47 protein-coding genes and 1 riboswitch (2 of these 48 cut by a window edge) are annotated in these 57,671 nt (G+C 35.4%); of the genes, 25 read left to right on the top strand and 22 right to left on the bottom strand.

From position 1 onward, the window contains the following. Positions 1-456, top strand: partial view of a NupC/NupG family nucleoside CNT transporter gene (locus tag GMB86_RS03780; protein WP_155216953.1) — the final stretch only. 729 nt of this gene lie to the left of the window's left edge; the window shows 456 of its 1,185 coding nt (coding positions 730-1,185); the start codon falls outside the window, past its left edge; it ends in the stop codon at positions 454-456. 175 nt (positions 457-631) lie between these two features. Further along, positions 632-805 (top strand): hypothetical protein, encoded by a 174-nt coding sequence (locus GMB86_RS15455; protein ID WP_196220118.1) that lies wholly within the window; start codon positions 632-634, stop codon positions 803-805. On the opposite strand, the gene GMB86_RS03775 is transcribed toward GMB86_RS15455, so the two are convergent. Further along, on the bottom strand, positions 784-933 hold the full coding sequence (locus tag GMB86_RS03775) for a hypothetical protein (RefSeq protein ID WP_155216951.1): 150 nt from the start codon (positions 931-933) through the stop codon (positions 784-786). The two genes, GMB86_RS15455 and GMB86_RS03775, sit on opposite strands and share 22 nt — an antisense overlap. Before the next feature lie 183 nt (positions 934-1,116). Here GMB86_RS03775 and GMB86_RS03770 point away from each other — a divergent pair, with 183 nt between their 5' ends. The 4 genes from GMB86_RS03770 (at position 1,117) to guaC (ending at position 5,913) form a co-directional block, all read left to right on the top strand. Next, on the top strand, positions 1,117-1,746 hold the full coding sequence (locus GMB86_RS03770) for a DUF421 domain-containing protein (protein ID WP_155216949.1): 630 nt from the start codon (positions 1,117-1,119) through the stop codon (positions 1,744-1,746). A gap of 134 nt (positions 1,747-1,880) precedes the next feature. Next, positions 1,881-3,458, top strand: a complete 1,578-nt coding sequence (locus GMB86_RS03765; RefSeq protein WP_329602743.1) for a cation:proton antiporter — start codon at positions 1,881-1,883, stop codon at positions 3,456-3,458. Between the two features lie 223 nt (positions 3,459-3,681). Continuing rightward, positions 3,682-4,692, top strand: coding sequence for an SDR family oxidoreductase (locus GMB86_RS03760; protein WP_155217079.1), 1,011 nt, complete (start codon positions 3,682-3,684; stop codon positions 4,690-4,692). A gap of 237 nt (positions 4,693-4,929) precedes the next feature. Continuing rightward, positions 4,930-5,913, top strand: coding sequence for a GMP reductase (guaC, locus tag GMB86_RS03755; RefSeq protein ID WP_155216947.1), 984 nt, complete (start codon positions 4,930-4,932; stop codon positions 5,911-5,913). A 53-nt stretch (positions 5,914-5,966) separates the two neighbouring features. On the opposite strand, the gene GMB86_RS03750 is transcribed toward guaC, so the two are convergent. The 5 genes from GMB86_RS03750 to GMB86_RS03730 form a co-directional block, all read right to left on the bottom strand. Next, positions 5,967-7,928, bottom strand: a complete 1,962-nt coding sequence (locus GMB86_RS03750) for a sucrose-specific PTS transporter subunit IIBC (protein WP_155216945.1) — start codon at positions 7,926-7,928, stop codon at positions 5,967-5,969. Between the two features lie 216 nt (positions 7,929-8,144). After that, on the bottom strand, positions 8,145-9,926 hold the full coding sequence (gene thiC, locus GMB86_RS03745; RefSeq protein ID WP_155216943.1) for a phosphomethylpyrimidine synthase ThiC: 1,782 nt from the start codon (positions 9,924-9,926) through the stop codon (positions 8,145-8,147). 148 nt (positions 9,927-10,074) lie between these two features. After that, positions 10,075-10,186, bottom strand: a riboswitch (TPP riboswitch). Between the two features lie 73 nt (positions 10,187-10,259). Then, the gene (locus GMB86_RS03740; RefSeq protein WP_329602742.1) at positions 10,260-10,934 is read right to left on the bottom strand and encodes a ribonuclease H family protein; all 675 of its coding nucleotides are present in this window, start codon (positions 10,932-10,934) and stop codon (positions 10,260-10,262) included. Between the two features lie 276 nt (positions 10,935-11,210). Continuing rightward, positions 11,211-12,056 carry a KPN_02809 family neutral zinc metallopeptidase gene (gene ypfJ / locus GMB86_RS03735; RefSeq protein ID WP_155216941.1) on the bottom strand — a complete coding sequence of 282 codons (846 nt, stop codon included), beginning with the start codon at positions 12,054-12,056 and terminating at the stop codon, positions 11,211-11,213. A gap of 254 nt (positions 12,057-12,310) precedes the next feature. Further along, positions 12,311-13,234, bottom strand: a complete 924-nt coding sequence (locus GMB86_RS03730; RefSeq protein WP_155216939.1) for a ketopantoate reductase family protein — start codon at positions 13,232-13,234, stop codon at positions 12,311-12,313. Between the two features lie 1,049 nt (positions 13,235-14,283). Here GMB86_RS03730 and GMB86_RS03725 point away from each other — a divergent pair. Both GMB86_RS03725 and GMB86_RS03720 read left to right on the top strand, forming a co-directional pair. Beyond that, positions 14,284-14,865, top strand: coding sequence for a helix-turn-helix domain-containing protein (locus GMB86_RS03725; protein WP_155216937.1), 582 nt, complete (start codon positions 14,284-14,286; stop codon positions 14,863-14,865). Beyond that, on the top strand, positions 14,858-16,120 hold the full coding sequence (locus GMB86_RS03720; RefSeq protein WP_155216935.1) for an MFS transporter: 1,263 nt from the start codon (positions 14,858-14,860) through the stop codon (positions 16,118-16,120). The genes GMB86_RS03725 and GMB86_RS03720 overlap by 8 nt, the downstream gene beginning before the upstream one ends. Positions 16,121-16,193: 73 nt before the next feature. On the opposite strand, the gene GMB86_RS03715 is transcribed toward GMB86_RS03720, so the two are convergent. Then, positions 16,194-16,781 (bottom strand): NAD(P)H-dependent oxidoreductase, encoded by a 588-nt coding sequence (locus GMB86_RS03715; RefSeq protein WP_155216933.1) that lies wholly within the window; start codon positions 16,779-16,781, stop codon positions 16,194-16,196. A 117-nt stretch (positions 16,782-16,898) separates the two neighbouring features. Between GMB86_RS03715 and GMB86_RS03710 the strand changes: the two genes are divergently transcribed. Continuing rightward, positions 16,899-17,327, top strand: a complete 429-nt coding sequence (locus tag GMB86_RS03710) for a MarR family winged helix-turn-helix transcriptional regulator (RefSeq protein WP_155216931.1) — start codon at positions 16,899-16,901, stop codon at positions 17,325-17,327. Between the two features lie 194 nt (positions 17,328-17,521). Here GMB86_RS03710 and GMB86_RS03705 read toward each other — a convergent pair whose 3' ends face one another. The 3 genes from GMB86_RS03705 to GMB86_RS03695 form a co-directional block, all read right to left on the bottom strand. Further along, a complete protein-coding gene (locus GMB86_RS03705; RefSeq protein WP_155216929.1) occupies positions 17,522-17,782 on the bottom strand; it encodes a hypothetical protein in 261 nt (86 codons plus the stop codon). Between the two features lie 181 nt (positions 17,783-17,963). Beyond that, positions 17,964-19,349, bottom strand: a complete 1,386-nt coding sequence (locus GMB86_RS03700; protein WP_408033827.1) for a glycoside-pentoside-hexuronide (GPH):cation symporter — start codon at positions 19,347-19,349, stop codon at positions 17,964-17,966. A gap of 308 nt (positions 19,350-19,657) precedes the next feature. Further along, entirely contained in the window at positions 19,658-20,716 is a 1,059-nt protein-coding gene (locus GMB86_RS03695; RefSeq protein WP_155216927.1) for an NAD(P)-dependent alcohol dehydrogenase, read from the bottom strand. Between the two features lie 426 nt (positions 20,717-21,142). Between GMB86_RS03695 and GMB86_RS03690 the strand changes: the two genes are divergently transcribed. The 5 genes from GMB86_RS03690 to GMB86_RS03670 all read left to right on the top strand — a co-directional run bounded on the left by GMB86_RS03690 (position 21,143) and on the right by GMB86_RS03670 (position 28,300). Beyond that, positions 21,143-23,686, top strand: a complete 2,544-nt coding sequence (locus GMB86_RS03690; RefSeq protein WP_155216925.1) for a tetratricopeptide repeat protein — start codon at positions 21,143-21,145, stop codon at positions 23,684-23,686. A gap of 124 nt (positions 23,687-23,810) precedes the next feature. Then, the gene (locus GMB86_RS03685) at positions 23,811-24,497 is read left to right on the top strand and encodes a response regulator transcription factor (protein ID WP_155216923.1); all 687 of its coding nucleotides are present in this window, start codon (positions 23,811-23,813) and stop codon (positions 24,495-24,497) included. A gap of 1 nt (position 24,498) precedes the next feature. Beyond that, on the top strand, positions 24,499-25,503 hold the full coding sequence (locus tag GMB86_RS03680; protein WP_329602741.1) for a sensor histidine kinase: 1,005 nt from the start codon (positions 24,499-24,501) through the stop codon (positions 25,501-25,503). Between the two features lie 99 nt (positions 25,504-25,602). Then, positions 25,603-26,364 (top strand): ABC transporter ATP-binding protein, encoded by a 762-nt coding sequence (locus GMB86_RS03675; RefSeq protein ID WP_155216921.1) that lies wholly within the window; start codon positions 25,603-25,605, stop codon positions 26,362-26,364. After that, complete coding sequence (locus GMB86_RS03670) at positions 26,354-28,300, top strand: ABC transporter permease (RefSeq protein WP_155216919.1); 1,947 nt, start codon at positions 26,354-26,356, stop codon at positions 28,298-28,300. Before GMB86_RS03675 ends, GMB86_RS03670 begins: the two co-directional genes overlap by 11 nt. 132 nt (positions 28,301-28,432) lie before the next feature. On the opposite strand, the gene GMB86_RS03665 is transcribed toward GMB86_RS03670, so the two are convergent. Beyond that, positions 28,433-29,896 carry a protein adenylyltransferase SelO gene (locus GMB86_RS03665; RefSeq protein WP_155216917.1) on the bottom strand — a complete coding sequence of 488 codons (1,464 nt, stop codon included), beginning with the start codon at positions 29,894-29,896 and terminating at the stop codon, positions 28,433-28,435. Between the two features lie 566 nt (positions 29,897-30,462). Between GMB86_RS03665 and ahpC the strand changes: the two genes are divergently transcribed. Continuing rightward, complete coding sequence (ahpC, locus tag GMB86_RS03660) at positions 30,463-31,026, top strand: alkyl hydroperoxide reductase subunit C (RefSeq protein ID WP_155216916.1); 564 nt, start codon at positions 30,463-30,465, stop codon at positions 31,024-31,026. 12 nt (positions 31,027-31,038) lie between these two features. After that, complete coding sequence (gene ahpF, locus GMB86_RS03655; RefSeq protein ID WP_155216914.1) at positions 31,039-32,565, top strand: alkyl hydroperoxide reductase subunit F; 1,527 nt, start codon at positions 31,039-31,041, stop codon at positions 32,563-32,565. A 296-nt stretch (positions 32,566-32,861) separates the two neighbouring features. Here the strand turns inward: ahpF and GMB86_RS03650 are convergent, their stop codons facing one another. After that, on the bottom strand, positions 32,862-34,391 hold the full coding sequence (locus GMB86_RS03650) for a malate:quinone oxidoreductase (RefSeq protein ID WP_155216912.1): 1,530 nt from the start codon (positions 34,389-34,391) through the stop codon (positions 32,862-32,864). A gap of 266 nt (positions 34,392-34,657) precedes the next feature. After that, positions 34,658-34,813 (bottom strand): hypothetical protein, encoded by a 156-nt coding sequence (locus GMB86_RS03645; protein ID WP_155216910.1) that lies wholly within the window; start codon positions 34,811-34,813, stop codon positions 34,658-34,660. Positions 34,814-35,122: 309 nt separating this feature from the next. Between GMB86_RS03645 and GMB86_RS03640 the strand changes: the two genes are divergently transcribed. The 4 genes from GMB86_RS03640 (at position 35,123) to GMB86_RS03625 (ending at position 38,632) form a co-directional block, all read left to right on the top strand. Continuing rightward, complete coding sequence (locus tag GMB86_RS03640) at positions 35,123-35,674, top strand: hypothetical protein (RefSeq protein ID WP_155216908.1); 552 nt, start codon at positions 35,123-35,125, stop codon at positions 35,672-35,674. Between the two features lie 335 nt (positions 35,675-36,009). Then, positions 36,010-36,222, top strand: a complete 213-nt coding sequence (locus tag GMB86_RS03635) for a hypothetical protein (RefSeq protein ID WP_016201516.1) — start codon at positions 36,010-36,012, stop codon at positions 36,220-36,222. Between the two features lie 195 nt (positions 36,223-36,417). Then, positions 36,418-36,987, top strand: coding sequence for a hypothetical protein (locus GMB86_RS03630; RefSeq protein ID WP_078989009.1), 570 nt, complete (start codon positions 36,418-36,420; stop codon positions 36,985-36,987). 79 nt (positions 36,988-37,066) lie between these two features. Then, positions 37,067-38,632 (top strand): replication-relaxation family protein, encoded by a 1,566-nt coding sequence (locus GMB86_RS03625; protein WP_155216906.1) that lies wholly within the window; start codon positions 37,067-37,069, stop codon positions 38,630-38,632. 518 nt (positions 38,633-39,150) lie between these two features. Here GMB86_RS03625 and GMB86_RS03620 read toward each other — a convergent pair. The 3 genes from GMB86_RS03620 to GMB86_RS03610 all read right to left on the bottom strand — a co-directional run bounded on the left by GMB86_RS03620 (position 39,151) and on the right by GMB86_RS03610 (position 43,247). Beyond that, a complete protein-coding gene (locus GMB86_RS03620) occupies positions 39,151-41,040 on the bottom strand; it encodes a hypothetical protein (protein ID WP_155216904.1) in 1,890 nt (629 codons plus the stop codon). Positions 41,041-41,064: 24 nt separating this feature from the next. Continuing rightward, complete coding sequence (locus tag GMB86_RS03615) at positions 41,065-42,246, bottom strand: hypothetical protein (RefSeq protein WP_078989005.1); 1,182 nt, start codon at positions 42,244-42,246, stop codon at positions 41,065-41,067. Positions 42,247-42,584: 338 nt separating this feature from the next. Then, positions 42,585-43,247, bottom strand: a complete 663-nt coding sequence (locus GMB86_RS03610) for a hypothetical protein (RefSeq protein WP_408033826.1) — start codon at positions 43,245-43,247, stop codon at positions 42,585-42,587. A gap of 221 nt (positions 43,248-43,468) precedes the next feature. On the opposite strand from GMB86_RS03610, the gene GMB86_RS03605 reads away from it, so the two are divergent. After that, positions 43,469-44,557 (top strand): helix-turn-helix domain-containing protein, encoded by a 1,089-nt coding sequence (locus GMB86_RS03605; protein WP_078989004.1) that lies wholly within the window; start codon positions 43,469-43,471, stop codon positions 44,555-44,557. Between the two features lie 258 nt (positions 44,558-44,815). Here GMB86_RS03605 and GMB86_RS03600 read toward each other — a convergent pair whose 3' ends face one another. Genes GMB86_RS03600 through GMB86_RS03585 form a run of 4 tightly spaced genes read right to left on the bottom strand, consistent with a single transcriptional unit; the run spans position 44,816 to position 51,516 of the window. Next, on the bottom strand, positions 44,816-47,851 hold the full coding sequence (locus GMB86_RS03600; RefSeq protein WP_078989003.1) for a type I restriction endonuclease subunit R: 3,036 nt from the start codon (positions 47,849-47,851) through the stop codon (positions 44,816-44,818). Continuing rightward, on the bottom strand, positions 47,852-49,132 hold the full coding sequence (locus GMB86_RS03595; RefSeq protein ID WP_016201507.1) for a restriction endonuclease subunit S: 1,281 nt from the start codon (positions 49,130-49,132) through the stop codon (positions 47,852-47,854). Next, positions 49,125-50,903, bottom strand: coding sequence for a type I restriction-modification system subunit M (locus GMB86_RS03590; RefSeq protein WP_155216902.1), 1,779 nt, complete (start codon positions 50,901-50,903; stop codon positions 49,125-49,127). The genes GMB86_RS03595 and GMB86_RS03590 overlap by 8 nt, the downstream gene beginning before the upstream one ends. Positions 50,904-50,940: 37 nt before the next feature. Continuing rightward, positions 50,941-51,516, bottom strand: a complete 576-nt coding sequence (locus GMB86_RS03585; protein ID WP_016201505.1) for a recombinase family protein — start codon at positions 51,514-51,516, stop codon at positions 50,941-50,943. 226 nt (positions 51,517-51,742) lie between these two features. Between GMB86_RS03585 and GMB86_RS03580 the strand changes: the two genes are divergently transcribed. Continuing rightward, positions 51,743-52,159, top strand: coding sequence for a DUF6530 family protein (locus GMB86_RS03580; RefSeq protein ID WP_078989002.1), 417 nt, complete (start codon positions 51,743-51,745; stop codon positions 52,157-52,159). 487 nt (positions 52,160-52,646) lie between these two features. On the opposite strand, the gene GMB86_RS03575 is transcribed toward GMB86_RS03580, so the two are convergent. After that, entirely contained in the window at positions 52,647-53,312 is a 666-nt protein-coding gene (locus GMB86_RS03575) for a hypothetical protein (protein ID WP_078989001.1), read from the bottom strand. 489 nt (positions 53,313-53,801) lie between these two features. Between GMB86_RS03575 and GMB86_RS03570 the strand changes: the two genes are divergently transcribed. From GMB86_RS03570 to GMB86_RS03560, 3 genes are all read left to right on the top strand, one after another. Continuing rightward, the gene (locus tag GMB86_RS03570) at positions 53,802-53,978 is read left to right on the top strand and encodes a hypothetical protein (RefSeq protein ID WP_153301110.1); all 177 of its coding nucleotides are present in this window, start codon (positions 53,802-53,804) and stop codon (positions 53,976-53,978) included. Further along, positions 53,971-55,494 carry a recombinase family protein gene (locus tag GMB86_RS03565; protein WP_078989000.1) on the top strand — a complete coding sequence of 508 codons (1,524 nt, stop codon included), beginning with the start codon at positions 53,971-53,973 and terminating at the stop codon, positions 55,492-55,494. The genes GMB86_RS03570 and GMB86_RS03565 overlap by 8 nt, the downstream gene beginning before the upstream one ends. Positions 55,495-55,563: 69 nt before the next feature. Next, positions 55,564-57,276 carry a recombinase family protein gene (locus GMB86_RS03560; protein ID WP_155216900.1) on the top strand — a complete coding sequence of 571 codons (1,713 nt, stop codon included), beginning with the start codon at positions 55,564-55,566 and terminating at the stop codon, positions 57,274-57,276. On the opposite strand, the gene rlmH is transcribed toward GMB86_RS03560, so the two are convergent. Then, positions 57,217-57,671: the 3' portion of a 23S rRNA (pseudouridine(1915)-N(3))-methyltransferase RlmH gene (rlmH, locus tag GMB86_RS03555; RefSeq protein ID WP_329602740.1), read on the bottom strand. It continues 25 nt past the right edge of the window; the window shows 455 of its 480 coding nt (coding positions 26-480); the start codon falls outside the window, past its right edge; its stop codon occupies positions 57,217-57,219. The two genes, GMB86_RS03560 and rlmH, sit on opposite strands and share 60 nt — an antisense overlap.

The following is a 57,671-nucleotide window of genomic DNA, read 5'->3' as shown; positions in this document are numbered from 1 at the left end:
GATGGTTTCAAAGTAGCATTTACTGTTGCCGCGATGCTGATTGGGTTTGTTGCCATAATTGCCATGATTAATGCTATATTTAACAGCCTATTTGGTATCACATTTCAAGAAATCTTGGGCTACATTTTTGCTCCTTTTGCCTTTTTAATGGGCATTCCTTGGCGTAGTGCTGTCGATGCAGGAAGCATTATGGCGACCAAGTTAGTCACTAATGAGTTTGTCGCCATGACGAATTTATCTCAAGGTCATTTTCATTTTTCTGAGAGAACCAATGCCATTGTTTCTGTCTTTCTTGTTTCATTTGCCAATTTTTCATCTATCGGCATTATTGCAGGTGCTGTAAAAAGTTTAAATGCAGAAAAAGGAAACGTCGTGGCGAGATTTGGCCTCAAACTGGTATACGGCGCGACATTAGTAAGCTTCTTAACAGCCATTATTGTTGGATTGATCTTTTAATGGACTAGCCCTCTCACAATGCGAGAGGGCTTTAATTTTAGAACTTCAATTGTGGAAATAGATCGTCTAATTTGGACGTTTAAATGATTTTCCTTTCTATGCCTAGATAGTCTTTTATTTGATCTTGGTATTTACGAATTCCACCAAACGTGAAGCGGCTCAATTGTGAAGTGAAGTGCCTCAATTACGTTGTGGTGTGACTCAATTACGTCGTGAAGTACCTCAATTATGCCGTGCAGTACCTCAATTATGCCGTGCAGTGCCTCAATTATGCCGTGCAGTGCCTCAAATACGTCGTGCAATGCCTCAATTATACCTAAGTATTACTCACAAACAATCTACATCATAAGAGCGATCCTTTAATTCTGTATCAAAATCCGTTAACTCTGCTAAATAATCAGCACCTTTTAGCATATTTAATACGACGATTTTTTGATACTTTTTTAAGTTAAAATTTTCTACTATGGTTTTGGCCATTTATATCACCCGTTATTCATAGAATCTCGACCCTCTTTAGTCTGAAATGAAGTCTTTCAGTAAGCAACTCTTTTGAGATGTCATCCTCATTTTATAAAACAATCATAATTTCGTCGTGAAAAGCAAAGAATGATAAAAGAATCATCATTTAGTTGAAGAAATTTAGAGAAAAGGTGTAAAACCATGGAATCATATATATTAATAACCATTAAATTATCGATAGGTTTCTTATGTTTAATCCTTTTTATGAATTTATCGGGTAAAGGAAACTTGGCACCAATGTCTGCTGCCGATCAAATTCAAAACTATGTGTTGGGTGGTATTGTAGGTGGTATTATCTACAGCCCGCAAATCACCATTGTACAATTTGTCGTCGTCCTATTTATTTGGGCATTCCTCAATTGGTTTATTCGCTTCTTGAAACTCAAAAATAGATTCATTAAACGGTTCATCGATGGTGAACGGATCATTGTCGTAAGAAATGGGAAAGTGATCCCTGAAAATTTTATGAAAGCAAAATTATCCACCCAGACTTTTACCACTATGCTACGAATGAAAGAGATCAGCTCGATCGGTTCTTTAAAAAAAGCACAAATTGAACAAAATGGACAATTAACCGTTATTCAAATGGATGATGAAGAGCAATCTTATATGGTCATCTCTGATGGGGAGATTTACGAAGAAGGATTAGAGGATATCGGGAAAGATGAAGACTGGCTTCTTGCACAAATTCAGGAACAGGGTATCGAGAAAGTGGAAGATATCTTTTTTGCTGAGTACTTCAAAAATAAATTACGACTCTTTACATATTAACGTAATCGGCTTCCTCAAAATGACTAAGTATCCAAACCTTGTTCTGTTTAAAGTTCTTGAAAATGTTTTTGTTCGTAGAAGAGGGGTAATGTCAAATTATTCAATAATGATTTTGATGTCGGGAGGCGTTTACTGTGCAAGACCTAGATTTACATTACATTTTTCAACTTAGCCTAATTCTAGTTATGATTGCTGCAGGTATAACGGCCATTGCGAAAAAACTTAAACAACCTTACCCCATAGCTTTAGTCTTAGTTGGTACGGTTATTGGCTTAATCAACATTCCTATTTTAAAACCTCTTAAAACCTTCATTACAGAAGGAGAAGTTTTCAACTTCGTTATTATCACGTTGTTTTTGCCTGCATTGCTAGGCGAGGCATCTTTAAAGCTTTCTTTTTCACACCTCATTGAAAATAAAAAACCCATCCTTTCTTTAGCCTTTGGAGGAACCTTGTTGTCCTATATCGTTATTGGCCTTTCCTCTGTTTGGTTACTACATTTTTCGATTCCAACGGCCTTTGTATTTGCTGCCTTAATGAGCGCAACGGATCCCGTTAGTGTATTATCGATCTTTAAAAGTGTTGGGGTAAAAAAACGTTTGGCTACGGTCATTGAAGGGGAGAGTTTATTTAATGATGGATTAGCTGTTGTCCTGTTTAATATCTCTGCCTTTTATTTATTAACGTATATCCATTTAGGGATAGCTGGCATTGGAAATGGCCTATGGGAATTCGTAAGGGTGATTTCATTAGGGCTTATCGTCGGGGGCGCGCTTGGCTATATATTTTCAAAGTTAACTCAATTGTTTGATGACTATCCGCTAGAAATTATATTCAGTATCATTCTATTTTACAGTTCATTCCTTCTTGCTGAAAGTATTCATGCTTCAGGTGTTATCGCAGTAGTAGTAGCCGCCCTTATCTTCGGAAACTATGGTGCTGAAATAGGAATGAGTCCAACAACAAGACTCAATATAAATAATTTTTGGGATGTAGCTGCTTTATTAGCCAATTCTCTCGTATTCCTAATGGTTGGATTGGAGATTACCATCATTGATCTATCGGACAAATGGGGATTAATATTCCTTGCGATCCTCATTGTTCTCATTGCTAGAAGTATCGCTGTTTATGCTAGCCTATTTTTTATCAAAAACTTTCCCCGCTCGTGGAAACATATCATTAATTGGGGTGGATTAAAAGGATCATTATCCATTGCTCTTGCTCTAAGCTTACCCAGAGATTTTCCTGGTCGTGAAAATATATTAGTCGTTGCCTTTAGTGTTGTTTTGTTTTCATTAATCATTCAAGGCCTCACGATTAAACCACTGTTATCTTTCTTGGGTGCCAACAAAAAAGAAAAAAACATTCAAGATTACGAACAATTGTTGGCTCGTAGTTATCAAATTGAGGCTACTCTTAAAGAAATTGAAAAAGTAAAACAAACGATCTTGGTTACCGAATCCGTTTCTAAAGACATCATTTCACAATATACACATGAGCAAAATACTCTAGAAAGCGCTATGGAGCAACTCTATACAAAGTATCCTGAGTTAAAAGAAAAGCAGCAGATAATTTTAGAAAAACACGCACTATATGCCCAATACCATGCCGTTGAAAAACTTTTAAATGAAGAGATCATTTCAAATGAAGTAGCGATTAAAGAACATGAGCGGATTAACGACCAGCTAATTAAGTTAGAAGATCATCATTGATTTTATAATAGTTAATCAAGACTACTGCATCTTTTTGACCTATTAGGGTTATTAATAATAAGAAAAGCATAATGTTACGCTGTTGTAGAAGAAAAATCATAGATAGTGAAAAAATAAGGAGGAACTCACTATGGATGATAAATCAATCAAACTGGACGAAAAAGTCGTCGCTCTAAAGAGTACCACATCGGAGAATTTGAAAAAGGTAAAAGATCAAACAAAGATGATAACCTTAAAAAAATTAGAAGATCAAGTCATCGTTATTACAGGCGCATCAAGTGGAATAGGGCTTGTTACCGCAAGAATGGCTGCTTCAAAGGGAGCGAAAGTTGTCACTGCAGCACGAAATGAAGAGGCTCTCAAACAGTTAGTAAAGGAGTTAAATGGAAAAGGCTGTTCAGCTATCTGGGTCAAGGCAGATGTTGGCAAAGAAGAAGATGTCAACAAGATTGCCAAAGCAGCGATAAATGAATATGGACGTTTTGATACATGGGTAAATAACGCTGGTGTATCTATTTTTGGTGAAGCGATGGATGTAACGATTGACGATATGAAGCGGTTGTATGATACCAATTTTTGGGGTGTTGTATACGGAACTCGAGTTGCCGTAAAACATTATAAGGAAAGAGGGGTTCCCGGTGCCCTCATCAATGTTGGAAGCTTTTTTGGGGATAGAGGAACGGTCATTCAATCAGCGTATGCTTCGGCCAAATTTGCTGTACATGGATGGACAGAAAGTATCAGGATGGAATTAGAAAAGAAAAAGGCACCCGTGTCTGTTTCACTTATTCATCCAGGCAGAATCGACACACCTTATAATGAACATGCTATGAGCTATTTAGACAAGCAGCCCGCCCATTATATGTCAATGATTTATCTGCCTAAAGCCGTAGCTGAAGCGATTCTATTCTGTGCAGAGAATCCGAAGCGAGATATGTATGTAGGTACACAGGCCAAATTTTTTGCGATGCTCGGACGTTTTGCTCCGCGTTTTACAGATAAATTAATGGAACTTACGATGTACCGTACCCAACATAGTGACGAACCTTCAAATCCTCCTGAAAAAAGTGCGTTACACCATGCTGGGTATGGTCTTCATGAAAGAGGAACGAACAAAGGCTGGATGAGAAAACGTAGTCTCTATGTTAAAGCAACTGAAAATCCAATGCTAACGACCCTTGCACTTACGGGTATTGGAGCTTCACTGTGGGCTATGGCTAAAAAGAAAAGTTAAAAATTTTTACATCGTTTACTGAGTGAAATGCAAGCAGGAAAGATAGCTAACCTGAAAACAGCCTAAAAAAATGAGATCCTAACAAAAACGTCATCTTAATCTATGAATGACGTTTTTTTCTTTTACATACATAATTATGAAAAACTTTGACATCCTGATAAAGATCATGTAAAGTACCACTGTACGAACAATTATTTATATTATCATTAATAATATTCGTGTTTAGGAGAATAAACTATGGAAAATGTATTTGATTACGAAGATATTCAATTAATCCCCGCAAAATGTATTGTCAATAGCCGTTCTGAATGTGATACATCTGTTACCCTTGGCAAACATACCTTCAAGTTGCCTGTAGTACCTGCGAATATGCAAACGATAATAGATGAAGAAATCGCTCTTTACTTAGCTGAAAATGGATATTTCTATATTATGCATCGGTTTCAACCTGAAAAACGAATCGATTTTGTTCGAGATATGCAAGAACGTGGCTTATTCGCTTCAATTAGTGTTGGCGTTAAAGCAGAGGAATACGAATTTATTGAACAATTAGCAGATAGAAACCTTACGCCAGAATATATAACCATCGACATTGCCCATGGGCACTCCAATGCGGTCATAAATATGATCCAGCATATCAAACGTCTTTTACCTGATAGTTTTGTTATCGCTGGAAATGTTGGAACCCCTGAAGCTGTGAGAGAATTAGAACATGCTGGTGCTGATGCGACAAAAGTTGGCATAGGACCTGGGAAAGTCTGCATCACGAAGATAAAAACTGGATTTGGTACAGGTGGATGGCAGCTTGCGGCTCTTCGTTGGTGTGCCAAAGCAGCAAGTAAACCGATTATTGCTGACGGAGGTATCCGTACACATGGCGATATCGCAAAGTCCGTCCGATTTGGCGCTTCAATGGTTATGATTGGCTCACTATTTGCTGGACATGAAGAATCCCCAGGAGAAACCATTGATAAAGATGGAAAACTCTATAAAGAATATTTCGGATCAGCATCAGAATTTCAAAAAGGCGAAAGAAAAAATGTAGAAGGCAAGAAAATGTACGTTGAACACAAAGGTGCCTTGCAAGATACGTTAACAGAAATGGAACAAGACTTACAATCCTCTATTTCTTATGCTGGCGGAACTAAGTTGGAAGCTATTCGCAATGTTGACTACGTAATTGTGAAAAATTCGATTTTTAATGGGGATAAGGTTTTTTAATCATCACTTGTAATGAGCAAGCTACTCATGAGTAGCTTGCTCAACTTTTGATACTAGGCCATGACTTCTATCAATTTATCTCCTATGGACACACGATTATGCCCTATTCTCTCGACAGTCGCATATTCTTCGGTGTTCGTAATGACCACAACAACAGTTGGGTCATATCCCATTTTCTGAATTTTATCCAAATCAAAATGACATAATTTATCGCCCTTATTAACCCATTGATTCTTCTCTACATACCTTTCAAAATAAGCTCCATTTAAATTGACTGTATCAATACCAATGTGGATGAGTATTTCAGCCCCGCGTTCTGTTTTTAGGCTTAGTGCATGATTTGTATTAAACGTCACGGTAATAAGTCCATCACATGGTGCAACCACATCTCCCGTTTCTGGAATTATAGCTGCTCCTGTACCTAAAAATTCATGTGAAAACACTTTGTCATTCACTTCTTTAATGCCAGTTGACTCACCTAGTACGGGTGCATAGATATATTCATCTTGGACTGTCTCAATTTGAGCAATACGTTCCACTGGATCTCGTACTTCCACTGTAGAAGCCACGTATTCATTCACATTTTCAAACATTGATTCTTTTGCCCCTGAACGTTTGCCGTAGAAAAGTGTTAATGAAAAGGCTATAACAACACTGACCATTAAGCAGAAGATAAACGGAACAATCGAGGGTGTATTGATACAAATAAAACCAAGGATACCCGAAGGTCCCATCGTGTTTGCTAAAATATGAAATACACCGATAAAGATAGAGGCAACACCTGATCCTATCATGGCACAAAAGAACGGGTATTTGAGCTTCAGATTTACACCAAAAATAGCAGGTTCTGTGATTCCAAAAAGTGCGGTAATTCCTGAAGATGAGGCTAAACCTTTTTGTTTCTTATTTTTCATAACAAAAAATGTTGCAAAACAGGCTGCGGCTTGCGCAACGTTAGCTACCGAAGCGATTGGCAATATAAAGGATCCCCCCGTTTTTCCTATATTGGCTAATAACTCTGTTTCAATAGCAGGAAAACTTTGATGGAGTCCAGTAATAACAATAGCTGAATAGAAAAATCCAAAAACAAAGGTGCCTACAAACCCAGTTACATCATATAACCACATCAATCCATTGGTTAAACTATCACTCACCTGTTGCATGACCGGCCCTACAAATAAAAAAGTAATAAAACCAGTCAAAATAATGGCCAGCATAGGGGTAAAATTGAAATCAAGAGCTTTTGAAATACGTTTATGTAAATATTTCTCGATTTTAGCCAAAATATAGGAAACAGCCAGTACAGGTAAAACAGAATCTTGATAACCTTGTTTCGCTACATCTAATCCAAATAGATGCCAATAGTTAACTTGATTTGTTGCGGTTGCATGGCTTATATTATAGGCACCTGACAAGTCAGGAGAGAGCATGATCATCCCCATCATAGCCCCTAGATAGGGATTCCCGCCAAAACGTCTCGTTGCTGAAAAACCGATAAGTATAGGCAAGAAAAGATAGGGAGCGGCAGACATCATATGGATGAAACTAGATACTCCTTTTAAGTTAGGGTACATTCCAACAATAGATTGAGAGCTAAAAAGATTCGCTGTAGTTAGAACATTATTCAGTGCCATCAATATTCCCCCTGCTATTAATGCAGGGATAATAGGAACAAAGATATCAGCTATTAAACTCATGAATTGTAAAAATAAATTTCCTTTTTTTCTATTTTGAGAAAAGAATTGATCTCCCTCTGTCATACCAGGAAGACCTGATCGTTTAATTAATTCATTATAGATTTCATCAACGTCCCCCGGTCCGATGATAACCTGAAATTGTCCATTAATCCTGTATATCCCTTTTATATCGGGATGATGGTCTAATGCCATATAATCTATTTTCGATTCATCTTTAACAATAAATCTCAGTCTAGTGGCACAGTGAGTGATGGCTTGAATATTTTTTCTACCGTTTAATGCATTTAAGATATCTATCGCGACTTTTGCATGATCCATCCCGAACTTCCCTTCAAAAGGCATCATTTATTGAAAACGTTTTTTATTTTAAATATACCCTCTCCATTTAAATTGTGTCAATTAGGTATCAAAAAAATTTATCAATATTCTGTATCATTAGCTAATAATTAAATATATAAAAAAAATGGTGTCTCTCAAAAACTAGTATGAGAGACACCAAATAGATTTTTCTACTATTCTTTTTTTTCGCTCGACTTATTGGTAAATGTGGGAGCCATTTTTTATAAATTCTTGTGCTTTTTGATTCATGCCTTCTTTTATTGAAGTTTCTTCTTGACCTTTTGCCTTTTCCTTAGCTAATCCACCTCGAATATCGTGTGAAATTCTCATGGAACAGAATTTAGGACCACACATTGAGCAAAAATGAGCTGTTTTTGCTCCTTCAGCAGGAAGGGTTTCATCATGATATTCTCGCGCGCGTTCTGGATCCAATGATAAATTGAATTGATCATTCCAGCGAAACTCAAAACGGGCTTTCGATATCGCATCATCTCTCATTTGAGCTCCTGGGTGCCCTTTTGCTAAATCGGCTGCATGAGCAGCAATTTTATACGTGATAACCCCTTCACGAACATCGTCTTTATTTGGCAAACCTAGATGCTCTTTAGGTGTAACATAACAAAGCATAGCCGTTCCTAACCAACCTATTGTAGCCGCTCCAATGGCAGATGTAATATGATCATATCCTGGAGCAATATCTGTCGTTAATGGGCCTAAGGTATAAAATGGTGCTTCTTTGCAAATGTCCATTTGCTTATCTACATTTTCTTTAATCATGTGCATAGGAACATGCCCTGGTCCTTCAATCATCACTTGCACATCATGCTTCCAAGCGACTTCTGTTAATTCACCTAATGTTTCAAGCTCTGCAAATTGAGCTTCATCATTTGCATCTGCAATCGATCCAGGACGCAATCCATCTCCAAGGGAAACTGAAATATCGTATTGACTTAAAATTTTACATATATCTTCAAAATGGGTGTATAAGAAATTCTCCTTATGGTGAGCTAAACACCATTGTGCCATAATCGATCCACCGCGAGAGACAATGCCGGTTGTCCGTTTAACGGTCAATGGGATATAGCGTAACAAGACCCCTGCATGTATCGTAAAGTAATCGACCCCTTGCTCAGCCTGCTCAATTAGCGTATCACGGTACACTTCCCACGTTAGATTCTCAGCTATCCCGTTCACTTTTTCAAGAGCTTGATAAATCGGCACGGTTCCAACAGGTACAGGCGAATTTCGAACAATCCATTCTCTTGTGTTGTGAATATTTTTGCCTGTTGATAGATCCATTATCGTATCTGCTCCCCAACGGGTCGCCCAAGTCATCTTTTCGACCTCTTGCTCAATAGAGGAAGTGACAACGGAATTACCTATATTTGCATTTATTTTGACATGAAATTGGCGACCAATAATCATCGGTTCACTTTCTGGATGATTAATATTTGCTGGGATAATGGCTCTTCCCCTCGCTACTTCTTCACGAACAACTTCCGGATCCATATTTTCACGTATCGCGATGAACGCCATTTCAGGTGTTACGATACCTTTTCTTGCATAATGAAGTTGTGTCACGTTACAGCCTTCTTTGGCACGTAATGGTGTTTTATTTATATTAGGGAACCTTTCAAGGTTGGACTGTTCATCTTCTATAAGAAACCCATTATCCTCTGGTTTTATATCTCTTCCTCTATACTCCTCAACATCCTGACGTTCTAAAACCCAATTTTTGCGTAGATTGGGTAATCCCTTTCTTATATCGACTATGTAGTTCGGGTCTGTATAAGGACCACTCGTGTCATACACACGAACGGGTTCATTTGTTTCCTCTCCAAATGAGGTGACGGTTTTATTAAGCTCGATTTCTCGCATTGGGACCCTTATATCAGGTCTAGGACCTTCAACATAAACTTTTTTGCTTCCTTGGAATTGGGACTTTAATTCAATAGTTACTGCCGTTTTCTTTGTCATGTAATCTCCTCCTAATTTTGGTAGATTATGATCTTAGGAGTTATACAGCCTCGTTCATCAGTAAACAGATGAAAGACAATATAAAAAGGTTCTGAATAAACAGAACCTGATTTATCATCACAAAAGTAGTGGCGTACAGATGACTTAAAGACGCCTCTTCCTACTTCCCTACGCTGGTATAACCCAGATCAGGTTCAAAGGGTCAAAGAATTCAACATTCTTTTCTCAGTCCTATTCATTGGACTCCCCTAGTAGAGCACTAAAAAATATATATTATTTTCTATGTCATGATAACATAGTTTTTTATCTTACTAAAGATTTTTAGTTGAAAAATTAATCGACATTATTTTCTCCATCTAATTCAATCGTCCCAGTTATCTCAATTTCTCGTAATGCTTGCGATGCTAATTGATCCGCTTCTTGGTTATTTTTCCTTGGAACGAGTTCATATTCTGGTGTGATGCCTAGTTGCTCTAACTTATCGTCAATCCGGTCCGCCCATTTATTTAATTCCTCTTCATAAACGGGCCATTCTCCGCTTAATTGATTAATGACAACGAGAGAATCACCCACAAATTTAACTGGCAAATGATGAACACCTAACTTCTCTAATTCTTTTAATACAAGATGAAGGGCCGCGTATTCTGCTTCATTATTCGTGTCTAGATAAGATACCAAGGCATTTCGTCTAAGTCGATATCGTTTGCCGTTCTGTTCATAATAAATCACACAACCTAAGCCGGATTTTTTTGTTTCTAGATCAAATCCCCCATCAAAATAGGCCGTGACATGATGTGGCTCAGTTTGAATGCCCTGCAAATATTTTTTTAATTCCTTCGCGGTCCATGTACTTTCATTACTATCAATAAACGTTAAGTTTTTTATCCGGCCGGTTTTTTCCAAATCCTCAGCAATTAAAAGAGCTTTCTCTGCAGGCATCTCAACAGAACTAAAGGTCGTCTCCGTTCCTTTTTTTGTTTTGTACGTTGTTTCGATTCTGACATTCACAATAAAACTCCTTAATAGATGATTTTATAAAGTGAAACTTCCATCAGTGGGGGTTTTCTTCATCCCCCACTGATGGTTAGCTGAACCAATCGGACCTTTACGGGCAGTTGATCCCCCACCTATCTTCTTTGAATACTCAGAATCCCCGAGTGGGGGCCTTTACTTGCCGTTAAGGCGGGATAAATGACATTTATATCAATTATTCCCATTGATTCATTCATTTAATAATTTAAATCATCATTGCCATTAAAAAGGATCACCTACTAATCCCTTTTATTACAGATTATTTACGCTAAAGGTATCTCCATCTTCTATTTTTCCTGATTTAAAACCTTTATAAAACCAATGCTTTCTCTGTTCGGATGTACCATGAGTAAAACTTTCTGGAACGGCATATCCCTGTGCTTTCTTTTGAAGAGTATCATCACCTACTGCAGTAGCAGCATTCAAAGCTTCCTCCAAATCCCCTTTTTCTAACAAATCCTTCCCTTGTGCATGGTTAGCCCAAACCCCAGCATAATAATCCGCTTGTAATTCAAGCCGAACAGAAAGCTTATTAAATTCTTTTTTACTTAGTTTTGTACGCTGAGACATCACTTTATCCGATGTACCTAAGAGTTTTTGAACGTGGTGACCAACTTCGTGAGCTATCACATAGGCCATCGCAAAATCTCCAGGGGCTTGAAATTTATCTTTGAGCTCTTGGTAGAAACTTAGATCAATATACAGCTTTTGATCACCTGGGCAATAAAAAGGACCTACCGATGAGCCAGCCGTCCCGCAAGCCGTATTAACGTTTCCAGAGTACAAAACAAGGGTTGGATTCTTATATGTTAATCCCTCTTTCCGGAATTCCTCACTCCATACATCTTCTGTATCTTTAAGTACGACTGACACAAATTGTGACAGCTCCTTTTCCTGATCCGTCTCTACATAGGAGGTATTGTTACCAGAATCTGTGATTTGAAAATTATTCAACAATTCACCAGGATTTCCTCCAAGTAACGTTACAACAAGGACTATAATTAAGCCGATTCCGCCGCCTGCAACGCCGATTCCGCCTATTCCTTTACCTCGTTGATCCTCTACATTCGAACTCCCTTTTCTGCCTCTCCATTTCATTATCTTTCCTCCTCGGGTCGTATGTACACTTAGTTAATTTTGCTATACCCGAAAGTCATTGAAAATAGTCGAGGTGAAAAAGAGAGTATGATTTTAAAAGGGATTTAAAACACAACGGCATTTGGAATGAAGCTGATGATAAAATTCTCGATACTTAAAAAACTCGTAAACGATGACTGCTTAAACAGCTTGATTTATTTAAAGTGAAACTTCCATCAGTGGGGTGAAAAACCATACATTAGTATTTGAAGACATTAATCCAACAAACCATTTGTTTCATCATCAATGGCTTTTATTAAGTAGTACAGTAGCTCAGTAGCGGGTGTGCTAACACCATATTTTTTCCCTAACTTGACCACTGTCCCACATAACATTTCATTTTCTGTCGGACGTTTTGAGAGAATATCTTGAACCATTGACCCTCGACCTTCTGGTTCATAGTTAAAGTAAATCGATTTCATAGCTTCAAGGTCCTCATCAACAAGCCCTGTCCCCATGGCTTTAGAAAGTGCAATGACTTCTCTCATGATGCATTCTCGGGCCTTATTAGCCGAATCAAGCTTCTGAAAATGTTTATGTTGTGCTCTAAGTACTCCGGCGACTGAATTACCACTTACATTCAGTAAGAATTTCAGCCAAAGTTCACGAATGATATCGTTTGGAATTTCGTAGGGAATGTGGCAGGCATCAAACAATTCTTTGACTCGCTGGACTTTAGTTTGTTGATCTTCTTGTTGATCTGATCCAAATATTATTTTATTATCGCCAACTGAGAATGTAGCCACACCCTTTTTGTAAATACCATTAATCGTCGTAAAACCATAAATGACTTTCTCTTTGCCATATACTTCAGCAATTTCTTCCTCACTTGTGATGCCATTCATTAAGGATAAAATAATAGTATTCTTTCCTACTTGATTTTTTATATCTTTTATTGCCTGATTCAATTGATTATATTTAACCGCAACAATCACTAAATCCGCAGGATCCATGTCCGTTTCCGGAGAAACAACATTCAGGTTATAGTGTTCGTTATTAATAAGAATGCCTTGTGTTTCTAACCTTTTTTTTCGTTCACCTCCTGCGACAATTCGCAAGTAACTTGGTTGAATCTCTTTTTTTAGATAAGGAAGTAAGGTACATCCAATGGCCCCTAATCCAATAATAGCTACTTTCATGTTTTAGACCCCTTTAAATGGTGCCTGTCACCACCCGAAATTTGTCGAAAATTGACACTAAATCAAAAAGTACCAGGCACTCGTTCATCTTATATAATTTCTAAATTTAAACTTCCGCGATCTATCTAATTAGTTTTATCTTACTTCATTTTCTTATGTAATGAATATGTTTTCTCAATTTGAGTAGATTCCTTCCCTGTCATACCGTTTTGCGATGTTGGACACTCCCTTTATTGTAGTCTAGTATAAAAGTCTCCATTCAGTATGTCCATAATCTAGACTAACCTCATAATCACTTCAGCCGTAGTTTACTGCCCACTATCCAACTGTTTACGCTTTTAGACAAGGAGAGTTACCTGCTATCCTCCAAAACTCGCTACGAGTGTGTGGCTACCCTTACTCGGCGGGAATCCCACCCGCTATATTTAGCTCGGTCGCTCTGCCAGGAACTTCGACAATATTCAACAAACTTCGGGTGGTGACAGGCACGCGGAGATGTTGACAATAAATATAAACGTGTTAATATTTTAACATGTTAAATATTTTATTAACATATTAATTAAGGTTGGCCTGACAAAAAAGGACTACAACGTTTTTGGACTTGATATAAATCAACAATATTTAAATTTAATACAGCTCACAAACTATAAATGCTATCTATTTTAAGGAGGTGATCGATAATGAAAAAGTTGCTTAAACAATCATTATTACACGGATTAGTAACCTGTTCAAAGGGACCTGTTATCATACTTACAAAAAAAAGACACCAAGTTAACTTGGTGTATTTCACCGAATTTATACATCAAAGAACTATAGTGCAATACTTTGCCTGTAGACTACTATATATGGTGGATAGTTGAATTTGAGGGACTCAATTAATGAAATGATATTCAATAATTCAGGACATTAATTGATCCACCAGTGATATTATATGGGAAATGTCATAAAAATCTTTATAATTGACATTTTGCTATATAGATGAAATTAAATATTAGGAAACAAAATACCACTTAATTAACCATATAGAAAGTTGAGGATTTAACAAAGTCATGAATGATGTTTATTATTTAAATGATTTAGAACAATTGAAAGTATTGTGTGATCCATTTAGGATAAGTATCCTTTGGCAATTAGATGATATGCCCAAAACGGGGAAAATGCTTGCTGATAAATTAAAGTTATCGCCATCGAAAGTAAGATACCACCTAAAAGAGTTAGAAAGAGCAGAACTTGTTAAAGTTGTAAATACTTCAGAAAAGAATGGTATAGTTCAAAAGTTTTATCAGCCGATAGCAAAGATAATTTCGACAGAAAAAATTATGCCTATTGTGAACGGGCTATCACCACAAATGATAAAATCGCTTGAGAAGAATACTCAGTTAGCACTAGAGCGTTCAAAAACTTTTGCTAATCGAATGAATAGTTCAGAAACTAATTCGTTAATTCAAATTAGCGATTCTATAAATTTATCAAAGGATGATTATGACTTTGTTAAAGAAAAGATTAAAGAGCTATATACTTATATGCGAGAGCACAATAACAAAGAAAAAAAACATAATAATTATCATGTAAATATTTCAATATTTCCTATAAAACAAGACGACAAAAAGGGAAGTGAATTAAATGAATGAACTTTTGAAAAATAGGTCTTTTTGTCTTATTTGGTTGGCTCAAATTGTATCTCGCTTTGGTGATGCAATTACAATAACCATAATATTCTATGTTCTTGGTTCTTCATCAAACAACCCTTTTATAATAAGCCTAGCACTATTTGCCCAAGTAACGCCATCTGTTATCTTTGGCGTTTTTATGGGCTCGTTATCAGACGTGTGTTCTAAAAAATGGATAATGATCACATCAAATATTTTTAGTCTATGTATGGTAACATTAATGATATTTTTTTTGGATAAATTGTTAATACTTTTACTGCTAATTTTTGCTGAAGGAATCTGCTCAGCCGCTTTCTATCCAGCTAGAACATCATATATTTCAGATATTGTTGGAGATAAGATGATTCCCAATGCTATCGCTATATCACAAAGTACTTACTCAATTTTATTAATTGTTGGTCCTGCTATAACAGGTATTCTAATACCTTTTTTCCCAATATCTCACATTCTCATTATTGATGCAATTACCTTTTTAATATCTTCAATACTTATTTTCTACACGTCTACTAAAAAAGAATCTAGTTCAAATAAAAAGTTTGGATTAAAAGTTTCTTTTTTTTCATCCATTAAGAATGGATTTGTCACTGTCTACAAAATATCAGTATTAAAATTGCTTATTGTATATATGATTCCTGTAATGCTTTCGATAGGAGTATTAAATACCGTTTACAATTCATTAATTCTACAGACTTTTAAAGTACATGGTCTAATATACGGAATTAGCGAAGGATTATTTGGAGGTGGAGCGGTTATTGGCTCAATCTTAGGATCCTATCTTTTGAAAAAAATTTCTCCTAGTCGTCTATTAATTTATAATATTATTTTATTAGGTATTTGGATGATCTTCGCTTATCCACTTCTTTTTCTTTTCCAATTAATTGGTATTATACCAGTATTAATCTGGGTTTTAATAATCGGTCTTACAAGTGCACTGCTCAATATTCCTACGATTACCCTTTTCTTAAAATTAGCACCCAAAGAATATAGAGGAAGAGCCATTTCTTTCCTTCAAACCATATCAAACTTTGGGTTAATTATAGGTGCGATTTTAGGTGGTTTCATTTCTCTATTTATTGGGCTTGTTTCTACCCTTGCGATTTTTGGAATAATCATTGCTATAATATCTTTGTTAGTTTTAAATATTAAAATATTTAAACCGTTAACAACAATTAAAACCGTGAATGAAGGTAACGTCAGGAGTCCAAAGCAGATTTAATATGCCAGGCAGAGCGACAATATTCAACAAACTTCGGGTGGGACAGGCACGCGGAGAAACGGGTACACGGGGATTAATGGTTTATTTTTTTGAAATAATTATAAATTTTTTCTAACTTTTTCACTTGATTTCCCTTTGGACTCTCCATATTACCAAACTCAAAGAACTTCACCTTTTTAATTCCCACAAAATTAAATAAAGCTCTTTTCATAAGAATTTTATGTGCATTAATCAACCAGAATAATGGATAGTGAGTAGGTCCCTTCATGGTAGACACACATACAACGGACTTTCCTTTCAAAAGCCCTTCTGGGAAAAGTCTCTTTTTATCTTTATAGGCAAAGTTGGAAGCAAATAATTGATCAATATATCCCATAAGCATCGCGGGTGGTCTTCCCCACCAAATCGGATAGATAAAAACAATCCTATCAGCCCACGTAATTTGTTTTCGATATTTTTCAATACTTGGGTCAGTATGCATATCACGTCTTTGTTTTTGCTCGTTAAACACGAGAAGTGGATTAAATCCCTCGTCATATAAATCTAAGACCTGTAACTCCTTTATATTGGGATTTTCCTTGCTTCCTTTTATAACTTTTTGTAAAAATGCATAATTTAGACTTGTATGATTAGGATAGGTGTAAATTATTAGTACCTTCATAATGCACCTCTTAATTATCATTTGATAACTAAATAGTAACATACACAATTTTGGTTATCAAATGATAATTGTGTTATGATAATAATTTTGTTATCTTGTCTAAGAGAGGTGAGAGAAATGAACAAAAATACTCTTTTTCATAAACTCGTATCATTTACAACTTCTGTTCATCGTGTAACACATGAATTAACAAAAAATGCGAAGTCAGATTTAATCTCGCAAATTCAATTTAATATTCTTGAATATATTGCAGTTAATCAACCAGTGACTCCAAGTGAAATTAATGATTGTCAGAATATGTCTATGCCAAACACGAGTCGTGAGCTTAGAAAGTTAAGTGAAAAAAAGTTAATTGAAAAGATAAATGATAGTGAAGATCGAAGAAAACAATACATTCGTCTCTCGAATGATGGAGAAGCTATGATGAATGAAGCTTTTGCAACTATAGAATCACGTTTTATAAAGCGAGTACAAAATGCTTCAAAAGAAGATTTAGAGGATATTGAACGCGCAATAGATATTCTTCAAACAAAACTATTTAATTAAAAGGTGCCTCCTCGAAATATGTCGAAAATTGACACTAAATCAAAAAATACCAGGCACTCTTCATTAACAGGCATTTCGACAATATTCAACAAACTTCGGGTGGTGACAGGCACGCGGAGATTAAACGATTGTTTTTCCCATATAGGCAAGTGATACAGATAATATTGGTAAACCATCCTGTATTTGTATTTTCACTAGAGCCGTCTCCTAACCCCAATAAACTTTTGTTCTTTTACTTCTATAGTTTTATGGTCCGTATGGAAAATATAATATTCACGGGAAGGGTCGGCTAGATGCAGTTTTTTGTATTCTTTCCATGCAGAAGTTGACTCGGGGAAATTTGAGATGACGGATAGTTCTTCAAGATAGCGGACAGAATTCTTTGAGTAAGCTGATATGGCTTCGACAAGAACCCATTGTTCAGGATATTGTTCACGAACTTGTTCCCATTTCATTATCTACACCTCCATATTATTACTACAACTAGTATATCATTAAAAGGTGCCTGTCACTCCCCAAAATTTGTCGAAAATTGACACTAATCAAAAAGTACCAGGCACCCATTCATCTGCCAGGAACTTCGACAATATTCAACAAACTTCGGGTGGTGACAGGCACGCGGAGAAACGAGATGCCTTATCGTCTTTGCTCTAATTCTGTCATCATATCTTGACATTTCTTTTCTGATAAAGGATAAAAACTCATTATGATGACTGACAGTAATATAAAAACAGCTGGTATAATGGCGTTTAAATTCTTAATGGCCTCAAGGGAACTAATGGATTGAGTCATGTCCGCAACGTATCCAGAGTGCCCCAAGTAAAACGCAGAAAATGATCCCGCAATGGCAACTCCCAATTTGTTTAGAAAACTCATACTAGATATAATGACGCCATCGGCCCTGACTTTAGTTTTCCATTCGGCATAATCGACCGTGTCTGCCAACATTCCCCAAACAAGCGTATTGATCGGTGTGGTAAAGAAGCCTGAAGTAAAGAACCAGAATAGAATTAATGGTATGGACGTATAAGGTGTAAACTGTAATCCAAAATAGGTTATAAGTGAAACAATCCCTGAAATTATCATGATCGTCTTTCTTCCCCATTTCTGGGCTAACAAGGGAATAAACATGTTACTAATTAAGGCGGCTCCGAAAAATAAAAGCGTTCCCATGAAATTTAAACCTTTTGCTTCCATATTGTAGGTGAAGTAATATAATGCTGTACTTAATCGAATATTAAACCCAATGGCAAATGCCAAAAATGCCGAACCTAAAATCAATAATGGTTTATTTTTGACTAAAACGGTTAATGTCTTTTTTATGCCATGCTTTTCTTTATTTTCCACAACAACTCTCTCACGAACTGTAAAAAAACTATAGAGATTGAGCGCCACACTAGCCATCGCATAGACTAAAGCCGTTAATTGGAAACCTCTAGATTGATCTCCACCTCCTAGGAATGAAACAAGAGGCGTTGCACAAGAGATGGCGAGAAGGATACCAATATAAACGAGAATCATACGAACGGTGGTTAAAATGGTTCTTTCTTGTAGGTTGTTTGTTATTCTAGCGGTTAAACTATTGACAGGAATCGTTTGCATACTAAAAGTCATCCCCAATAATATATATGTGGCGTACGCATAAATTCGATTTCCTGTTAAACCAAAATGAGGAGTAGTAAAACATAAAACTGTAAATAGAGCCAAAGGAAGGGCGACCCACAATAAGTATGGTCTTGCTTTTCCCCACCGAGTATTCGTTTTATCTAAAATACTACCCATAATAGGATCACAAACAGCATCAAGAACTCGAACAACTAAGAACAAAGTAGCGATAACGGCAGGTTTAATACCATCAACGTCTGTATAATAAAAAAGTAAATAGGCATTCACAAACTGGAATATGATGTTGTATGACATATCTCCAGCGCCGTAACCGATCCGCTCCATCCAAGACAATTTTCCATTATCGCTTGAACGTTCTTCATCTATATAGTTTTTAATCTCTTTACTTTGTAGCACCTTAACAACTCCCTCGGTAAGCGGTTTCAATATTTTTAAAAGGGACCATCTAATTTTTATTTAGATGGCACCTATGTTTTTGCCCTCGTATACAAATAAGAACATCATTTGTTATATTTGTGCCTGTTCAAAAAGGTGACAAATTAGAAGCAAGAAGATAAGAGCGGCGCCGTTTTGAGGACCGGAATGTAGGTTTTTACTACATGAGAACCGGAAAAACAAGCGGGCGTCCGAGATTCGTAGCTTATCATTTGGTGACTTTTTGAACAACCTCTATTAAGGGAATGTCTATATACTTTGAGTCATCTTCAATCATTAGGATAAACAACAACCTTTAAACATTCATCTTTATGGTTGAGTGCTCGCTCCATTGCTTCTTGTGTGTCTTCTAATGAATATTTATCCGTTACAAGTTTCGTCGTATCTGCTATTCCAGATGAGAGGAAGTTGATTCCCTTTGGATAGGTGTTGGCATATCGGAAGACCCCATAAATATCCACCTCATTGTCAGCAATAAATGGCACGTTAAGCGGAATCTCATTTTGAGCAGGTAAACCTACTATAGCTAGTTTCCCACCGCGTTTAACTGATTCAAGTGCAGATTGTAGTGCTTTTGGATTTCCTGCCGTTTCCCAAGCAACATCAACACCTTTACCATTCGTAATTTTTTTAATCTCTTCTGCAGGATCTTTCTCACGAATATTAATGACATGGGTCGCCCCCATTTCCTTTGCAGCATCTAGTCTAAGTTTCTCCAAATCAGTCACAATGATTGTGCTAGCTCCATAGGCTTTAGCTGCGACAACGGCCATTAATCCTACAGGTCCCATCCCCATAATTGCAATGGTTGACCCAGGTTGAAGTTTTGTTCGACTTGCAGCATGAATCCCTACAGAGAATGGTTCGATTAACGCTGCTTCTTCATAGGAAAGCGTTTCCGGAATAGAAAAAACAAAGTCCTGTCTCATTTTGATGTATTGTACAAATGCACCATCTATAGGCGGTGTTGCTAAGAATTGAACATCCGGACATAGGTTATACCGACCCTCTTTACAAGCTTCACAATGTCCGCACGTTACGCCTGGTTCAACGGCAACTCGGTCACCTACTTTAAATCTTTTGACATCTGAACCAACGGCGGCAATATCACCCGAACACTCATGGCCAAGGATCATTGGCTTTTCTACTACATATTTACCAATTCTCCCATTTGAATAATAATGGAGATCCGAACCACAAATTCCAACAGCTTTTACTTTAATTAAAACTTCATCACTTGCTATTTCAGGTATAGGAAGAGTTTCTATAGTGATTTCCCTAATTCCTTTCATAATTGCCGCTTTCATTGTTTGAGGTACATTAGTCATGATTTATCAAAATCCTTTCTCATAATTGTAATGATAATAAAACGGTTACAAATCAAAATAAAATAAAATAAATTATTCATTGATCTAATTTCAATTATTTAATAAACCGATTTATATATCAAGCTTTTCATACTGTATAATGTACAGTCACAATGTACTTTTTTAATACTAAATGATGTACATTTAAGGTAAGACTAGCTAAAATTAAAGTAAAGGAAGTGACAAATTGGTGACAAATCTGATATAAGAAGATAAGGCGCGCTGTTCTTGAGGACCGGCATTCCACAGGATGTGGTAGCTTTAGGCACCAGCCACAGGACGTGAGCGATTTTAGTTGAAGATCCTCTTGGCGGGCGCCGAGATTTGCAGCTTATCATTTGGTGACTTTTTGAACGACCTTGTAAAAACCAGGAGGTGTAAAAACACATGGCTGAACTAGAAGATCGCAATTGTTTTTCAGAATTGTTATCTCTTGGTATCAAAACATTAAAGAAACACCTTAAATTTAAAACTAAAAAAGAAAATAACAATCATAAACCATCAAAACAATCCTATTTAGACTATTTAGCCTACCATCTTGGGATATCTTCAAACACCGTTAAAAGTTGGATGGGGCAAATGGGATCAAAGTATATTCCAGGACGAATTGAAGATGGGAAACTTTTTGGCGCCATCTGGATTATTCTAAATAACAGCGATATGGATATCCAATGGTTTACACGGCTTCTACAATCAACTTCTATTCCTGTTATCAACCCTGCTATACCTGAATGGGTAGTGTCCTGTTTTAAGAAATCTAAAACTCTAAGAAGTGATGGAACATTCGGTGCTCCTCTTGATCATGACATTGAAGAAGTAGTTAAGCGTTTGTTTCAAAACCATGAAGACCCTAAAGAAAAGGCAATTGAAATTCAACCCTTGGCACATAATCTACCAACACGATGGTCAGATGACTTTATTGGTCGAGAAAACGACATGGAAGCCATTCGAAATTGGATGGTGTCTGCTTCACCGGTGTGTTTAATTACTGGTTGGGCAGGTATGGGAAAAACAACACTTGCTCTTGAATCAGCTTATGCCTGTTTAGGTGATCGTGGAGAATCACAAATGGGTCATCATTGGCCAACCTTCTCCTGTATAATCTGGGTAAGTGCCGATTTAGGCCATTTAAGCTTTAGTGACTTCTTAAACACAATGGCTTATCAACTTGGACGAGTGGAACTAATGGATAAACCGATAAATGAAAAGAGATTCGTTGTTCGTAATGCTTTAGCTACGTATTCCCGTAAGAAGGCGGTCCTACTCATTGTAGATAGTATTGATACCGCTGACAATGAAATTTCTCAATTTATTATCAATCTCCCACCAGGTGTCAAAGCATTACTTACTTCTCGTGAAGGCTATAGTAAAATACAAGATAACGCATTTCTAAAAATGTATGCGATTTCATTAAATGGTCTTAAAAATGAGGATGCCCTTACTTACCTAAAAACAGAAATTAGCCGGCAGTTTTCAGCCTATCGATCACAAGACAAATCAAAAAAAATGAAGGCATTGACAAAAATTTCGCCAAAAATCTATCAGCAATTAATTTCGGCAACAGCAGGCAATCCTAAAGTCATTGCCCTCAGCATCGCGTATATAATTGAAGACGACATTGATATACAAAAACTCATTCAGGAAATTGAAACAGCCGGTTATTCCCTATTAGAATTATTCGAATTCCTTTTTGGCAGGACGTGGGAAAATTGCCATGAGGATACTCGAATTCTGTGGCAATCGTTAGGCTTTTTTAATAACCCTCCCGATAGAGATAGCTGGGCATCCGTATCCAATTTAAGTCTTCGACGGTTTCATTATGCTGTTGAGCAAATGCGCACCTATGCATTGATTCAGCCTGAGTATTTAGATGGAAAGTTACACTATCGTGCGCATCAAACAGTCGTCGCTTACGGAGAACAACGATTACTTGAAAACGAAGAGATGGAAACAATCTCTAGAGATCGATGGGCTCATTACTATATCAATTATTTAGATAAATATCTCAAACGCAGTCAACCAAACATACCTTACTGGAACTACCTACTTGGGCGTGACTTAGAAAAGATTAAAGTTGAATGGCCCAACATACGTAAGGTTATTGAGTGGACTTGCACAAATGAGAAAAAAGAACTTTTAATACAGTTTGTTAGCCGAATCAGTCATTTTTTAAGTCGAGTAAATTTACCCCTTCGTATTGAATACGGTTTAAAAGCTGCAGAGGCTGCAAATGATTTACAGAACCCTTTACTTGAGGCCTTATTTCGTATTGATACAGTCGGGTGGGCTCTTACAGAAATGGATGACTTGAATGAAGGACTCAAACAAATCGAGGCGGGTCTTCAGATATTAGACTCGTTAAATGCTGAGTTAAATGACGTTAATGATTTAAAAATACTGGGGATTTCCTTGAAATCAAAAATCTATTTGAAGAAAATGGATCTAAAGAAAGCAAGTAATTTACTTGAGGAAATTATGGATAGAAAAAGATCCACCGTTATTGAACACCGAGTCTTACTCACTCAAGGCGATCTTAATCTGCTTAGTGAAAACTACAAAAAGGCGATTCAGTTTTACGAAAAAGCCAATAGAATTAGTTTAGAGTATGGTGGAGAAAAAACCATCGAAGCCTATTTTAACTTAGGCATCGCTTATGTAAAATGCAAGGAATACGAAAAAGCAAAATTAACTTTTGAGCATGTTTTATATAACAAAACAGAAGCAAATCACATAGAACTAATCTACTACAATTACGGCAAGGCAAATTTATATGCCAGTATGAAAGACTATCGTAAAGCGTTAAAATTCAATGGTTATTCACTAAAACTTATCGACTCTTGGGAACAAACCATTAGTATTCGAAATGAAGTAGAAACGTTTAATACTTTTTTAAAAGGTGCCTGTCACTCCCCGAATTGTGTCGAAAATTGACACTAGATCAAAAAGTACCAGGCACCCTTCATTCACCACGTAACAAATATATCCGTTATAGTATTCAGGAAATTTTTACTATACAATTCATATAGGTTAAAAATTAGATTGTGTGGTGATTCGATTGTTTAAATTATTGTTAATTGAAGATGATGTAACACTATTTAATGAAATTAAGGATCGTTTAACTGGCTGGTCTTATGATGTTTATGGGATTGCTGATTTTAGTAAAGTCATGCAAGAATTTACAAGTATAAAACCTCATTTAGTGATTATTGATATTCAATTGCCTAAATTTGATGGCTTCCATTGGTGCCGGATGATTCGGGCGCATTCGAACGTACCGATCATATTTTTATCATCACGTGATCATCCTACCGATATGGTGATGTCCATGCAGCTTGGTGCGGATGACTTTATTCAAAAACCTTTTCATTTTGATGTGCTCATTGCAAAGATACAAGCGACCCTTCGTCGCGTTTATAATTACAATACCGAACAAATCAAACTTAAAACATGGAATAAAGCGACAGTGGATTATGAGAATAATACGGTTTCCAACGAGGCTGGATCAATTGAGCTGACAAAAAATGAAATTTTCATTTTAAAACAGCTAGTGGAACAAAAAAATAAAATCATCAGCCGAGAAGAATTAATCAAAAGTTTATGGGATGATGAGCGCTTTGTTAGCGATAACACCTTAACTGTCAATGTCAACCGTTTACGTAAGAAACTAGATGATCTTGGTTTAGGACGCTATATTGAAACAAAAGTAGGGCAAGGCTACATGGCTGTAGAAGAGGTAATTTGATGTGATTAGAAAATTTTTAATTGAAAGATGCAGCTGGATTTTTCTATTTCTTTTCATGATGCTCCTTATCATCTTTATCTCTTATATTGATTCGGCCATTCCGTTAGGTCCCGTCCTTTATATCGCTTTTTTATTTGCCATCATTTTTCCCATTTTTATCACCATCCGCTATCATAAAGAAACGAAATTCTATAAAAACTTGGAAGAATGGGATACTCATCTTGACTTGACGAGTCTAGCCACTGCAGAAAGTCCTTTTGAAAAAATAATCGAAGAAAGTATAACGAATCAAACGAACCTATTAAAGAAGGAAGCATCAAAAAATCGACTGACGTTAGAGCAGGAAAAGGATGAGCTATTATCTTGGATTCATGAGGTGAAAACACCATTAACAGCCATGCATTTAATGATTGAACGCTTAGACGACGAAATCATGAAAGCACAATTGACTCATGAATGGCTGCGAATTCATTTGCTGCTTGACCAAAAACTTCATCAAAACCGTATCCTCTTTATTGAAAATGATTTATATATTGAAAAGATTGATGTCAAAGCGTTAATTTTTAAGGAGCTAAAAGCACTACAATCATGGTGTATACAAAAAGGGATTGGTTTTGATGTGTATTTAGAGGTCACAGAAGTCTATAGTGATGGAAAATGGCTGGCATTTATTATCAGACAGCTATTAACCAACTCCGTAAAATATAGTGAAGCTTCGGATATTATCATCAAAACCTTCCAACAAAATGATCAAACGACCTTAGAGATTAAAGATTTCGGACGCGGGATTGATCCTAAAGACTTGCCGCGCATATTTGATAAAGGCTTTACCTCCACGTCCAGACATCAGGACAATGTAGCCACAGGCATGGGACTATACTTAGCCAAAAAAGCAGCTCAGCCATTATTACTCCATATTGACGTCATGTCAAAACCTGAAACAGGGACAACTTTTACCTTAACCTTTCCGAAAAGAAATAAATTTCATCATATTGCGAGCGTGTGACAAAAATGTCACATGCTTTTATTGTCTGTTAGCTAAATCGAAGGAAAACGGAGGCAAGGCTCTTTATAATAAAACTATCAAATTAAGGAGCGTGTCAAAATGAGGATATTAGAAGCAACTAAAATATATAAAAACTATGGCAATAAGTTTAATAAACAAGAGGTTTTGAAGGGTATCGATATTAGCGTGGAGGAGGGTGAATTTGTTAGCATTATGGGAGCTTCTGGTTCTGGGAAAACAACATTACTTAATGTACTTTCCTCCATTGATAAAGTTAGCAATGGAACAATCCGTATTGATGGAAAGGAAATGACCGGAATGAAGGAAAAACAGTTAGCAGAATTCCGCAAAAATCACTTAGGGTTTATCTTCCAAGAGTATAATTTATTGGATACCCTGACGGTCAAGGAAAATATTCTTTTACCATTATCGATTACAAAAGTGTCAAAAAAAGTAGCTGATCAAAAATTTAAAGAAGTTGCTACAGAACTGGGCATTTATGATTTAAAAGATAAATATCCAAATGAAATATCCGGCGGCCAAAAACAGCGTACTTCTGCAGCCCGGTCATTTATCCATCAGCCAAGCATCATTTTTGCTGATGAACCAACCGGTGCACTCGATTCAAAGTCAGCATCTGATTTATTAAATAAGCTTAGCGAATTAAATCGGAAACGAAGAGCAACTATTATTATGGTCACTCATGATCCAGTGGCGGCCGGTTATTGCAGCAGGGTTATTTTTATAAAAGATGGGCAAATGTATACACAATTAAATAAAGGAGAAGAATCCAGACAAGCCTTTTTCAATGACATAATGAAAACACAAGCTGTATTAAGCGGGGTGCAAAATGAACATTAATCACCTCATCCTTCGCAACCTGAAAAAAAATCTAAAAAACTATTATCTCTATGTGTTTGCCTTAATTTTTAGTGTCTCTCTTTATTTTGCATTTGTTACACTGCAGTACGATCCTTCCATGAATGAAGCAAAAGGATCTGTTAAAGGAGCAGCTGCCATTAAATCAGCATCCATATTACTCATTGCTATTGTCTCCATTTTCCTTCTATATGCTAATCAACTTTTTATGAAAAGGCGCAGTAAAGAGATTGGCTTATTCCAATTAATTGGAATGACAAAGAATGGAATCTTCCGCCTCCTAAGCGCTGAGAACTTTATCCTTTATTTCAGTTCCTTACTTATTGGAATTTTTATTGGATTTTCCAGTTCAAAATTAATTATGATGATTTTATTGAAATTTATGGGGCTTGAGACAAGCACAACACTTCAATTTTCTGTAGAAGCATTCATCCAAACACTAATTGTTTTTTGTGCCATCTACCTCCTCATCATGTTGATGAACTATCTGTTTATTAAAAGACAAACGATTTTATCCTTATTTAGAGTGATTTCTTCGACAGAAAGTAAAGTAAGAAAAATAAATGTTTTTGAGATCGTCTTCGGAGCGATGGGCATAGTATTGATCCTCTCAGGCTACTATATTTCATCGAAATTATTTGAAGGAGACTTTACAACGATCAACGAGCTCTTCATAGCAATGATTTTTATCCTTGGTTCTGTCATCATAGGGACGTATCTTTTTTATAAAGGGTCTGTTACATTTATCACAAATATCATTCGAAAAAGGAAGGGTGGTTATTTAAATATTAATGAGGTTTTATCCCTCTCTTCCATTATGTTTCGAATGAAATCGAATGCCTTATTATTAACCATTATTACAACAGTATCTGCGCTTGCGATCGGCTTATTATCCTTAAGCTATATCTCATACTTCTCGGCGGAGAAAAGTGCTGAAAAGAATGTACCCTCTCATTTTTCATTGACGACGATTAAGGACGCAGAACAATTTAAAGAAGCGTTAAAAGCGAAGGACATTACCTATCGTGAAAAAAAAATTAATGTCATTCAAGTCAATGCCAACATAGCGGATATAATGGATACAAATCTAAAAGAATTAAACTTTGATCCAAATATCATGACCCTTCCCGTGATTAGTGACAAATCAGTCAAAGACCTCGATTTATCGAAGGATGAAACCCTTTTTATGGGATACAATGATATAGTGGAAAAAATGATGTCCCTCAAAAGTTCTGGACAAATTGAATTAAAAGGACAAAGGGAATCTATCTCTCAGAAATATAGAGGTCTAAAAAAGGAATTCATTCTTCCCTATAATTTCACAAATGGTGGCCTACCTGTTGTCATTGTCGACAAAATAACTTTTCGGCATTTAAAGGACGATATCAACCCAAAGATTCAGCGCGAATCCTCTCTTTATATCGGAATCGATATCAAAGACAAAGGAAAAATTGAAGAAGCTAATAATATTTTCCAAGGTATGCCTATTAGTGAGAAACCTACAAATTTATCGCGTCTTGAAATGAGCAATAGTCAGAAACAAGTCATGGGACTGGCGATGTTCATTGTCGGCTTTCTAGGATTAACCTTTCTAATTACATCAGGCTGTATTCTGTATTTTAAACAAATGGATGAAAGTGAAGATGAAAAGTCCAATTATACGATATTGAGAAAACTTGGATTCACTCAAGGTGATTTACTAAAAGGAATTCAAGCAAAACAACTCTTTAATTTTGGAATTCCTTTAGTTATTGGGCTAGTTCATAGTTATTTTGCTGTTAAATCAGGGTGGTTCCTTTTTGGTACCGAGCTTTGGACGCCGATGATTGTCGTCATGATTATATATACTTCTTTGTATTCGATTTTCGGATTACTCTCCGTTCTCTATTACAAAAAAGTGATCAAAGAAGCGCTTTAACATAAAAGCCACTAAAGCTCCAGCCAAAGAAGGTCTGGAGCTTTAAGCTTTTTATTTTATCGTTAGATTGTCCAACGTAACGTATCTCTTAGATGGTCGTCATCCAGTGTACATTGATATGAATAGATATGATCATGTCCCACAGAACGTTTGGTAAGGAGTTGTTGACTCACACACGGTCGCATAGTCAGTTTGTTCAGTAGAGTAAGCGTAAGGGTTTGAAAGAACATCCAAAAGCCGTTGCATGACGCTATAATCTCCTCGTTCCACTGCGGCAGCTAATGCCTCTTCCACCCGATGGTTCCGCGGAATTATCGCCGGATTGCTCTTCTGCATCAACCGAGTAGCGGATGCTTTCGCTTCCTGCTGTCTTACTAATCTGGTCTCCCAGCTTTTTTGCCAATCCTTGAACTCGGTAGTTCCAAATAAGACTGAATCTTCCAGTGTATTCAACGTTAATGCTCGGAACGTATTCGTATAGTCCGCCCCATATTTCAACATCATACTGAGGAGGTCGTCAATAAGAGCCTCATCCTGTTCCTCTTCGCTGTATAACCCAAGTTTTGCTCTCATTCCTCTGAGCCAATTTGATTTATAAAGTTCAATAAAATGAGAAATTTCCTCCTGCGCCTTTTCGACAGCCTTGTCTTGATTATCATCGATAAGTGGCAATAAGGTTTCAGCAAATCGTGCGAGGTTCCACCCCGCCATATGCGGCTGATTGCCATAGGCATAGCGACCACGACGGTCAATGGAGCTAAATACTGTATTCGGATCATAGGCATCCATGAAAGCACAGGGCCCATAGTCGATGGTTTCTCCACTAATCGTCATGTTGTCAGTATTCATCACCCCATGAATAAAACCAACCAGCTGCCATTTAGCAATAAGTTTCGCTTGCCGCTCGATCACTTTTTGAAGGAGTGTGAGATACCGTTTCTCATCATTCGCAATGTGTGGATAATGCCGGTTTAGCGTGTAGTCAGCTAAAATCCGAAGTTCCTCTTCCGTTCCCCATTCCGCCACGTATTCAAAAGTTCCGACGCGCAGATGACTGGCAGCCACACGAGTGAGAATAGCACCTGGCAAGTCCGTTTCTCTGATAATTGACTCTCCCGTAGTTACCACCGCTAAACTACGAGTGGTCGGAATACCTAGTGCATGCATAGCTTCACTGATGATATACTCGCGCAGCATGGGTCCAAGCGCTGCCCGGCCATCACCACCTCGAGAGTATGGCGTTCTCCCTGAACCCTTTAGTTGAATATCAAACCTCTCATCTTGGGGTGTAATCTGCTCACCTAATAGCACCGCGCGTCCGTCCCCTAACATCGTAAAATGTCCGAATTGGTGCCCTGCATAAGCTTGTGCAAGAGGCGCAGCACCTTCAGGAATATCATTCCCAGCAAAAATAGCCGCCCCATTTTCACTTTGCAGTTCCTGAATGCTCAAACCCAAGGAAGTTGCAACAGAGTGATTAAGGATGACCAACTTCGGTGACTGTACGGGAGTTGGATTGGTACTGGAAAAAAACGAACTCGGCAAACGGCTGTAGCTGTTGTCAAAGTTCCATCCTGCTTCGTTACGCTTTGTCATAGTTATCTCCTTTACATTTTTTGTATAGTATTATTTCTAAATGAAAATCAAAAATTATAATGTTGTTCTGAATGATCTACAATCTAGCCTCTTCTAATTCTGCCAATTTTATTATCCGTTTATTAAATGTATATTTAACCTAGAGGTAATATGTAAAATTATACCTATAGGTTAGAAAATGATTTAACTACTGTAAAAATCCTCGGTCAAGACTTAAAAGTGGTAAGAGAGTGAAAAATTAAGTTAAAATAAAAGTGAATGGTAATATTAGTCGATCTTTTGTTTTTCATCCAAATTCATTTATACCAAAAAATCTCCCTATTTGAGAATAAGAACAATTGATGTTCATCTTTTGAATACCATATATAAAATAAATTAAACTGGCAGAAATCCTACGCTATACTTAACTCTAGCATTAATCGGCATTGTAAAAATTAATACAAGATATACATTTTTCTTGACAAATAAAAACTATTATTTAATAATTAATATGTAATTATAATAATTATAAATAATAAAGCTTAGTGCTTTGTTATTTTAAATATATTTTAGGAGGAAGATACATTATGTCAATTATCGGAAGTGAAGTAAAACCATTCAGCGCAAAAGCTTACAAAAACGGTGAGTTTATCGATGTTACTGAACAAACATTAAAAGGTCAATGGAGTGTTGTTTGTTTCTATCCAGCCGACTTTTCATTCGTATGTCCAACAGAACTTGAAGACTTACAAAATGAATACCCAACTTTGAAAAAATTAGGCGTTGAAGTTTATTCAGTATCAACCGATACTCATTTCGTTCATAAAGGATGGCACGATGCTTCAGAAAAAATTAAAAAAATCACCTACGCTATGATTGGCGATCCTTCCCAAACCATCAGCCGTAACTTTGACGTTTTAAACGAAGAAGCAGGTCTTGCTGACCGTGGTACATTCATCATCGATCCAGATGGTATTGTTCAAGCTGCTGAAATAAACGCAGATGGCATCGGCCGTGATGCAAGTACACTTGTTAACAAAATTAAAGCTGCTCAATACGTTCGTAACAATCCAGGCGAAGTATGCCCAGCTAAATGGCAAGAAGGTTCTGAAACACTTAAACCAAGTCTTGATCTCGTAGGTAAAATCTGAGGGGTGCGATAAATGGTACTTGAAGCCGATATTAAAAACCAATTGAATCAATATTTGCAATTACTTGAGAATGATATTGTTCTCAAAGTAAGCGCAGGATCTGATAAAGTTTCAACAGACATGCTAGCTCTTACTGAAGAGCTAGCTTCTATGTCACCTAAAATTACGGTAGAGGATGCAACATTAAACAGAACGCCAAGCTTTAGTGTCAATCGTACAGGTGAAGACACGGGCGTTACATTTGCTGGTGTTCCATTAGGTCATGAATTCACTTCACTCGTGCTCGCTCTATTGCAAGTCAGCGGAAGAGCACCGAAAGTGGATCAGAACCTCATTGATCAAATTAAAGGAATTAGCGGCGAATATCACTTTGAAACATACGTGAGCTTAACGTGCCATAACTGTCCTGATGTTGTTCAAGCTCTTAACGTCATGAGTGTTCTCAATCCAAATATTACGCACACCATGATTGATGGTGCCGCATTCAAAGAAGAAGCAGAAAGTAAGAATGTTATGGCCGTTCCATCTGTTTTCTTAAATGGTGAATTTTTCAATGGCGGACGTATCTCGCTTGAAGAAATTCTGGCTAAAATGGGCAGTGGATCAGATTCATCTGAACTCTCTGATAAAGACCCATACGATGTTCTCGTTGTTGGTGGTGGTCCATCTGGCGCAAGTGCAGCCATCTATGCCGCACGGAAAGGCATTCGCACAGGGATTGTTGCTGAACGCTTTGGCGGACAGATCCTTGATACATTAAGCATTGAAAACTTTATCAGTGTAAAAGCCACTGAAGGTCCAAAGCTCGCTGCAAGCCTTGAAGAACACGTCAAAGACTACGACATCGATATCATGAATTTGCAACGTGCTGCCGGCATTAAGAAGAAAGATCTCTTTGAAGTTGAACTTGAAAACGGCGCTGTACTCAAAAGTAAAAGCGTGATCGTCTCAACAGGTGCTCGCTGGCGCAATGTAGGCGTTCCTGGTGAACAAGAGTTCAAAAATAAAGGGGTTGCCTACTGCCCGCACTGTGACGGTCCATTATTTGAAGGCAAAGACGTTGCTGTTATTGGCGGCGGTAACTCAGGGATTGAAGCAGCGATTGACCTTGCTGGTATCGTCAAACACGTCACTGTGCTTGAATTTATGCCAGAACTCAAAGCTGACGATGTCTTGCAAAAACGTTTATACAGCCTGCCTAACGTGACTGTATTGAAAAATGTTCAAACGAAAGAAATCACTGGTATAGACAAAGTCAATGGTATTAGCTACGTTGACCGTGCAACCGGTGAAGAAGGCCACATCGAATTGCAAGGTGTATTTGTTCAAATCGGCCTTGTACCAAACACCGAATGGCTCGGCGATACGGTAGAACGTGAACGCGGTGAAATCGTTGTTGATAAACGCGGGGCAACGAACGTCCCTGGATTATTTGCTGCAGGTGACTGTACAAATAGTCCATATAAACAAATTATTATTTCAATGGGTTCCGGAGCTACCGCTGCACTAGGTGCATTTGATTATCTCATACGGAATTAAAAAGGGGCTGTTTGACAGCCCCTTTTTTGGTGCTTTTGGGTGCCTGTTTTTTTTGGTGCCTGTGCCTGTCTGGTGCCTGTCACCACCCGAATTGTGTCGAAATTTGGCGTAAATCAAAAGTACTCGCTCTACCCGATCATCACTTCAATCAGTAGAGGTTTTCTTCATCCACCACTGATTGAAAAACCTGAACCAATCGCCTTTTTTATGGTAGTTATCCCCTACCTAGGGATACTCATTTACACTCATAATATGAGGTTGGGGACAATACTCGCCGTTAATGCGGGATAAATGGCTTAATTGTTTACCTTAGACACAGCCACTTCATCATTAGACCATTGTACTTCGCTTAATCCCAGCGTCTGGGTTGTTGACGTATGAATGGCTTGGAAAAGCTCTGGGTTTTCCGTAAGCGACAGGCGATAAGAAGGAATCATTTCTTTTATTTTCGGTTCCCACGCTTTCATATGTTCGGGGAAGCATTTTTCCAATACTTCCAGCATCACGTGAACAGCAGTCGATGCCCCTGGTGAAGCACCAAGCAAGGCAGCGATCGAGCCATCCTCGCTACTGATCACTTCCGTACCAAATTGAAGGGTTCCTTTCCCGCCAGCTTCAGTGTCTTTGATCACTTGCACCCGTTGTCCCGCGACTACCATTTCCCAATCCTCACTCTTGGCGTTCGGAATAAACTCGCGCAAAGCTTCCATGCGCTTTTCATTCGATAACAATACTTGCTCGATCAGGTATTTAGTCAATGCCATCTCTTTGACACCTGCTGCGAGCATCGTGAGAAGATTATTCGGTTTAATCGAGCCTAACAAATCTAAATTCGAACCCGTTTTTAAGAACTTAGGTGAAAAGCCGGCAAATGGCCCAAACAACAAGGTTTGTTTGCCTTCGATGTATCTCGTATCGAGATGTGGAACAGACATAGGGGGAGCGCCAACCTTGGCTTTGCCGTACACTTTGGCATGATGCTGCCCTGCAACTTCCGGATTGTGACAGGCCATAAATAGTCCGCTTACCGGGAACCCGCCAATATGTTTTGACTCAGGAATGCCTGTTTTTTGAAGTAAAGGAAGACTTCCGCCCCCACCCCCGATAAAGACGAATTTTGCCGTATGGGTCTCGATGTGACCGCTGTCGATATTAAGCACTTTCACTTTCCACAAGCCGCCCGTCGTACGTTTTATATCTTTAACCTTGTGGTTGTAGTTTACCTCAATGCTTTGTTGCTTTAATTGGTTAAATAAAAGGCGTGTTAAAGCCCCAAAATTGACATCCGTACCCGATTCAATTCTTGTTGCCGCTATCGGTTCATTCGATGTACGACCTTCCATGATCAGCGGAATCCATTCCTTCAGCTTCTCAGGTCTATCTGAAAACTCCATCCCTTCAAACAGAGGATTGTTTGACAACGCTTCGAAACGCTTTTTCAAAAACGAGACATTTTTCTCCCCTTGGACAAAACTCATATGAGGAATTGGCTTGATAAAGTCCCCTGGTTGACGAATCTGATGACTATTTACAAGATAAGACCAATACTGCCTCGAAAGCTGAAACTGTTCATTAATTTTAATCGCTTTACGAATATCGATCGATCCATCTTCTTTTTCAGGTGTATAGTTAAGCTCACATAAGGCCGAATGCCCCGTGCCCGCATTATTCCATTCATTAGAACTTTCTTCTCCTGCATTTGCAAGTTTCTCAAATACTTTGATTTCCCATTCAGGTGCTAACTGTTTCAATAATGATCCCAAAGTCGCACTCATGACCCCAGCACCAATTAAAATAACGTCTGTGCTTTTCTGATTATCGCTCATATATTCTTCCTTATCCCCCTATATTTATAAAAAAGATGAATAATCACCTTTTTCTCGCTCAATGTATTATAAGTCTATTATAAAGATGTATGGATTAAAATATCTAGTATTATCTGAGAATTTGAGATTATTTGGGGTTGGTAAAAGGTGGGAAGTTGAGTTAGAAAAGGCTTAAAAACAGTATATCCGTGCAACTAAATTTGAGTTACTACTGTATAAAACAAATAAGTAGCAGTATACTAAATGTCAAATTAATGTATTTATAATCATTCATCAAGGACATATTGGGCTCCTCTTCCATGTCCAATTACTTTGACTCCTTGTATACCATGGATTAATGCATTGACCTGTTGACGATCCAACCCTGTCACATTAGAAGAATAATCCTCCACCTGCTGTAGCAATACAAGTTGAACTAACACTTAACGTATAATCATCTTTATTAGGGCCCCGGCACTTCGACAATATTCAACAAACTTCGGGTGGTGACAGGCACGCGGAGATTAGTTCTATTTAAATTTCATTAAAGTCTACTTTAACTTAAATGAAACTTAGCAAAAACTTAATCAGTTTCATTAGAAAAAACTAACATCTATTTGTTTTAGCTTCATTAAAAGGAAACACCAATAAAAATTCAAGATTAAGTAAATAATTTTTATTTTTCTATTCGAATTGGAAAAAGTTCAAGCTAAAATGTTTTTACCTTTAATTGAAAGGAGGGAATAATTAAAATGGAGATAGACATCGACAAAGCAACTTTACAAGATATCATTTCATTAATTGAAGGTGGAACTACAGAACAAGAAATCTGTAACTCGAAAGGCTACAAAGCTGCTTCTACTGTTTCTAATAGATTAAAAGCCGTTGGCGCCACCTGTGATATTAACGGCGAATGGAACTTCACCAAAATTGATCCAAGTATCCTAACTAAGCAATTTTGGACAATATCTTACTCAAAAGATAGATCAAAAACCACCGTTGATAGTTTAGATTTGAATGAACAGGAAATAACCACCCTAAAGAAAATTGTGGAGGAATATATAAAAGGGAATTATGAAAGGGAGACTGCAACCCTAAAATACGAATTGTTTGGAAAACTTCTTTTTGAACATGCTGCTTATAGGAATACAGATTCCTTAACAAAACAGCTGAACGTTCCGGTCCAAGAGCATGTAATGCAGCGACTAGACGACTTTGCTAACACTAGTGGACTTGAGAAGAAATTCATTGTTAACAAAGCAATTGAGACATTTTTAGATTTATATGATGGCAATTTCCAATAATAAACTTACAGTGCAAAGAGGCATATAAAAGTTAAATCAAGCATGCTTTTCAAGCAACAAATAGGATAACTATGCACGTTGAAGTATATCCGTTAAAGGGGTCCGTTCAACGAGTATACTATCTCTTTCTCTAATACCAGTAATATCAATGGTTTATGTGCCCTATGGACAATCCTTTTAAATGCCGACTATATAGAAAAAGAAAGACCTTTTTGATATAAATTAAACCTACACAAATTAATCGCATCCAATAACCTTTACTAGATTGTTACTAGGATGCTCCTGATTTATAGTCGGGAAATATAGTCAGGATATAATTTAAGGGAGGACAGCTCATGGACTTCAACAAAATAATACTATACGCTAACATCCTAGGTATCTGTTTTACTGTGGCTCTGACATATACAATTGTTGTTAACATTTTCGTTGGCCTCCCTGTTCAGCCTGTTGCTGTTGCTATGCTTGCAATTGGATATGTTGTCATGATAAAAAGAAATACACTATTTCAAGAACTTTGGGATAGGTGGTTCTCCGGCAGAAGAAAGTAAAACACTTTTTAACTTCCTTTAAGTGACATGTCATTTTAATTAAACCATTCATAAAATCGTCGTTACGTGTAATTTATATAAATTTAAAACGGAATAAGGGAAAGCCCCATTGCTGAGTTTAAACAAACGTACTATTGCGTTTAAACGTCATTATGGGGCTTTTATTTTTGATTAAAATATATTGGAGGAATCTATGTGATATTAAATAAAAAGGATTATGATGCGCTTTACGAAGAGCTAATGCTAATTAATGAAGAGAATTATCAAGGAAAATTTTATGTAACAAATGTTAAGGATCTAGAAGAGCAAGCGTTGCAATTTTTAATCGATGAAAATTACATTGATGAGAAGGACAAAGATATTGATGAGAACCTTTCCTTGAAAATATCTTGGAAAGGGGAAGGCATGTACTGTTTTTCTGGGCTTGGATTCATTCATGAATATACACTTAAAAATGTTATCGATCTTTTCGAGACTGAAACTGAGGTAAGCCACAAAATCTTTTTAGGTGACCATATTGAAATTGAGAAGGCAAAGAGTAAATTCACAAATGTATATGTCGAATGGAATATAGATATCTTCAGTCAAACCTTCTCTATCAAAGAAATTATTGAAGATAAAAAAGCCATCAATAATTCAAGATCCCTTAGCAATAAAGAAAACAGTCCACGAAAAAATTGTGAATTAGAAAGCATAAAGGAAATGGATAATGACATCTTTTATGAGTTTTTAAAGCAGTATAACAAACACTTGCTAACTTCATAGAGGACGAATAACCCGATGGCACATTTTCCTCTAGAGAGTGTGCCTTTATCTTTTGTAAATAAAAAAGGAGAATAGGAATTTGAAAGTATATTATTATTTATCTAAATCGAAAAAACGGCGTATTCAATTAGAAAGCATAGATATATACGCACTTCTTTTCTTGAACGAACAGGGCATATTATCACAACCTCAGTTTTATGAGTTTTACTCTCTCTTAAAACATATAAGCGATGCTGCTTTTCGTAGAAAAATGAGCCGTTGGGACAATGCTAACATTGTAGAAAAAAGTAAAGAAAAAATGCAAAATGGATATGAAATGGCAATTATCAACTTAACACCTGCAGGCCAAACAATTCTTAAAAAACTCGGCTACTTGGGTATGGAAGAAAAACTGAAATATCAAGCAAAAAGCAACTTAGATCATACCCTCGCTATTAAACAATCTGTTATAGAAGTTTTAAAATGCGTTAGTCAAAAAGAGCCTTTTTATATTGCTGATGGAGGAAAATATGTTATTCCGTTCAGAGAAGATAAGGATGAAGAGTTAGAAGAACCTATCATTATCTTTAAGAAGCAAAACTTCGGTAATGATTTTATTCCTCCATTAAAATCGTTATCACAGTACAAGGCTACATTCATCGACAGACACAAAGAATTAGATGTGCTGCAATCTTTTGTCCCACAGGAATTCACCCTTATTAATAAGCAACTTGGTGATAAGACTGGATTAATACCAGATTGGATATTCAAAATTAGGGACACATACCTCTACATCGAAGTGGATAGTGGAAATGAAAAAATAAAAACTAAACGTGATCATACCAATACGATAATCGAAAAGCATGATGTTAGATCTATCGAAGGAAAACTGTACCGATATGAAGAGTTGGCTAAGAACGAGAGAGAGCATAACCACAAAGTCATCTTCGCTTTAATGGATGATAGTGATGTGGTAATAACCAAGAACATCCATAGCAACAAAGACATTCGTATTGCCAACTTAAAACATGAAATTGCTCATATGAACGACTACAAAGACTGGAAAATTGAGGTTTATGTTACCGGTATGAAAAGATTTTACACAGTTGTTGAAGCAGTATATCTAGAACTGATCAATAACATAAAATCATATTCCTATGAAGTTTACAAAAAAACATTTATCACTTTAATTAAGGCAGGGTTGAAACCGAATTGGAAAAATTTGAAGTTTATGGTTGTCGATAAACACTTTTATCCAACTCTTGGCATATCGACAAACAGTCTAAACTTTATTCCAGATTTTTTGTTTAGATACTATCAGGATACAGAAGATAAATACGAACAATACTTTATTCCTCTATTTATTAGAGAAGGAAACGTAAAAGACATGGAGAGGTTGGCATATTATGCAGTTCCTACAGCCAATGGTCGGTTCAAATACAATGCAAAGATCTTGGCATTGTATAAAAGAAAAGAAGAACTATTTAATGATGTCATTAGGAAAACAAAGAAAGTAAACACCAATAAGATAACGAGAGAAATAGTTGATAATAACGGAATGGATATAGACAATATAGTATTCGCTGCTATAGATGAAATATCCAACAGTAAACTGCTTCTTTACAATGCTAATAAGAAGCAAATCGATAAAAGCCAGTTATTCTAGTCTTATGAATAACTGGCTTTTGTATATACTTCTTCCTAAAAAGTTCTCCATTTTGGTGTACTCTCTTGCCTTGTAAACACCTCGCTGGCTGGTAGTAGTTGAACGGTTTTTTATCCATGAAGTACTCTTTTTGTACATTTTCTCTTAAAAAGTTCTCCATTTCGGTGTACTCTCTTACCTTATAAACATCCGGCTGATAGCATTTATAATAGGTTTTTTCCTTAAGATCTCTCTTATCAGCGCATTTTATCTTAAAAAGTTCTCCATTTTGGTGTACTCTCTTTACCTTATGTACATCCGCTGTTAGCAATTATTATGGATTTCCCCCCAAACATATGTATTATCAGCGCATTCATCTTAAAAAGTTCTCCATTTTAGTGTACTCTCTTTACCTTGTGCATTTCGTTAAAAGGTTTTATTGCTAACAGACAATTTATGTAACTGAATAAAATAAGAGTGCGATAATATCTATTTTCGCACTCCAATTTCTCTAACTAATTTTCCTAATATACCTTATATTAAAGGCCTGTACAATTTTTAATTTCTACTTGTGTATAAGCAGCTTCTTTCCTTCCTCTTACGATCAAGGTTCCAGTATATAAAGTATAATGTTCAACTTTCCTAAAAATTTCTTCATATGAAGAGATATTTTCAAATTCACAAGACTCTGCAAGAATGGTCGCACCATTACTATTTCCACCAATAAAGTAGTTAGAAAGTCCCCAATCACTACCCTCTAAATTAATGTTTTTAAATATACAATCCTTGAATAGACTATTTTTTCCAACCTCTATTGGTATTGAAACTGAATAATTATAATGATGTAGATATGGTACTGTCTTTTTTAAGTTCCAATTAGTAAATATACAATGTTCCATTGTTACTTGCTCACGAGTTTGAAGAATCATAAAACCCTCATTAACTGTAGTGTTCCTCATGTAAAATGGTCGTACTGCATTACTTAACAATCCTTTACAATTTTCTAATCTACAGTCGATAAACTTCACAGCATACTTTTCATCAAAACCCTCACCTGTAAAAATATCAACACAATTTTCAAAATAACTATCTGTTATTAAAATTTCTTTAGCACCACCATTATCATAAATGGCCCCATTACAGTTTATGAAACTTGAATCAGTAATCTCAATCAAATCAATCGAATCCATATCATTTGGATTAAAATTAAAAAAGGTAATTAAACTTGGAATATCAAAAACTCCATATTGAAAGTTAGAAAACTGACAATTTCTAACCACTAGGTTCGGTGCTGAGAATGCACATTGACGATTTTCATAAAATTCTCCGTTACCATCATTCGATGAAATAAAATCACAATCTGTCAATCGTAAGATGTTTCTCTTCATGTCTGAAGTCACCTGAATTCCAAGATTATTACTTGCACAATGGCTAAATTCTATTACGGTATCCTCAGTTGTATGACTAATTAATCGATGACAGTCTACTAATTCAGTACTCTGAATTAATAATTTGGAGTTTTTCGCCGTAAAAAACTGTTTATCGTCAAGCCCAAAATAGTCAATGACGCATCCTGAAATAATGACCCCCGCATCATCTGATAAAATGGCTGTATCCAAGGTCTTTTTTGTTTTAATTGTACAATTATTAATTACCAATTTACCGCCTTTATTGACCGTTATGCATTCTTCAAAAAAGAGATTAAGATTTTCAAAGGTTTTAGCTTCGTTCGTATTAACTACCAAACCTTCTGAAATTTTAAGGTTTGGTAAATCAGAATAGTCCCTTTTTTCACTACCAAAAAAATCATTATTAGTATTTTGAACCGGCTCTTCTGGTACATATCCATAATTTTCAGCAATACCTTCTAAACCAGTTGCTTTATAGATTTTATCAATACAATCCTGAATTTCTCTTATTCCTTTTTTGTTAACACTAAAATATTCCATCACATCACTGTATTCATCCATATATCCATGACTAGCATTTTCAAGAAAAAGAAATTCCATAACAGTCTGAAGAATAGCCTTTTGGTCATTAAGATTTTCAATATTTTCAATGACCGATAAATCAATAGACGGTTGCCCACCTTTGACCTGAAGATGATTTTTTACTGACCTTAAAAACGCCTGCTGGTATTCTGTGACATAATCTGTCATACCCACTAACGTATATAAAATAGCCATTAAAAGCTCTTTTTCATCATCGCCTAATTTGGCGATATCAATTAATGTATTTAAATCATATAGACGTTTCTTTTCCATTGCATTTAATTCATCAATAATTTGATCAGTTGTAAAACTGAAGTCATTAAGCTTATTGTTGATAGATTGAGCTACTTCTTCAAAAGCCTGAGACTGTTCTTGGAATTTCTCTTCAAATGGTTTTGCTGCTGCTTCCATTCCTTTATAAAAATCTTTTCTTGACATAACTTCTCCACCTAACCCTCTAAATTAACTTTCACCCATAACAATATTGTAAAATTCCTGTTCTAAAAACTCTTGCTTGACCTCTTCAATAAATTTATGATCATTGACAAGGCGATAAATTGTTACCAGTATTCCACCAATATCCAAATAATTAAGTGATTTCTTCACCATTTCCGGATTTTCAGTAAATACCCCTATTCCAGAAGCTATAGCAACAGCAATAACATTACTTGTTGTTGCTAAAACATTGGAATAGCTCAATATTTTTCTAGTTTTCACCGAAAACATATTCCAGCTGCTATATTTACTTTCATCATAAAATAAGCCATGAATCATCGCCACTAATGAATTTATTAACACTGCATAACCAGCTTGATTCCCTACTTTCAAAGTATTTCCCATGTCTAAACCATAAGTAGCTAATTTACGAGCGAATTCCACTGATATTGGAGAAATTAAAGGCAAAGGTAGACTTGCTGTTGAATATAAATCAGATTTTAAGTGTAATGCTTCCTTTATCAATGAAGCGCCAATTATTTCTTTTCCCTTTTTCCCCTCGTCCATAAGTTTACTTTTGGAATAAGCAAAAACTTTAAGAGTGTCTGCATTACTATGAATCTTATCTCTTGCATCACCACGCGCTGTTTTCCCTGTTTTAATATGATATGATTTCGGGAGTCCTAAGCCCGCAACTGTCATTGTACTTGTTGCAATGTTCATTGTTCCAAATATCCACCCTAATATTGGATCATGGCCTAAAGTTTTAGCTCGATGAGTAAATCCACCACCTATTCCTAAATTAAAATCTTTACTGCCAAACATTGCATCAAACGGAACCGGATTTGTAAATATTTCTTCTAAACTTGGCTTATATAATTGGTGTGACCTGTTAGATTGCTCTTTTTCGTTACCCTTAATTTTTTTAGCGGCAGTTTTATCGTCAGTCCTTTGTGTGATAGTTCCTATTATGTATTGTCGTACACATTGAAGTGCAGTTGCAAAGAATAAAAATGTTATATCTATGCCATCTAATTTTGTAGCTTGTTCAAATTGTCGATCTAGATTAGTAATAATGATGTTTACATTCTTACTTATTTCGGCTACTCTTTTAGACTCTGTACCAAGCTTTTGAATGTTATTTGTTCTAATCTTTATATCTGATATGGCATCTTCCTTTTTCTTTTTTAATTCATCATATTTCCGCATAAAATCACCCTCTATATTCATCGAAAAATAAATTTAACCATGATACTACATATTACCATTTAATCACATACCTGAATTTGTATAATTACAGAATTGTGCCGTAGTCTTATCTAGTTAAAGAATCGAGCTATTAAGTACGTTTAAATACTTTGCCACTGAGGTTGTTTATGTTATTTAATAGAAAACAAGAGTGCAATAATGGTAATCTTCGCACTCTCATTATTCTTTCCTCTTTTAATTAAAGAAACAATATGTCGCACCAATATTTTATAACACAGTACATACAAAAAAACCTCCGATATAGGAGGTACAAAGTGTTATGGTTAAAGGTTTTTTAATTAATATCGATAGCGAACAATAAAATCAGGATCAATTTGGTATGCAAAGGAAACTATTTGACGATTTACATTCGGTACAGGAGAAACCAACTCACTAATTTCTTGGCCGTTTTCATCTACACCCTTAGTTAAGGAAGTATCAATCTGTGCACCAATTGGTGTTATGATTGTTAGTTGTACTCTTCCACCGTTCCCTGCAACAGTAAGACCATCAAAAGGTACACGGATGTTGAACTCATAATCTGTACCATTATTTATTGGATAAATTTTATAGTCGTACGATAACAGATACGTGTTTGGTGAACCTGAAATTGCTGTTAGAGGGGTCTTCTTTAACACTGCTCTCATCATATAACGAGCTGCGTCTTCGATTACCCCTTGTAAGTTTTCACCTTCAGCTTGTTCACGTATGTCCTCAGTTCCTTGCAAAATAGTCGAAGCCTTTTTAGGATTCATGTCAATCCCTGCAATTTTAAAGAAGTTTAATACTTCCGGTGGTACGGAACTTCCGTTAGGAACATACCAAGTTTCCTCAGCTGGGATAGGCTCGTCCATAACGAGTAATGTTTCCACATGAACAGTGTCATATAAATTGCCGTTATAACGGGATGTTCCGTTAATAACAACGCTAACATCTTGCAATCTAATATTCAAATCAAGCACCTCACTAAAAATAATGTGATTTGCTGGTTTGTTTATGCTATTATATAATTTAGGAAAAAGCACAAACCAGCTTTTTTAAGAGTGCGATTGCAGTCGCACTTTTTTATTACCATTAACCATAACATTTGTTATACATAACATAACATTTGTTATTAAACTTGTCAACATAAAATAACATATGTTATTTTCATTATAACAATTTAATAAAGAGAGGGAACATTATGTCTATAAAGGAGCGAATTATAAAGAAGAGGAAGGAATTAAATTTAAACCAAACTGAATTGGCCAAAAGAGCAGGATTACAACCTCCAGCAATTAGTCAGTACGAATCAGGAAATAGAAATCCTTCTTATGACGCTTTAGTAAAGCTTTCTCATGCCCTAAATGTAACTATTGATTATTTAGTTTCAGGAATTGAACAGGAAGAAAACATTACGGAACCTACTGAAAAAGTGCTTTTGAAAATTTTCCAAAATTCAACTCAACAAAAAAAACAAGAAATTCTAGAATATGCTTTCTTATCAGCTGGCTATCAAAATCAATTAAATTTCTTTTCAACAGAACCAAAACAGTACGCAAAACATGTGTTTAATGTAACTTTAAATGGAGAATTTCCAATTGATATTTATAAACTAGCTAAAAAGTTAAATCTAACTATCATAATAGGGAACCTAGAGAGCCAAGCAGAGGCACTCTTATTAAAAAATAATAATACGATAATTCTTGATCATAACCAGAAACATGAGGCTAGGATTAAAATGACCATTGCAACAATGATCGGTCACTATTTACTCCCTTGGCATTCTCAGGCAAGTTATTATTACAGAAAGCAAGGTAAATCTACACTATCAACAGACAATATTGATGAAATAGAGGCAAGTTCATTTGCAACAAATTTAATTACACCGCCTGAAATATTGGAAAAAGATCTAAATGAATTTTCCTCTGGAAACATAAGTTTGAAGAATTTAAAACATTTGGCTGATGAAAAGTATAAAGTATCATTAACTTCACTTTGCAATCGACTTGTGGAGTTCGATAAAGACCGGTTTGCCGTGGTAAACTCAAGCGAATTTGAAGTTAAGAAGGTTTTCTCTGGAAGCCTTGTTATTAAAGAAAAATACGAATTGAATCGAAATAGTAAAGCATATGAACTTCTATCAACCCCAAGCAAGGTGGAAGAATTAAGAGAAGGCAGAGTCCCTGCAAATATATGGATAAACGACTCAGAAAACGATGGTTTCTTATTCGAAAGCTCAATTTATAATCCCACTTATAAGTCAGTCTTAACTTTATTGACAAAGCTGTAAATGTTAGATAATACAAAATAAGTATTTTTGAATATAGTTTTTTAAATATGCGAGAACTTATGATGACTTGTATAACAAACCAGTCTTAGATTATAGTCTTGTACAATCTTTGAATATTTTTGACCAAATTTTAAGAATTCGCTTTGTGGATCCAATGCTCTTAAAGAATCAACATATCATTTCAATAGAGTCAAAATAAAAAAGGACAATCCCATTTTAAGTGATTGTCCTTTTTTACAAATTATTTCTTATAAAATTTTATTTTCTTAACTCTTTATATGCCTCTTTAGCTACTTCTTCTAAAACAGTATTATAAAATGAACGATTTTCAAAAAGCTTTGAATACGATCCCATTTGTTCTAAGTATAATTCCTGTGCGACCCGTTCAAATACGTCTGGGAAAATACTTCTTTCAAATATTTCTGCGTCATTATTTTGAGCAAAACGCTTTAACTTCTTATTTTCTTTCACTGCTCTTTTGTATATTCCTTCAACAATAACTCGATCAGAATCTGTAAATTTACCCTCAAACCGTTCATTTACACGTTTAATTATATTTTCAAGCAGATCATCTTCCTCCAAAGATTTTACACTCGTATCAATGGAATCTGGATTTTTTAAAACATTATAATTAGAATTTTTCTCAAGTGCAATATTCCCTTTAAAGGTCTGTTCTAATTTATAATATTCAAGTTTCAATTTATCCTCTATACTAATACTCTCTCTTTTATTCTTAGGAATAAATTTAATTAAGTAAGAGGTAAATACATACTCTTCATGCAGTTCTTTGTCAAACATTCTAGTTAGTTGTGTTATATAGGAATACCATTTATTAAAATTACGAATAGTCACCCTAAATGTGTACTGTGTTTCTTCGTCTAATTCTTGATAACGGCTAATGATTGGTTTTAATGCACTCGCCATTTTTCCTAAATCCGTATCGGTTTGTTTCCCCTCTTTAAAATACATTTTTACTAATTGTTGAATATCTTGATCATTATAGACTTTGAAATTTCGTAATTTAGTTTTTGTATCATAAATCAAGTTAACGTCGATTTCTTTATCTAGTGAAGTTACTTCATAATATGGTTCGAATGCCTTTTTAATATCTTCAGCTTCATTTACAAAATCTAAAATAAACGTATCTTTTTTATCAGGATGAGTTCTATTAACTCTGGACAATGTTTGAACTGCCTTTACTCCAGATAACTTCTTGTCAACAAACATTGTATGTAACAATGGCTCATCGAAACCTGTTTGGTATTTTTCGGCAACAATCAACACATTAAAATTATCGGTATGAAACTCTTCCTTTAACTGATTCTCAGTTATTCTCTTTCCTTCTTTTGTTTTATTTAAACTGGATTCCCGATATTCTTCATCTTGATCGTTTACTATACCTGAGAAGGCCACTAAAACATCCATATCAGAGTATCCTTTTTTCTTTATATAATTTTTAAACTCGTGAAAGTAACGTACTGCATGTAATCGGGAAGCTGTTACAACCATTGCTTTTGCTCTTCCGTTAATTTTACTACTAGTTATGTCACGAAATTGTTCAATCATAATTGCTGTCTTTTGCTGCAAATTATGCGGATGCAATGATTCATATCTACGAATTGCTTTAACCCCTTGAGAGGCAGGCAGTTCAGGATTATCTGGAGTATCCTTAGCAATCCGGAATGAAGTTTTATAAGTCATATAGTTTTGTAATACATCTAAAATAAACCTCTCTTCTATTGCTTGTCTCATACTATAAATATGAAATGGCTTAAACGAACCATCCGATTGCTTCTCTCCAAACATCTCTAACGTTTTTTCTTTTGGAGTAGCAGTGAAAGCAAAGAAACTAAGATTACTATGCTTTCCGTGTGTTAATAATTCTTTAACAAGCTTATCTTCCTCATCTAATTGATTAGCTTCAAGTTCACCTTCAATTTCAGCATATTCCCTTAATGCTTCTTCAGTATCGGCTAATGCTGCCTTTAACTTTTTTGCACTTGTCCCTGTTTGAGATGAGTGGGCTTCATCAACTATAATGGCAAAGTTATTCCCTTTGTTTACTTCAACTTCTTCAAATATAACCGGGAATTTTTGAAGAGTGGTAATGATAATTCTTTTCCCATCGTTAATTGCATTTTTTAAATCCTTGGAAGATTTATTTTCACCAATAGTCTCAACAAGTCCAGTAACATGGTCAAAGCCTGAGATTGTATCTTGTAACTGTCTATCTAAAACGGTTCTATCTGTTACAACAATTACTGATGAAAAAATAGATTTATTCTCTACATTGTGCAAACTTGATAAATGATAAGCCAACCATGCAATACTATTTGACTTACCCGAACCGGCACTATGTTGAATTAAATAATTTTCACCACTTCCATTTATCCGAACATGATTAACTAATTTCCTTACAACATCCAACTGATGAAACCGTGGGAAAATTAGTTTTGAAGAGATTTTGGTTGTTTCTTTTCCATTCTTTATTACCTTTTTCTTTTCTACATCCAAATGCATAAATCTTTGCAAAATATCCATCAAACTATCTTTTGCGAGAACCTTTTCCCATAAATATGCTGTTGCGTATCCTTCCAGATTAACAGGGTTTCCAGCTCCACCTACTTCTCCTGCACCGTTAGAACCCTGATTAAACGGCAAGAAGAAAGTATCTTTACCGTTTAATTTAGTTGTCATCCATACTTCATACAAATCTACCGCGAAATATACCAACACACGTTTATTGAATTGAAAAATTTGTTCACGTGGATCCCGGTCATACATAAATTGTTTTTTTGCATTTTCTACTGATTGACCCTTTATCTGATTTTTCAATTCAAGTGCGACAATTGGGATACCATTTAACGATAGAACCATATCCAATGTATTATGATTTTCAGTTGAATAGGCAAATTGTCGTGTTACTGTTAATCGATTGGCTCTATAATCTTGAATAACTTTCTCGTTTAAAGTAGATTCAGGACGAAATGCAGCAACTTTTAACTTTACACCACGATCAGTAATCCCATGACGAAGTACGTGCAGCAATCCATTCGTTTCTATTTCGTCATTTAGACGCTTATATAATTTTTTCTCTGCTTCAGCTTGGTAGATTTTTTCGTATCTTGTCCAAGCCTTCTCTTGTGTTTCTTTAATAAACCCGATTAATTGATTGATATCAAATGCTTTTTCTTTATCGTAATTTATTTGATCACCTTTTACGTATCCACCAATAGATAGGAGGTATGACTCTATATCTTCCTCAAATCTCTTTTCATTGTCTTGAATAGTCAATTACAAGACCCCCTTTTTTCCTGTGACATATTCATAAATAATAGATTTTTTATATTCCTCTAATTGAATAATAAATTGTTCTTTCCTTTCAATTAGAGAGTCTATATGGAGACATTTATTATCGAGATATTTAACAATTTCGTTTTGCTCATCAATTGGAGGTAAAGGAATTTTTATATTTTTAATAGTCTCTTGACTTATATTAGGCTGTGTCCCTCCATAACCAAGAGAAACAATTTTTTTTCTAATTCCTAATAGCCAATAAAAAATAAATCGAATATTTTCATGTTTTGCTTCTGACATTACACAACACGCTTGGTTTGTAGTTACTGGGATTTGAGTTATTCCAAGTTTGCCAATTGTTGCGCCATACATAGCAATTACTAATGAATTCTTAGGATAAATCTTTAGGGAAGATACTTCATCTAGTGCTGTTTTAGTTATTTTTCTCTTAGTATCATTAATAAATCCATCATTTAAATCACCTGTGTTTAACCAGTGAATGTTTCCATCATAGTAATTTTCATTTGTTGATTTCGGTGTAGTACCACTACCTATTGTCTCGAATATCCACGAAATCTTTTTCTTTGCCCAACCAACTGGAACTTCGCCAATAAAATCAATTCCACTATCCATCAATTCAACGTTCTGATTTAAGCCTTTCGTTATTAATTGCTTAATTAGTGTTTGCTTATAATTTTTCAACTCTTCAACTGATAACTTAGTATTCTCAATAATTGAATTAGTTCGAGATAACTTTTCATCAAGCAATTTTACAATTTCAATTTGCTCATTTAGTGGCGGAAGTAATACTGGAAGTTTTTTTAAACCGTCAAAATTTAATCCTTGCCTAACTCCCGCACCCATCCCATAAAAACCTTTAACTAAATCAAAAGTATGGAGATAATAATAGGCAAATTTTTCGTAAAGATCTTTACTCTTTTTTCTTATAGAAACATATGCTGAAGTGATAATTCCACGTTCAGTTGATAATCCCACTCTTAGACTTTTATGATCGTTTTGTAAATCTGTTAATCTTAAAACAATATCTCCTTTTTCTATAATATTGTATCCATCAAAGTTTTCCGGCAATAAACCATCTTTAGAATTAATATCTTTTCTTACTATATTGCCGTATGATAAAGAAAGTAGATTTTTCTCCTGTAAGTCAACGTTCTTATTTTTTATTTGCTTAAAAAATTGATGGAAATATACAATATTCCAATGATGAGGAATCTCTCCAATCCATTCAACATCACTATCTTTTATTAACTTATTCATTCACTTTAACCTCCTTACCTGACAAGGCTTCGAAGGATTTGATTATTTCTTCTTCTAACTGTTTTATTCTTAAAGTAATATCATCTAAACTTTCGGGCAGCTCGAAATCATAAAAATACTGGTTAAAAGGTATTTCATAACCAATTTTTGTTTTACTTTCATCAATCCAAGAATCTGGATTAAATGGCTTTATTTCCTTTTCAAAATAATCACTTATAACTTCTTTTAGAGGTATATCTTCAGTATCTCTTTTATTTGAATCTGGGGTAGGTTTACCTTTATTTAACTTTAAGTTTCCCACCTCATCATATTTAGGTGTTTCAACTGTTACTTTATAAAATCCGAAATCGATATTGTCAAAAATCTTGGATTCTACAGTTTTATCGTCTAAAGTATATTCCTTATTTTTAAACTCACCATAGGCTTTTACAATCATTTCTCTACAGGATTCAGTGATATCTACACGTTTACTCCCTATATTTTTACGTCTCTTCTCATACATATTAGAAGCATCTATTAATTGAATTTTTCCGATTCTATGTTTAGGTTTATTTTTAGTCAACAACCAAATATATGTTGATATTCCTGTATTGTAAAAGGCGTCATTTGGTAATTGAATTATTGCTTCTAACCAATCATTTTCAATTACATAACGACGAATTTCACTTTCTCCACTTCCTGCAGCGCCACTAAATAATGCAGAACCATTATGAATAATCGCCATTCTGCCAGTATTTTTCAACTTACTAAGACCATTAAGTAAGAACAATAGTTGACCGTCATTTTTCTTCGGTAAACCTACTCCAAATCGTCCATTTTCACCTTTATCATGTTCTTCTTTAACTTTATTATATTCCGACTTCCAGTCCGTCCCAAATGGAGGATTTGATATACAATAATCAAATGTATATCCTTCAAACTGATCATTAGTTAACGTGTTACCCAATTTCATATTCTCCGGATTACCACCGCGAATCATTGTATCTGCTTTTGCAATCGCATAGGTTTGTTCATTTATTTCTTGGCCAAAAGTAGTTACTTCAGCCTCGGCATCTAGTGCTTTTAATCGTTCTTCCATAGCACTTAGCATCTGAGATGTACCCATTGTTTGGTCGTATACTGTCTTAGCAACGCCTTCGTCAATAAGAACATCTTTTTCTTCTGCAATCAGTAAGTCTGTCATTAAATAAATGATATCCCTACTAGTAAAGTGTGATCCTGCTTCCTCATCATAACTCTCTGAGAATTTTTTAATTAATTCTTCAAATATGTAACCCATATCAGTACTTGTAATTTTGTCAGGACCCATATAGGCTTTGTCCGCGTTGAATTCTTGAATGATAAAAAATAACTTATCATTATTAGCAAGTTTGGTAATCTCTCTCTCGAAGTCAAAGTTCTTTAATACATCCTGTACGTTTTCGGAAAACCCGTGTAGGAACGCAAGGAAATTTTCTTCGATATTATTCGGATCCGATAATAAATTTTCAAAAGTGAAATTGCTGATATTATAAAAAACATAACCAGATGCTTTTTGTAAAAAGCCATCTTTTACTTCTAAATGCTTGACCTTTTCGTATGTTTCTAAAACCTTATCTCTGGTAGGCAATAAAGTGTCATGGAATCGTTTAATCACTGTCATTGGTAAAATGACTTCACCATACTCATGTGGCTTATATAGGCCTCTTAAAGCATCGGCAATACTCCAAATTAAATTAGCTTTTTCCTGTATATTAGTACCAGTTTGAATACGTCTTAACTCTTCATTCATTGGTTAATCCTCCAAATATGTAATCTACTCTTCTATATTATATATTGGTTTTGATTTGCTCGGACTTACTTTTCTTCTTAGCCCTAACAAGCGTAGATACTGAAATCCCAGTCATATCTTCAACTTGTTTATAAGAATGATTTTCTAATAATGATAAGGCATGATTAATTTGCTGCCTTGAGAATTTTTTTGGCCTACCCTCTCGAAAATCAGGATTCTGCTTGGCCAATATTTTTCCTTCTTGAGTTCGTTCTACAATCATATCTCGTTCAAACTCCGCAAACGCTGAGAAAATAGTAAAAATTAGTCTTCCTGTGGGTGTATTTTCGATAACACCCATATTCAATACATGAACTTTGATATTCCGATCAAATAAATTTTTAATGATTTCTAGAGCATCTTGTGTACTCCGAGCAAAACGGTCTAATTTTGTAACAACTAACGTATCCCCTTCTTTTAAATTGCTGATTAGTTTTTGAAATTCTGGTCGTTTTTTGTTTGTCCCAGTATATTTTTCGGAAAATATCTTGTCACAATTTTCATTCTTTAACTGTTGAAGCTGAACCTGTAAATCCTGATGCATCGTACTCACTCTTGCATAACCATATTTCAAAGAAATCACCTCTTTTCACCATTTATGAGATGCATTTATGAACATAAGTATTGATTATACTCAACACCTTTATTTTACAGGACTTGCTTTTCATGTTCAATACTTTGGAGTTTTGAACATGAATATACCACTAAAAACTTTAGTAATCTATTTAGTAAGTAAATCACTTGACTGTTTACTAAATAATTTAGTAATATTGAGGTGATCAAATTAGGGAGTGATTAAAGTGGAAGCACCTCGTCATTTAGCTCATAAACCTGTTTATACTATTGATAACTATAATTTAAGGGACGGGAAGAATAATCCTGAATCTACAGATGCACAGGCTTTAACAATTGGTAATTCTCAATGGAATGAGAATGAAATTTCAGCAAAAGTATGGAGGCATACAACTGGTGATGAAAGCACTGGTAAATGGAGCAGACAAAGTGAGGAATTGCCTTTGCACCGACTCATAGACCTAAATATCTTGCTAGCAAATGTTCTTGCAGATTTACAAGGAGAAAAAAATGTAGCAGAAGATGTTAAATTACTGAATCTTAATAAGAGGAAAGTGATAAAAAGTTTTATTGAAGATAATAAGGACATACTTTATCCGCGTTTAACTGAATTAAGACGCTTATTAAACGAAATAAATTTATAGAAGAAAAAAATAATAATTATACGCCTCACATCATTAAGGCTAGCTAACATTAATTAATCATATTAGTTAGCCTAAGTACAATAAATTTAATAATTGTAAAGAGAAAGGACTGAATATAAAACCTATTCAGTCCTTTCTTTCATTCTCATTTTGTAAAATAGACTTCTAATTAAACGACCCAATTCACCTTAAAAACTGGAGTAATTGCAGCATACACCTATGGGGCAAAATTTTGTACAACTTCTCTTAATAACATAAACTCAACAATAGTAAATATAAACAACATTCGTTTGAGATTATGACCATCTTTAAGTTGTTTCTCTTTATAACAATCAGAATGATTAAAACCATAATAAGTGCAGAAAATGGAAGTAAATACATATTATTTCCATTTGTAATTTATAAAAAGCAAAGAATAGAATTAAACCTGTTGTTATTATGCATGTTAAAACACTAGTAAATTGTTATATATTTGCAACGCCAACTATTATCCTTCAGGAATTAGTAGTGGTAAGTGTTTCTTAATTTCTTCCATGAACGTTTTAGGATTGTTCTCTAAGATAATAAAACGATGCCAATTGTATGCTTCATGAATGATATCGATAGCTCTCTGATGTCGATCTGGAACCTTTGAAAAGACTACCGTAATTGACTTGAAATCTTCATGTTGCTCGTGACGTATGTTATCAATACGATGAATGTCTACAATTCCATTGTTACAAACTTGATTGGGTCCATTCTTGCTCATTAAGTTTTTAATAACTTCACTATCCTTTTCAAAGCTCTTTGGCGAATTAGTTGCTAAAGCATTTTTAATAGATATTAAATGAGTAATAGAGCCATTTCTCTCAATTACAATATCTGGTTCTTGAGGTCTACCGTTCTTCCCCATAAATCTCTTCCCTATTGATAACTGATTTTTTCCGTTTGAGACTGTTTTATTAAAGATGGGAGCGGTCATTCCAAGTGTATGATAGAGGTGTCGAAAAATAAGTAATTCAGTAATACCTGTCAAATTAGCAGTACTTCCAGTCAAGGCTTCAACAGTTTGATAGAAATCCTTCTTTAAGTTAAATAGATCATTACATGTGACGGTGTATAGGTACTCCTTGAGGTAAGTGTCTAAATCATTAAATGCACTTTTAAATATCAATTATATTCCTACTTTCATATTTTTATTTGAGATATTTTTATATTTATATATTCCTAGATCATTAAATATCAAGGATATTCAGAGTAGTGTTAAAAGTAACTGATTCTATTAAGACAATTTGAATTTGGAAATGTTGTCTAAACTTTTGACCAATCCATTTTCTATTATCTCCTAAACCTCTCACAAAAAATTAAAACAAAAAGCTATTTTATGTTGTATGTAAATAAATAATCCACCCTGCTACACTGTGAACTGTTAGGGTGGATTATTTGCTCTAAATCCACAATGGCATGACCACTGCTTCCTTATTTTAACATTGGATACTAACCATTTCACATAAAAAAAACATACACTAAGAAAATTCAGAATATTTAATCTTTATTTTTTTATTCTTAATATCTTAAAATATTAAAATTCCGAAGGTACTATGTCTTTCAACCAGATATAGCCGGCAATTATTTGGATTTTTATATTCGATGGAGATTGACTATGAAGAAGGAAATATCATCTGACTATAACTCATACTATGATTCATTTCTCATTGAAAAAGACCAAGCTGAAATAAATGCTTCTGACTTTTTATATTATATTTCTGAACTAATTATTAAACATTCAAAAACCCTAGAAAAAAAACTCATGAATGGAGAGAGTGTAGTTAATGAGTAAAAATAATAAAAAAAACATGAGAAATAAGGAAGTTCGTAGAAAAAAAAGAGCTTATGCTTATTTGAGAAAAAGCCCCAATAAATTTACTGATAACACATCAATTGAAAAACAACTTGAAGAAATTAAGAAATACTGTGAAGAAAATGATATTGAGTTAGTTGATACGTTTACTGATGATCTAAAATCAGGAAAATCGTTTGAAGGCAGAGATGGGTTTAAAGAAATGTACAATAATGTAATTAGATCGAAGGATAATGTAGACTATATCATTGTCTTCAAACAAGATCGAATTTCACGTGATACATTAGATACTTTGTATATTATGAAACGACTTAACTCATTAGGAAAACACCTTATATCAATTAAAGACAATGTTAATACTGAAGATCCAGCTTCAAAAATTCTTGTTCATATATTAGCATTAGTAGCCGAACTTGAACGAGAATTTATTAACATGAGAACTTTCTCTGGTATGGAAAAGAGAGCAGAGGAAGGCAAATTTTTAGGTGGTAAAGTCTATGGTTATAAAACTGTTAATAAAGAGTTAGTTGTTGTACCTCATGAAGTTGAAGTTGTGAAATTTATTTTTAAAAAATACGCAATTGAAAAGTGGGGCTATAAAAAAATTGCTTCATATCTAAATATCCAAGGTATTAAAACAAAAAATAAGCAGCACTGGACCATTAATGCTGTAAAAACGATTCTACAGAACCAAATATATATAGGAAATACCAAGTGGAGAGGAAAATACCAAAAAGGTCAACACGAAAAAATTATTGAAATACCTCTTTGGAATTTAGCCCAAGAGACAATGAAGACAAGAAGTTATAAACAAGAAAAGGTTCATCCGGGTTCCTATCCACTATCAGGACTTTTAAAATGCCCTGAATGTGGGTCTTCGATGGTTCAAGGTAATAGCAGCTCTAAATATAAGTATTATCAGTGCAGTAAAAATAAAAATAGTGGCAAGGCAGCTTGCTCATCAAACCTTGTAAAAAAGGAATATGCAGAAGAGACCATTTTACTTGAATTAAATAATTTCTTCCAAAATCTCAATCTAGCACCTTATATTAAATCTGCAACAGATTCATTACTGTGTTTTGAACTCGAACCTTTATATAAAGAGGCAGAGAAAATTGACAAAGAAATAAAACATATTAATAAAAAGATGGAAACTGTTATGGACTTACTCGACGATGAAACTGTTCCATTCGACGATAAAGTATTTAAAAATAGACTTTTGGGTTATCAAGAACAGTTAAATAAACAAAAATTAAAACTAGAAGAAATTAATACTCAAATAAGATTTAAAAAAAGGCAAACCTCCAACGAAATCATTGCTTACTCTGTAAAAAATTTTTCAGATTTATATGAAGTACTTTCTGATGAGGAAAGAAAATCACTGTGCCATTATATAATTAAGGAAATTCATATCTTTAAAGAAGAAAACACCAAACAGCGTAAAATAAAGAGCATAATTTATAATTTTAGTCCCGATAACTTGTCATTAGTATAGGAGAAAAGGAGAACTGTCCTTTCTCCTTTTTTTATTTTCGCTGTATCATTAATACAAGGAGGTAATGCAATGGAAATTCAAAAGGTAGCTATTTACGCACGTGTTAGCACCGAGGAACAAGCATCTGAGGGCTATAGCATTAGCGCTCAATTACAAACTCTTCGACAATACGCAAATCTTTATAATTGGGAAATCGTCGACGAGTATGTGGATGAAGGGATTTCTGGAAAGAATATCACCGGCCGCCCTGCTATGCAAAGACTTGTAGCAGACGTTGAACAGGAAAAATTTCAGGCGGTACTTGTATGGAAAATCTCACGTTTATCGCGGAATATGTTAGATACTCTTACTTTGTTAGACAAATTTGAAGATTACGGAGTAAAGTTTATCTCTTATTCCGAGAACTTTGATACCAGTAGTCCAATAGGCCGTCTAGTCGTTCAGCTGATGGCTTCTATTGCCGAAATGGAACGAAATACATTGTCTGAGAACGTTAAGCTTGGTATGAAACAACGAGCCTTAGAAGGTTCATGGAATGGCGGTGTTATATTTGGTTATGATTCTATTGAAAAGGAACTCGTAATAAACAAAGAGGAAGCTGAAGTAGTTAAACAGATATTCACTCTTTATTCCCAAGGAAAGGGCTTAAAAGCCATTGCAAATCAGCTTAATAAAAATGGGTATCGAACCAAACGTGATCGTCATTTTTCTATAAATGGAGTGGCAACTATTTTAGACAACCCAGTCTATAACGGAAAAATTAGTTGGTTAAAGGTTGAAAACTGGGATAAGAAGAGAAGAAGAGGCAGAAATGATAATCCTATTTTAGTAGAAGGTCAGCATGAAGCGATTATCAATGATGAACTTTGGAGTCTTGTTCAATCTCGTAGGAAAAGTAAATCGTTCAAGCAAAGACAATCCAACGAACCGTTTCTATTGAGCAGTATCTTACGCTGTCCTGATTGTGGACAAGGAATGGTACCTTCAATTACTACTTACACTTTAAGTGACGGTACCAAAAGAAAGCACAGATATTACGTTTGCAGTGATTTTCACAACAAGGGATCAGCAGCCTGTAAAGCCAATTCAGTTAAAGCCTATGATGCTGAAAATGCTCTGTTCCAACGTATAGAAAGCTTTTTATCCAATAAACAAAAGTTTTATGAAACTATTAACTCATTAACTAAAACCTCAATTGAATCCATAAAAATACTAAAAAAAGAACTGGAAGAAACTGATTCGAAGTTAGAGGAAACACTAGCACTTCAGAATAGATATCTAGAAGCTTTTGAACAAAATCTTTTTCCTGTTACAGTTTTGCAAGAACGATTACAGCAAGTGGCTATTGAAAAGAGTGCAATTGAACAAAAGAGGAATAACTTAATAACGGAAATAAGTAAATCTGATACAAAAGTTATCCCTCCTGAGTTGGTACATCTTCTATTAGGAAAATTTGTAGAAGTCTATAAGTCCTCTACCAGAGATAAGCAAAAGCAATTGCTACAGCTGTTGGTTAAAAAGATCACTGTTGGACGAACAAATGATCATCTACGTCAAATTGATAAAGTTGAACTTGAATTTGATTTTACGGAAGTTAACCTTTCAAATACGTTTACACTTATCCACATGCTCTATTTAGAAACAGAAAAAGAAGGCTTATCAACACCTTCTAATTCTGAATCAAATGGAAAATATCCACCTTATCTTCAACTTTTTTTGCCTCTATTTGTGGTACGGTTCCCCCCGATTAATCTTAAACGCCCGATACACCTGCTCCATTAGTATCAACCTCATCAATTGATGCGGAAATGTCATTTTCGAAAATGACAATTGATAATCCGCCCGCTTCAATACTTCATCACTTAACCCATTTGATCCACCGATCACGAAAGCAATTTTACTTTTGCCATACGTCGTGAGTTCATCTATATGTTTTGCCAGTTGTTCAGAAGTCAGCTGCTTGCCTAATATGGCAAGAGCAATGACGTATGTATCTGGAGAGATTTTGCTTAATAGCTTTTCGCCTTCTGTTTTTTTGACTTGTTCGATTTCGGCTTCGCTCATATTTTCAGGGGCTTTTTCATCTGGAACTTCAATGATATTAATTTTGGTGTAGGCGCCGAGGCGCTTTTTATATTCGTTAATGCCTTGCTGTATGTATTTTTCTTTTAGCTTCC

The organism is Terrilactibacillus tamarindi (assembly GCF_009718825.1).
GTDB lineage: Bacteria > Bacillota > Bacilli > Bacillales > Sporolactobacillaceae > Terrilactibacillus > Terrilactibacillus tamarindi.
This window is presented reverse-complemented; position numbering and strand designations above follow the sequence as displayed.

What these genes read in the sequence shown, in the direction of transcription:
- GMB86_RS03725 (WP_155216937.1), top strand. Translation starts at nt 14,284, where the DNA reads ATGAATGATGTTTATTATTTAAATGATTTAGAACAATTGAAAGTATTG.
- GMB86_RS03560 (WP_155216900.1), top strand. Translation starts at nt 55,564, where the DNA reads ATGGAAATTCAAAAGGTAGCTATTTACGCACGTGTTAGCACCGAGGAA.
- GMB86_RS03640 (WP_155216908.1), top strand. Translation starts at nt 35,123, where the DNA reads ATGGAGATAGACATCGACAAAGCAACTTTACAAGATATCATTTCATTA.
- GMB86_RS03635 (WP_016201516.1), top strand. Translation starts at nt 36,010, where the DNA reads ATGGACTTCAACAAAATAATACTATACGCTAACATCCTAGGTATCTGT.
- GMB86_RS03750 (WP_155216945.1), bottom strand. Translation starts at nt 7,928, where the DNA reads ATGGATCATGCAAAAGTCGCGATAGATATCTTAAATGCATTAAACGGT.
- GMB86_RS03775 (WP_155216951.1), bottom strand. Translation starts at nt 933, where the DNA reads ATGGCCAAAACCATAGTAGAAAATTTTAACTTAAAAAAGTATCAAAAA.
- GMB86_RS03565 (WP_078989000.1), top strand. Translation starts at nt 53,971, where the DNA reads ATGAGTAAAAATAATAAAAAAAACATGAGAAATAAGGAAGTTCGTAGA.
- GMB86_RS03570 (WP_153301110.1), top strand. Translation starts at nt 53,802, where the DNA reads ATGAAGAAGGAAATATCATCTGACTATAACTCATACTATGATTCATTT.
- GMB86_RS03590 (WP_155216902.1), bottom strand. Translation starts at nt 50,903, where the DNA reads ATGAATGAAGAGTTAAGACGTATTCAAACTGGTACTAATATACAGGAA.
- guaC (WP_155216947.1), top strand. Translation starts at nt 4,930, where the DNA reads ATGGAAAATGTATTTGATTACGAAGATATTCAATTAATCCCCGCAAAA.
- thiC (WP_155216943.1), bottom strand. Translation starts at nt 9,926, where the DNA reads ATGACAAAGAAAACGGCAGTAACTATTGAATTAAAGTCCCAATTCCAA.
- ahpC (WP_155216916.1), top strand. Translation starts at nt 30,463, where the DNA reads ATGTCAATTATCGGAAGTGAAGTAAAACCATTCAGCGCAAAAGCTTAC.
- GMB86_RS03690 (WP_155216925.1), top strand. Translation starts at nt 21,143, where the DNA reads ATGGCTGAACTAGAAGATCGCAATTGTTTTTCAGAATTGTTATCTCTT.
- GMB86_RS03720 (WP_155216935.1), top strand. Translation starts at nt 14,858, where the DNA reads ATGAATGAACTTTTGAAAAATAGGTCTTTTTGTCTTATTTGGTTGGCT.
- GMB86_RS03605 (WP_078989004.1), top strand. Translation starts at nt 43,469, where the DNA reads ATGTCTATAAAGGAGCGAATTATAAAGAAGAGGAAGGAATTAAATTTA.
- GMB86_RS03675 (WP_155216921.1), top strand. Translation starts at nt 25,603, where the DNA reads ATGAGGATATTAGAAGCAACTAAAATATATAAAAACTATGGCAATAAG.
- GMB86_RS03615 (WP_078989005.1), bottom strand. Translation starts at nt 42,246, where the DNA reads ATGCGGAAATATGATGAATTAAAAAAGAAAAAGGAAGATGCCATATCA.
- ahpF (WP_155216914.1), top strand. Translation starts at nt 31,039, where the DNA reads ATGGTACTTGAAGCCGATATTAAAAACCAATTGAATCAATATTTGCAA.
- GMB86_RS03695 (WP_155216927.1), bottom strand. Translation starts at nt 20,716, where the DNA reads ATGACTAATGTACCTCAAACAATGAAAGCGGCAATTATGAAAGGAATT.
- ypfJ (WP_155216941.1), bottom strand. Translation starts at nt 12,056, where the DNA reads ATGAAATGGAGAGGCAGAAAAGGGAGTTCGAATGTAGAGGATCAACGA.
- GMB86_RS03595 (WP_016201507.1), bottom strand. Translation starts at nt 49,132, where the DNA reads ATGAATAAGTTAATAAAAGATAGTGATGTTGAATGGATTGGAGAGATT.
- GMB86_RS03650 (WP_155216912.1), bottom strand. Translation starts at nt 34,391, where the DNA reads ATGAGCGATAATCAGAAAAGCACAGACGTTATTTTAATTGGTGCTGGG.
- GMB86_RS03715 (WP_155216933.1), bottom strand. Translation starts at nt 16,781, where the DNA reads ATGAAGGTACTAATAATTTACACCTATCCTAATCATACAAGTCTAAAT.
- GMB86_RS03665 (WP_155216917.1), bottom strand. Translation starts at nt 29,896, where the DNA reads ATGACAAAGCGTAACGAAGCAGGATGGAACTTTGACAACAGCTACAGC.
- GMB86_RS03760 (WP_155217079.1), top strand. Translation starts at nt 3,682, where the DNA reads ATGATAACCTTAAAAAAATTAGAAGATCAAGTCATCGTTATTACAGGC.
- GMB86_RS03710 (WP_155216931.1), top strand. Translation starts at nt 16,899, where the DNA reads ATGAACAAAAATACTCTTTTTCATAAACTCGTATCATTTACAACTTCT.
- GMB86_RS03620 (WP_155216904.1), bottom strand. Translation starts at nt 41,040, where the DNA reads ATGTCAAGAAAAGATTTTTATAAAGGAATGGAAGCAGCAGCAAAACCA.
- GMB86_RS03670 (WP_155216919.1), top strand. Translation starts at nt 26,354, where the DNA reads ATGAACATTAATCACCTCATCCTTCGCAACCTGAAAAAAAATCTAAAA.
- GMB86_RS03730 (WP_155216939.1), bottom strand. Translation starts at nt 13,234, where the DNA reads ATGAAAGTAGCTATTATTGGATTAGGGGCCATTGGATGTACCTTACTT.
- GMB86_RS03705 (WP_155216929.1), bottom strand. Translation starts at nt 17,782, where the DNA reads ATGAAATGGGAACAAGTTCGTGAACAATATCCTGAACAATGGGTTCTT.
- GMB86_RS03770 (WP_155216949.1), top strand. Translation starts at nt 1,117, where the DNA reads ATGGAATCATATATATTAATAACCATTAAATTATCGATAGGTTTCTTA.